Here is a 57,671-nt window from a genome sequence, read left to right on the forward strand (position 1 = left end):
AGAAAGTCCAATAGAAAAATCTATAGCTCCATCACTATGAAGAAACAAAGGGTAATAAGTCGTATCTCCAGTTTCAGAGTCAGTGGTTTCCTCAATAGTGATATTTGAAATCCCGTCATCTACACTTTCAATTACCTTTTTAGTGAATTCAAAAGCATCTTGATTGTTGTGATAGAATTCACTGACAACGAGATAGTTTTCATTCTCAATATTACGATAACCGTTGTAGCCAACGTTAAACAGAATCCTAGTGAAATTCCAATTCATTGCTTCAAGATCTGGCATTTCAGTATTGAAATCAAAATCATCAGTAACGCTGATGATTGATTGATCTGATTTCAACTTCAAATTTTTAAGCTCAGAAAACTCTTTTAAACAATTAGTTATTTTGTTTTTTTCGCGAATTAAGCAAACTACTTCTTTCTTATGTTTCCTGCGAATCTCCTCCCGTATAATCCCTGAGCGCTTTATATCCAGCTCATAATAATACGTAGTACCTCTTCTTATGAATTCAATATAAAACTCAGTAATTTCATCATTGTCCATGAAACTTGAAAAGGGCAGGTCTATTTGAGAGTTTTTTTTCTTTGAACCACTTGTTGTCACCATTCTCTTAGAACAAAAGCAATATAAGAAAGTAATCGCTTTTAGAATATTGGTTTTACCTGAACCATTTGCTCCTTTAATGCCTAATACTCTTGAAATATTAGTTAAATCAGTGTCATCAAGGGTTGCATCTTTTCCTAAAAAGTTAATTTCGACACCTTCTTTAAAACTATAAAAATTACGAAAGCCAAATTTTTTAATCATTATTGCACGACTCAAATGAGACAAATTACTGTACTCGTATTGTACATAACATGAAAAAAAACTAAAGTCATAAATGCTTTTTCTGTCTAATTTGTCAAAAAATCTAGATATCAACTTGTCATTAACTTTAGTTTCTTCGATGATAACAATCTTTAACAATTTACTTTGACACCCATTATTATTGCAGACCCAAAACACCAAATTAGCGCACAAACTTGAGTATATGGCCTTTAAAGGGATTGATAAGATATTCAGTATGGATAGGTTTTAAATGAACCGACGTAAAGCCAAATTCAATCATTTTATTGGTAAGCTTATTTTTATTTCCCCGACCAGGGTCAACCAAAATCATTTCACAATGGGGCTTAGCGTGCTCGTTAATAAAGTTAGCTAATAGCTCTACGTGTTCATCTTCGTACAATAAATCACTGCCAATAATCATGTCGAACAAACCTAAACTGTCGTCATGGCTTGCCCAATCAGTTTGTTGATAGGCAATGGGTTTATCTTGATTTAACACCGTATTTCGAAGTAAAAACTTACCGACTTCGGGGTGATAATCTGTGGCGGTGATATCAGCATGTTTTTTATTAAGCATTAAACTGGTTAAAGCCATACCACAGCCGATTTCAAGTATCCGTTTAATTCCCGTATCGTAATCGGAGATGTAATGCGCTAACACTAAACTTGAAGGCCAAATAATGCCAAATATTGGCCATGTGGCGGATGAAATACCGAGTTTTTCAGCAATGCCTGCAGGATCATTAAATTCTTGATTATCGCGAAGCGTACACAGATGAATGTCGGTCTTACCAAACTCAACGGTTTGGTAACGTAAGCGTAGATTTGTCATGTGGCGGCCTAATAATTGGCGCTCAGCCAGGTATCTTTGATAAATGACAAAACGGGATGAACGTTCAAAGTATAGTAAATCAGCAGAAAGGCAATGTATTTAAATTATAGTACCGAGAAAAAATAATTTATTATCAATATTTTAGCCATAAAAACCCTATTGATACGGCTACCTAACAGATACAAAAAACACAACAATATCAGTGTTTGACCAAGGCTATATCAAACTGACTGCGTGCTACATTTAGCTCACATTAGCAGCAAACCATAAAAGCGTACTTATAATCGATTAATTGTCAGGTTTTTAACGCCCAAATACGCTATGATCCCCGCCACGACTTTGCGACTTAACTGGCTATTCGCTAGCACTTAATTATCAATGGCCTTGAACGGTATTCTGCCTCGATAATCGCACTGTGCACCACTTTCTCTTTTACATTTTAAATTAGGCAACACCATGGCTATCAGAATTAAACTTAAACCCGGCCGCGAACGTTCATTGGAACGACGCCATCCTTGGATATTTTCTAACGGTATTCACAACGTTAATGGCGGCAAGCCACAGGCGGGAGATACGGTTGATGTGGTCGGCCATGATGGTCGTTGGCTAGCACGCGGTGCCTGGTCACCTGAATCACAAATTCAAGTGCGCATATGGACCTTCGATAAAGAAGAAACCATTGATAGCGATTTTTTTGCTAGACGCATTAAAAGAGCCCAAGCTGGACGTGATGAATTGATACGCGAGCAAGGTTTAACCGGTTATCGTTTAATTGCTGCAGAATCTGACGGCTTACCCGGCATTACCATTGACCGTTATGCCAATGTGCTTGTCTGCCAATTACTCAGCACAGGTGCTGAAAAATGGCGCGACACTATCGTCGAGCTGTTAGCGATTCAATATCCTGATTGTGCCATTTATGAACGCTCTGATGTCGACTCAAGAAAAAAAGAAGGCCTCTTGCCCGTCACTGGATTACTGCACGGTGAACTGCCACCTATGCCGGTTATCATTGAAGAAAATGGGATTAAAATTGCTGTCGATGTGGTAAAAGGCCACAAAACAGGATTTTATCTGGATCAACGAGACAACCGTGCCATGGCTGCGCGCTTTGTTAAAGGCAAATCAGTGCTTAACTGTTTTTGTTACACGGGCACTTTCGGTTTATACGCCGCTAAAGCGGGTGCGGCGAGTATTGAAAACGTTGATGTATCATCCCTGGCACTGCAAACTGCCCGCGACAATATGGCCATCAATGCGCTAAATGATGACCATGTCATTTATAATGAAGCTGATGTGTTTAAGTTACTGCGCCAGTACCGCGATGAAGGTAAAACCTTTGATGTCATCGTGCTTGACCCACCTAAGTTTGCCGATAACAAATCGCAACTCGATGGTGCATGTCGCGGTTATAAAGACATTAATATGATTGCGATGCAGCTGTTAAACCCTGGTGGCATGTTACTGACGTTCTCTTGTTCAGGTTTGATGCAGTCTGACTTATTCCAAAAAGTGGTTGCTGATGCGGCACTTGATGCCAAACGTGAAGTGCAATTTGTTGAACGTATGCACCAAGCTAGCGACCACCCAATAAGTAGCGCTTTTCCTGAAGGCTACTACCTTAAAGGCTTAGTTGCCAGAGTGTGGTAAATAATCACGTTAATGAGTAACAACTACCCAAAGGGAGCATTAATTGCTCCCTTTTTTATTGGTTATCTGCTCTGGGCACTCACTACTAATCATGCTGATTAATCCACTTACTCAGGTTGACCCATTCTAATGAATCCTAACCACTCAATCTCTGTTGAATACAATCAATACTTCCTGATACTCATTTTGTAAATATAGCTTTTCGTTAACCAACACACGTTTTTAGTCTCGGGTGATTGTATCGGAGTGAAACCTCAGGTAATCTGCGTCTTCTTATTATATATAAGTGGATTTAGGCACAGTCAGCGCACGAACGACACGCCAGTCCCAACAGATTATTCGGATATGCTGTCTCGATGACAAAAAAGATAAGTACGCCTACAGAAGTGAGTCAGGCCGACGGGACTGCCAGCAAAAAAACGGTTAATCACCGCAATGCAACCACAACACCAGAGATGCGTCAGTTCATTCAAGAATCTGATCTCAGCGTAAGCCAATTATCTAAAATTCTGAATATTAGTGAAGCCACTGTGCGTAAATGGCGTAAGCGTGACTCTGTTGATAACACTCCTAACACGCCACACAAACTCAATACGACCCTGTCCCCCATGGAAGAATACGTCATGCTGGGCCTGCGTTATCAATTGAAAATGCCATTAGACAGGTTGTTAAAAGTCACCCAAGAATTTATTAACCCCAATGTGTCGCGCTCGGGTCTTGCCCGCTGCTTAAAACGCTTTGGGGTATCTAAGTTAGATGAGTTCGACAGCCCTTTTGTGCCCGAAAAATTTTTTAACCAGCTTCCTGTCACTCAAGGGGCTGACATTCAAACCTATACCGTAAACCCACAAACCTTAGCCGATACCTTGTCGCTTCCAAGTCCTGATCCTGACAATGTGGTGCAAGTGGTGTCCTTAAGTATTCCGCCCCAACTAACAAAGCAGCAAGCCTATTCAGTGCTGCTAGGAGTCGATTTCAAGTCAGACTGGGTTTACTTAGATATTTATCAAGACAGCCATACCCAAGCGAGTAATCGCTATATCACCCATGTCTTAAAGCACGGCCCGTTTCATTTACGAAAGTTGCTGGTCCGCAACTATCACAGTTTTCTTGCTCGATTTCCTGGAGCAAGTCTATCAGCTGCCAAGCCTAATAATGGCCAACCTAGCGCAGCTGAATCCCTACATCAGATGGCTCATTCCCAGCCATCAAACGGAGACTCACAATGAGCCAATCCAACAAAAACACCGACAAACGTCTTAACAAACGTTTAAAAGATATGCCTGTTGCCATAGTCGGCATGGCGAGTATTTTTGCCAATTCGCGTTATTTAAATAAGTTTTGGGATCTCATCAGCGAAAAAATTGATGCCATTACCGAAGTGCCTGACACTCATTGGCGCATAGAAGACTATTACGATGCAAACAAATCTGCGCCGGATAAAAGCTACTGTAAGCGTGGCGGTTTTTTACCAGAAGTTGACTTCAACCCAATGGAATTTGGCCTGCCGCCTAATATCCTTGAGCTAACTGACTCATCACAATTGTTGTCTCTTATCGTGGCCAAAGAAGTATTAGCCGATGCAGGCGTAGGTGCTGATTACGACACCGACCGCATTGGTATTACGTTAGGTGTGGGTGGTGGCCAAAAACTGAATCACAGTTTAAGTGGCCGTTTGCAATATCCTGTGCTTAAAAAGGTATTTAAAAGCAGCGGATTAAGTGATGAAGACACCGAAATGCTGATTAAAAAGTTTCAAGATCAGTATGTTCACTGGGAAGAGAACTCGTTCCCGGGATCTTTGGGTAACGTGATCGCCGGCCGTATTGCTAACCGTTTTGATTTTGGCGGCATGAACTGTGTGGTTGATGCCGCATGTGCTGGCTCATTAGCTGCGCTGCGTATGGCGTTAACTGAATTAACAGAACATCGCAGTGACATGATGATCACCGGCGGAGTATGTACCGATAACTCGCCTTCAATGTACATGAGTTTTTCTAAAACCCCTGCTTTTACCACTAACGAAACTATTCAACCTTTTGATATCGATTCAAAAGGCATGATGATTGGTGAAGGTATTGGCATGGTCGCGCTTAAGCGTCTTGAAGATGCTGAGCGTGATGGCGACCGTATTTATGCGGTCATTAAAGGTGTCGGCGCTTCATCAGATGGTAAGTTCAAAAGTATTTATGCTCCGCGCCCTGAAGGCCAAGCAAAAGCATTAAAACGCGCCTATGATGACGCAGGATTTGAGCCACACACTATTGGCTTAATTGAAGCCCATGGTACAGGTACTGCAGCGGGTGATGTGGCCGAGTTTAATGGCTTAAAGTCGGTATTTTCTGAAGGCAACGACACTAAGCAGCACATCGCTTTAGGCTCGGTTAAATCTCAAGTCGGTCACACTAAATCGACCGCAGGTACTGCCGGCGTGATTAAGGCGGCCCTTGCACTGCATCACAAGGTGTTACCGCCAACCATTAACGTCAGCAAACCTAATCCAAAGCTTGGCATTGGGGATTCACCGTTTTATTTGAACACCGAAACGCGTCCATGGATGCCACGCAGCGATGATACCCCGCGCCGCGCCGGTGTAAGCTCATTCGGTTTTGGTGGCACTAACTTCCACGTGGTGTTAGAAGAATACAAGCAAGATCATGCCCGTGATGCCAAGTATCGTCATCGCGCAGTGGCACAAAGCTTACTGATTAGCGCAAGTAATAAAGCGGCACTGCAAACTGAATTAACCCAGTTATTAAATATCGTAAAAGCAATTGATACCGCTTCACCTAATAGCAGTGAAATTGAATTAGCCAAGTTAGCTAAACGTTTTGCGGTAACAACACTTGATAGCCAAGCTGCACGTATTGGTATGGTAGTGAGTTCATTAACGGAACTTGTGACCCAACTGACCCAAGCGATTGCACAGCTTAGCGCGAACACCAATGATGCCTGGCAATTACCGTCTGGTACTAGCTATCGTACTAGCGCGTTAGTGGCTAATGACAGCAAGGTTAAAGTTGCCGCGCTATTTGCTGGTCAAGGTTCACAATACGTCAATATGGGTGTCGATTTAGCCTGTCATTACCCAGAAATGCGTCAGCAGTTAATGCTAGCCGACAAGGTGTTTGCTAAAAACAAGCAAACGCCATTGTCACAAATTCTATTCCCTATTCCAGCCTTTGAAGCTGATGACATTGCAGCCCAACAAGCGGCATTAACCAATACTGCGAATGCGCAAAGTGCTATTGGTGCCGTGAGCATGGGTCAGTATCAACTGTTATCCCATGCTGGTTTTAAAGCCGATATGGTCGCCGGACACAGTTTTGGTGAACTGTCGGCATTATGTGCTGCTGGGGTTATCTCTTCTGAGGATTACTACCAATTAGCCTTTGCCCGTGGTCAAGCTATGGCGGCAACACCTAAAGATCAAGATGCTGGCGCCATGTACGCGGTTATTTTGCCCGCCACTGCTGATACGGCCAATATTGATAAATTAGAACACTGCATCAAAGATTTTGATGGCGTGAAAGTGGCTAATTACAATTCCCCGACTCAGTTAGTGATTGCAGGCCCAACAGCAACCACCAGCGATGCGGCAAAAGCGATTCAAACCTCAGGCTTTAAAGCCATTGCTTTACCAGTATCAGGAGCTTTCCACACGCCGCTTGTGGCCCATGCCCAAGTACCGTTTGCTAAAGCCATCAGCAAGGTTAAATTTGCTAAGCCAGGCATGAGTTTATATGCCAATGGCACAGGGAAATTGTACCCTAAAGACCCTAAAGCCATTCAAACCGCCTTTAGCGAGCACATGCTGCAATCGGTGCGCTTCAGCGACCAATTACAGTCTATGTACGATGCTGGCGCCCGTGTCTTTGTTGAGTTTGGCCCGAAAAATATTTTACAAAAATTAGTTGAAGGCACCTTAGGCAACCAAAGCGATGCTGTCAGTGTAGTCAGCTTAAATCCAAATCCTAAAGGTAATAGCGATATTCAATTACGCCAGGCTGCAACTCAGCTTGCGGTATTAGGGTTAAGCCTTACAGAGGTTGACCCGTATCAAGCACCGATTGCTGAATTAGCTAAGTCATCGCCGATGAATGTCAAGCTAACTGCAACCAACTTCATCAGCCCTGCGACCAAAGCCAAAATGCAAAAGTCACTGGAAACAGGTCAAGTTGCGCTTAAAGAAGTGACGATTGAAGTGCCGGTTGAGAAGATTGTTGAAACTGTTGTTGAAAAAATTGTGGAAAAAGAAGTGATCAAAACAGAATATATTGAAGTGCCACAAGCTGGCAGTGCTAATGCTAATGCTAATGCGAGTAACAGTGCGAGTGCTCAAACAAGTGCTCCAGCCAACGCAGCTCCTGCAAACACAGCACCAGTCAGCCATGACAGCATTGGGGCATTTTTTGCCGCCCAGCAACAAACTGCTGAATTACATCAACAGTTTTTAGCCATTCCACAGCAATACGGCGATACGTTTGCCACCTTAATGGCTGCGCAAACGCAAATGGCGGCATCAGGCGTGGCTATTCCTGATAGCCTGCAGCAATCAATGGCATTTTTCCACCAGCATCAAGCGCAAACGCTGCAAAGCCATACCTTGTTCCTTGAGCAACAAGCGCTTTCAAGCCAAAACGCATTAGCCATGTTAAGCGGTCAAGCGCCAGTTGCATTTGCTCCGGCTCCGGCTCAAGCTCAAGTTCAAGCTGCGCCTGTAGCCACTCAAGCTCGCGTTCAACAGCCAGTTCAACATATTGCGACTCAAACGGCTGCGCCTCAAGCTACTGCTCAAACTGCAGTGACTCAAACACCTGTCGCTCAAGCTGCTGTGCAAAATCGCGCAGCTCCGGCTCCACAAGCGGCCGTTGCTATGTCAGCTCCAGCGCCTCAAGTGACGCCAGTTAAAGCTCCTGTACCAAATCCAGTTGCTGCTGCGGCGCCAGTTACTCCAGTGGTAGAAAGTTCAGGCTTAAGCACGCAAACAGCCCTGAGCGCGCAGAAAGTACTGCAAACCATGCTAGAAGTGGTGGCCGACAAAACCGGTTACCCTACTGAAATGCTAGAGCTTGGCATGGACATGGAAGCCGATTTAGGTATCGACTCTATCAAGCGTGTTGAGATTTTAGGTACGGTACAAGATGAGCTTCCAGGCTTACCAGAACTTAGCCCTGAAGATTTAGCCGAGTGTCGTACCCTTGGTGAAATCGTTGACTACATGAACTCTCGTCTACCAGCTGATGGACCTAAGCTGCCAGCAGCAGGTTCAAGCCCAGTTGCAGCATCGGTAGCATCAGCACCGACTTCATCAGAGAGCAACGGATTAAGTGCAGCAAAAGTTCAAAGCACCATGATGGCTGTGGTTGCCGACAAAACCGGTTACCCTACTGAAATGCTAGAACTTGGCATGGATATGGAAGCCGATTTAGGTATCGATTCTATCAAGCGTGTTGAAATTCTTGGTACGGTACAAGACGAATTACCAGGCTTACCAGAATTAAGCCCAGAAGATTTAGCCGAGTGTCGTACATTAGGTGAAATCGTTGATTACATGAACAGCAAATTGCCAACTGCGGGCGCTGCGCCAGCTCAATCAGCTGTCGCGCCTGTTGCATCTGCAAGCAATGGCTTGTCTGCAGCAACAGCCTTGAGCGCGCAACAGGTACAAAGCACCATGATGGCTGTGGTTGCCGACAAAACCGGTTACCCTACTGAAATGCTAGAACTTGGCATGGATATGGAAGCCGATTTAGGTATCGATTCTATCAAGCGTGTTGAGATTCTAGGTACGGTTCAAGACGAATTACCAGGCTTACCAGAATTAAGCCCAGAAGATTTAGCCGAGTGTCGTACATTAGGCGAGATTGTTGACTACATGAACTCTAAGCTCCCAGCACAAGGCGCCGCTTCAGTACAACATACTGTGTCTGCGCAAGCAGCTCCTGCATCAGGTTTAAGCGCGCAAAAGGTTCAAAGCACCATGATGGCTGTGGTTGCCGACAAAACAGGTTACCCAACTGAAATGCTAGAACTTGGCATGGATATGGAAGCTGACTTAGGTATCGACTCTATCAAGCGAGTTGAGATTTTAGGTACGGTACAGGATGAGCTTCCAGGCTTACCAGAACTGAACCCAGAAGATTTAGCCGAGTGTCGTACCTTAGGCGAAATCGTTGCTTATATGAACTCTAAGCTCCCAGCACAAGGCGCCGCTTCAGTACAACATACTGTGTCTGCACAAGCCGCTCCTGCATCAGGTTTAAGCGCTGAAACAGCCTTGAGCGCTGAAAAAGTACAAAGCACTATGATGTCAGTGGTTGCCGACAAAACCGGTTACCCAACTGAAATGCTTGAGTTAAGCATGGACATGGAAGCTGATTTAGGTATCGACTCTATCAAGCGTGTTGAGATTTTAGGCACAGTACAAGATGAGCTTCCAGGATTACCAGAACTGAACCCAGAAGATTTAGCCGAGTGTCGTACCTTAGGTGAAATCGTCGCCTATATGAACTCTAAGCTAACTGCTGGCGGCGCATCAACAACTAGCCCTGCTGCACAAACTGTTGTTCACCAAGCTACAGCTGAACTTGCTACCGACTTACCTCCTCATCAGGAAGTCGCGCTAAAAAAGCTACCAGCGGCGGATAAGTTAGTTGGCTGTTTTTCGAAAGACGCATGCATCGTTATCAATGATGACGGCCACAATGCCGGCGTACTAGCAGAAAAATTAGCATCAACAGGCCTAACCGTCGCAGTGATCCATAGCCCTAAAGACATTACCAATAAACAGTCGCCACTAAGTAGTGCAGTTGCTAGCTTTGAGTTAACGCAAGTCAGTGATGATGCGATTAGCGCTGTGATTAAACAGATTAGTGCTAAACACAAGATTGCAGGTTTTGTGCATCTACAACCTCAGTTTGAACAGATAAACAATGCATTACCACTGAGTGATGCGGCTTTTGCAGCGGTTGAGCAAGCCTTCTTAATGGCGAAGCATTTACAAAAAGGTTTTGAAACCCTATCAAAAACTGAGCGTGTTAGCTTTATGACGGTAAGTCGGATTGATGGTGGTTTTGGTTATTTAGATACCCAAGCCCTAGCGACAACTGAGCTAAACCAGGCGGCACTGTCAGGATTAAGCAAAACATTAAGCCATGAATGGCCAAACGTGTTCTGCCGCGCCTTAGATATTGCACCAAGCTTTGAAGCGGCAGAACTAGCCAAGGCAATTGTTGCAGAGCTGTTTGATATTGACACATCAATCACTGAAATCGGCATCAGCAAGCAAGGTCGTCACACGCTTAGTGCAACGGCTTGTGCTAAAACACGTTACCAAACCACCACGTTAAACAGCGATGATACTGTGTTAGTTACGGGTGGCGCAAAAGGAGTCACATTTGAATGTGCCCTCACCTTAGCTAAACAAACTAAATCACACTTTGTTTTAGCGGGACGTAGCGAGCATTTAGCGGCTAATTTACCAACCTGGGCGCAAGGCAAAAAAGTTAATGAGCTTAAAGCGGCAGCGATTGGGTTTATTCAATCCCAAGGTGACAAGCCAACACCTAAGCAAATTGATGCCTTAGTTTGGCCTATTACCAGCAGCTTAGAAATAGACCGCGCGCTTAGTGCATTTAAAGACGTGGGCGCCAGCGCTGAATATATCAGCATGGATGTCAGCTCAGATGCGGCAATTAAGCAAACGATTAAAGGGCTTAACACCATTACAGGCATCATCCATGGAGCTGGTGTGTTAGCCGACAAACATATTCAAGACAAAACCTTAGCGGAATTAGGTCGAGTATATGGCACTAAAGTATCGGGTTTTGCCGGCATTATTAACGCCATAGATGCCAGCAAACTTAAGCTAGTGGCGATGTTCTCATCTGCGGCGGGTTTTTACGGCAATACAGGCCAAAGTGACTATTCAATGTCTAATGAGATCCTCAACAAAACAGCACTGCAACTTGCGGCTAACTACCCACAAGCCAAAGTGATGAGCTTTAACTGGGGCCCTTGGGACGGCGGTATGGTCAGTTCAGCATTGAAGAAGATGTTTGTTGAGCGCGGCGTGTACGTTATTCCATTAGATAAAGGCGCAAACTTGTTTGCCCACAGCCTGCTGTCTGAAACGGGCGTGCAGATGCTGATTGGATCGAGTATGCAAGGTTCTGACGCTTCAGCCCAAGCGAGTGCTGCTGTAAAAAAGCTTAATGCGGACTCTTTGCATTACGCCAAGGGTTCGCTGACACTGACTTTTAATGGCGTGAACAACACTTATATTGTTGAACGTGTACTTAACCCGCTTTTAATGCCCTTCATTGAAGATCATTGCATTGCGGGTAATCCAGTACTGCCGACAGTATGTGCCATTCAATGGATGCGTGAAACTGCGCAGCTATTATGTGGCCAGGCCGTTTGCGTTCAAGATTATAAGTTACTCAAAGGCATTATTTTTGACACCAATACGCCACAGGTATTAACCCTGACATTGACGCAAACTGAGGCCGGCTTAAATGCAATTATTGCTAGCCGTCTGCAAAGCGATCCGGTAGACAGCCCGTTAAGGCCGCAATATCAAGCGAGCCTGATTGTTAATGAAAAAGTTGTTAACCAAAACTTGGTTAACGAGAAAATTGTTAATGCATCTAACGCCTTACCTGCAATCATCACCACTGCAAAACAGTTGGCAAATGAAGGTAAAGTGATTAGCACTGACAGCGAGCTTTATTCAAACGGCAGCTTATTCCACGGCCCTCGCCTACAAGGGATTAAGCAAGTGTTAATTGCTGACGATCAGCAGTTGGTGTGCAAAGTTGAACTACCGCTGATTAACGACAATGATTGTGCCGGTTTTGCACCTAAGTTAACCCTTGGTGGCAGTCAGGCATTTGCTGAGGATTTGCTATTACAGGCCATGCTTGTGTGGGCGCGTATTAAGCATGATGCCGCCAGCTTGCCGTCAAGCATTGGTGAACTGACTACTTACGTGCCTTTTGCATCGGGTGATACAGGTTATTTAGTGCTAACGGTACTGAAAAGCAGCGGCCGTTCACTCACTGCCTATATTGCGCTTTACCATGAAGATGGTCGCTTAAGTTGCACTATGTCAGCGGCTAAAACCACTATTAGCAAAAGCTTGAACGATGCCTTTATCGCACCGCGTAATAAGCTTATAGAGGGTGCAATTTGAGTACTGACTTAACAGATAACTCATTAACTGGCCGCGCATTAACTAGCGCGGAACTAGCCCAAGCCGTGAAGCAACGCCACACTATGCCACTGCGCATAGCGGTGTTGCTTAACGCACCTAAGGTGATGGCTCAAACTGAGATCCAGTTTGTTAGCCTTGATGAAACTAATCAGCTTGGGTTTGAACAAGCCCTTGCTGATACAGCAGAGCGTCTAACCAGTGTCCAACCGGCAAATGTGATCATTAATTTAGCAGACAAGTTATGGTTAATGCCTGCGCTGATGGCGGCAAAGAATGGTATTCACCCACATGCTTTAATTAACGGTGTCGGCATTGCTGAAAATAGCCTTGAAGCCATTAATCAAGCTTTAGCGCATGCTAAACGGGATCACGTTCAGCCTGTGGTGCAAACCGTTAAAGCAGGATCAGCCAGACATAAGCTTAATCAACTTCATGGCTTAGTCACTTCTATGGCGACAAGGCAGCTTCCAGTTGCTAACTGCTTAGCCTCTTCAAGTGCTAGCGAACAAGGTTATTGGTTTTGCGAGTTTCATCAAAGCCGAGTGGCTGCTTTTGCTAGCTCAATGTGCGCTAACTCGCATCAAGCAGTCATTTTAACCCAGGGCACAGGGCTGATTACTGCCAAGCCTTTACTCAATACTTCACGATTATGGCTGCCTATTGGCGCAATATCGATTGATGATTTACAAGCCCAGTTAGCGTCATTAGCACTATTGCTGAGTCGTTTAGCCAGTGACTCAAGTAATGATATTACGTTATTGGAACTGATTAAACAGCAGCTTATTGGTTATCAAGCTAAGTCAGCAATAAACAGCTTAAGCGCTGTGGTGATGGCAAGCAGTTATGAGGCACTTTGTGTTGAAGTCAACGCCATGCTTAACGCAGTAAGCCACACTGACAGTACTGATATTCACTCACCGATTAATTATAAAACGCCTGCTGGCAGTGCTTTTACTCATCAGCCCTTAGGTGAAAATGGCTTAAGTTTTGTCTATCCCGGTGTTGGCACCGTGTATCCCAATATGTTTAAACACTTGGGGCATACTTTTCCTGCGCTTTATAGTGAGCTTGAAAAACAAGGTGATTTGCAAGCCATGTTGCAAAGTCAGCTAATCTATTCGACAGAAGATACGGCAACGGCACAGAGCATGAGTTTATCTGAACTGGCTATTTCAGGTGTTGGCGCCAGTTATATGCTGACCAAGTTGTTAGAAAAAGAATTTAACATCAAGCCTAAATTAGCCTTGGGTTATTCGATGGGTGAAGCCTCAATGTGGGCGAGCCTCAATGTGTGGCAACAGCCACACAGTTTAATTGATGCCACCCAAACAAGTTCATTATTCACCCAGGATATTTCAGGGCCATTACTGTGTGTTAGACAAGATTGGCAGCTTGATGTATCAGACGCCACCAAAGGCGAAGACATTGTATGGAACAGCTTTATTACTCGGGCAACACCTGAGGAATTAGCACCACACCTTGCAGATTACCCTAGGGCATACATTGCCATTATTCAGGGCGATACCTGTGTGGTTGCTGGGTGTGAAGCCAGCTGTAAAGCCATGCTTAAACAAGCGGGTAAACGGGGCATTGCATCCAATAAAGTCACTGCAATGCACACGCCGCCGGCGATGCAAATTATTGAGCAGGTAAAGCAGTTTTATCACCAGCCTCTGATGGCGGACTTACCCAATGACATCCGCTTTATCACAGCAACAGAAGCTGAGCCAATAGTGTTAAGCCCGGATGCAATAGCCCAATCGATTGCCGATACTTTTTGCCATCAATTGGATTTTACCCAGTTAATTGCCAAGGCTTGTCAGCATGGCAGCAGGCTATTTGTTGAAATTGGCGCGGACAGACAAACTAGCACGCTAATCGATAAAATTTTAACCAGCCAGCTTGCTGATAAACAGGTTAATCAAGACAGCTTTTCAGCCCAAGCTATTGCCGTTAATGCTAAAGGTGCGGATGAAAGTATCAGTTTATTGAAATGCTTAAGCCAGTTATTAACCCATCAAGTCCCTATGTCATTTACCCCTTTTATCGACAGCATTGATTGTGCCATCTCACAAGAGCTAGCACGCGCGGTCGAACAATTAGCGGTTCTTGCTGATCCGATTTTATCGTCTCAGGCACCTCACCCTATTTCAGAAGGAGAACCTCATTGAGTTCTCATAATGCCCCCAAAATTGCCATAGTCGGCCTTGCTAATCAGTATCCTGATGCGGACACGCCGGCTAAGTTTTGGCAAAACTTATTAGATAAAAAAGACTCACGTAGTCAAATCAGCGATCAAAAACTGAATGCCAGCCCAAGTGACTACACAGGCGTGCAAGGTCAGTCTGACCGCTTTTATTGCGACAAAGGCGGCTACATTGAAAACTTCAGTTTCAATGCCAATGGTTACCATGTGCCAGCCAGTGCATTTGACGGTTTAGATGACAGTTTTTTATGGGCCACAGACACTGCGCGTAATGCCTTAAATGATGCGGGCATATCGTTAAACGATAGCCGCTTATCACGCACCGGTATTGTGATGGGCACGCTGTCATTCCCCACGGCTAAGTCCAATGAGCTGTTTGTGCCGCTTTATCACGGCGCAGTTGAAAAAGCGCTACAGGTAAAACTTGAGCAGCCTAATTTTGTGCTCCAAGGCTTTGGCAACGAGCAGCAGTTAGGTCTGCCGCGAACAATCAACTACCGCAATGGCGCCATCGCTCATAATGCCTCTAAGCTCGTTGCCGATGCACTGGGTTTAGGCGCAGCGCAATTAAGCTTAGATGCCGCCTGTGCAAGTTCTGTTTATGCCTTAAAACTGGCGTGTGATTACTTGCACACAGGCAAAGCAGATATCATGCTAGCGGGTGCAGTATCAGGCGCGGATCCTTTCTTTATCAACATGGGTTTCTCGATTTTTCACGCCTACCCAGACCACGGCATTTCAGCGCCGTTTGACAGTAACAGCAAAGGCTTATTTGCTGGTGAAGGTGCGGGTGTATTAGTACTCAAACGCCTCGAGGATGCCGAGCGTGATGGCGACCATATTTATGCCCTCGTTAGCGGTATTGGCTTGTCAAACGATGGAAAAGGTCAGTTTGTACTAAGCCCAAATAGCAAAGGTCAGGTGTTGTCATTTGAGCGCGCTTATCGTGAAGCTGACATCGCGCCTGCCAGCATTGAAGTGATTGAATGCCACGCAACGGGTACGCCTTTGGGTGACAAGGTCGAGCTGACGTCGATGGAGCGCTTTTTTGAAGATAAGCTTAATGGCAGCGCAACCCCATTAATTGGTTCAGCTAAATCTAATCTAGGCCACTTGCTTACCGCAGCAGGTATGCCCGGGATAATGAAAATGATTTTCGCCATGCGCCAAGGTGTGTTGCCGCCAAGTATCAATATCAGCAGCCCTATCGCCTCGCCGAATCAATTGTTTGGTCAGCAAACCTTGCCTAATGAAGTGTTACCTTGGCCAGACAAAGCAGGCAATACAGCGCGTCATGCTGGGGTGTCGGTATTTGGCTTTGGTGGCTGTAACGCGCATTTATTGATTGAATCTTATGATAATGATGCGATTAATCATGGTTCAACCAATACACCGGCTACCAAACAAGACACGTTAAACGCTGCTAACACGCCGCTTAACATTACCGGTATGGCTGCCCATTTTGGCCAAACCAGCAACATTAATGCACTGGCAGACAAGATAGCTCAGCAACAACCTTTGATGACAGACTTACCTGCTAAACGCTGGAAAGGGTTAAATAATCATCCCGAGTTATTAGCAAAACACGGTCTGCACTCTGTTCCCCAAGGCGCTTATATTGAACAGTTTGACTTTGATTTTTTGCGCTTTAAAGTGCCGCCAAATGAAGATGACAGATTAATCTCACAGCAACTGTTATTAATGAAAGTGGCCGATGAAGCCATCGTGGACGCCAAACTTAAACCTGGCAGTAAAGTCGCGGTATTGGTGGCGATGGAAACTGAGCTTGAACTGCATCAGTTCCGTGGCCGCGTTAATCTGCATAGCCAAATAGCCCAAAGCCTTAAAGCACAGGGTGTTGTGCTAACAGATAATGAATACCACGCCCTTGAAGCTATTGCCATGGACAGTGTATTAGATGCCGCCAAGCTGAATCAGTACACCAGTTTTATTGGCAATATTATGGCGTCGCGGATTTCATCATTGTGGGACTTTAATGGTCCGGCCTTTACTATTTCAGCAGGCGAGCAATCTGTGAGTCGCTGTATTGATGTGGCACAAAATCTGTTTGCTTTAGGCTCAATTCAAGAGCCACTAGACGCTGTGATCATAGCGGCAGTAGATTTGTCGGGTAGTATTGAAAATATGCTGCTTAAAAATGGCTGTTTATCTGCATCAGGTATTCAGGCAAGCGATATTGCTAATAGCACTTGGCATGTTGGCGAAGGTGCTGGAGCAATTGTATTGCAGACAAAAACGGCCAATACCAGCTTAACTGACAAGAGTTACGCCAGTATCGACAGTTTGCAATTTAGTAGCCACTATTCCGCCAATAATATCAGTGCTAACGTGTTTGCTAAGTCGGCTAATTTGATTGAACTTAATCAATCTCCTGAAAGCCGTTTTGATGTTACTGGCCAAGCATTGTTTAGCCAATTAGCATCTGGCACAACAATGCTAACCCAAGCGCAAGATTTAATGGGACACAGTTTTGCGGCATCCGGCATGGCCAGTATGCTGCACGCTTTGATTAAGATGAGTCAGTTTAATGTCAGTGATGGCGTTAATGCGGCTAATACAAGTGCTAACCATGTTAGTGCTAAAATCGTCACGGTAAGTGAAAACAAGTGTTCAAACATTGAGTTATCGGTATCTCAGCCACAGCAACAAGCGCTAACACATCGTTTGAGTGCGCCCCTTGCACAGCAGCTATCGCACACAATCGCGACTGGCAGCAAATTAAGTTTAATCAAGCAAGTCAGCCTTGGTGGACGAGATATTTACCAGCATATTATCGATACACCAATAGCATCAATTGACAGCATTAAAGCTAAATGCGCCCATATTGCTCCGCAAGCAAAGGCAGCGACATCCGTCACAGTCGTTCCTATGACAAACACGCTATCGACAACAAAAAATGCGCCCTCAACAGAGACGACACACACTATTATGCCTAATCTAAAACCGGCTTCTCCAGCACTAAATTCAGCAAACTCTGCATTTACCCAGAGTCTGCCACCAGCCCATTTAAATGCTTTTCAGCAAAACCAGTGGCTAGCGCAACAAGCACATTTGGCATTTTTAAAAAGCCGTGATGCGGGCCTTAAAGTGGCCGATACCTTACTAAAGCAGCAGTTAGCTCAGGCCAACGTCCAGCAAAATACTTACCCATCAAACCCTGTACTTGCTCAACCTTTACAACAGCAAGCTCAAGCGGTAAACGTATTAGCCCAACCTGTGCCACAAACGGCATTAACACCCAATCATGCTAAGGTTCCCGCCTACACAGCCCCAATTCCAGCGGATAAACCGTGCATTTGGAATTACGCAGATTTAGTGGAATATGCCGAAGGGGATATCGCCAAGGTATTTGGTCAAGATTACGCCATTATTGACGGCTATAAACGTCGCGTACGTCTGCCTACCACTGACTATTTATTGGTATCACGCGTCACCAAGCTTGATGCGACCATGAACCAATATAAGCCCTGTTCAATGACCACTGAATATGACATCCCAGTGGATGCCCCTTATTTAGTCGATGGTCAAATCCCTTGGGCAGTTGCGGTGGAATCTGGTCAATGTGACTTGATGCTGATCAGCTATTTAGGCATCGACTTTGAAAATAAAGGCGAGCGTGTTTATCGCTTATTAGATTGTACCCTGACTTTCTTGGCTGATTTACCTCGCGGCGGCGACACTCTGCGTTACGATATTAAAATCAATAACTTTGCTAGCAATGGCGACACGCTACTGTTCTTCTTCTCTTACGAATGTTTCGTTGGCGATAAGATGATCCTCAAAATGGATGGCGGCTGTGCAGGCTTCTTTACTGATAAAGAACTCGCAGACGGAAAAGGCGTAATTCACACTGAAGATGAAATCAAAAACCGTCTTAGCGTGATGAACAATCCTAATAAGCCGCGTTTTGAACCACTGCTACATTGTGCTCAAACAGCGTTTAACTATGGTCAAATTCATCATTTACTCAATGGCGATATCGGTAGCTGTTTTGGCGGCGCCCATGTTAGCCACCAGCTAGAAAATGGATTACAGCCATCGTTATGTTTCGCCTCTGAAAAATTCTTAATGATTGAGCAAGTGAGCAAGTTAGATGTCCGTGGCGGTGCTTGGGGCTTAGGCTTAATTGAAGGCCATAAACAATTGGCACCGGATCACTGGTATTTCCCATGCCACTTCCAAGGCGATCAGGTCATGGCTGGATCATTAATGGCCGAAGGCTGTGGTCAGTTATTACAGTTCTTTATGTTGCATATCGGCATGCACACACAAGTGAGTAATGGTCGTTTCCAACCACTTGAAAATGCTTCGCAAAAAGTACGTTGTCGCGGACAAGTATTACCGCAACATGGGACATTAACTTATCGTATGGAAGTCACTGAAATTGGCACAAGCCCTCGCCCATATGCAAAGGCGAACATTGATATTTTGCTTAATGGCAAAGTAGTGGTCGATTTCCAAAACTTAGGCGTAATGATTAAAGAAGAAAGCGAATGTACTCTTTACCCGCTTTTATCTTCAGCGGCCACGAGTGCGAATATCCCCGTAAATAAAGCGCCATTGATGGCACAAGTGCCGGATTTAAGTGCGCCAACCAATAAAGGGGTTATTCCGCTTAAGCACGTTGAAGCACCTACAGTGGCAGCTGATTCTAAATATGCCAACCGCGTACCTGATACAGTGCCATTTACGCCTTATCATATGTTTGAATTTGCCACCGGTAACATTGAAAAATGTTTCGGCCCAGAGTTCAGCATTTACCGCGGCTTAATTCCACCACGTACTCCCTGTGGTGATTTACAGCTAACCACTCGCGTCGTTGAAATTAACGGTAAACGCGGTGAGCTGAAAAAACCTTCTTCTTGTATTGCTGAATACGAAGTGCCTGCAGATGCCTGGTATTTTGCCAAAAACAGTCATCAAGCAGTTATGCCGTATTCGGTACTAATGGAAATATCATTACAACCCAATGGCTTTATTTCTGGTTACATGGGCACCACCCTAGGCTTCCCAGGGCAAGAGCTGTTTTTCCGTAACCTAGATGGCGGCGGCAAATTACTGCGCCATGTAGATTTACGCGGTAAAACTATCGTCAACGATTCAAAGTTGTTATCAACGGTTATTGCTGGCAGCAATATTATTCAAAGCTTTACCTTTGAACTCAGCGTTGATAACGAGCCGTTTTATACTGGTAGCGCGGTTTTTGGTTACTTTAAAGGTGATGCGCTTAAAAACCAGCTTGGTATCGATAACGGTAGAATTACTCAGCCTTGGCATATCGACAATAATGTTGCTGCTGACATTAGCGTCAATTTACTCGATAAAACTTCACGGGTATTTAATGCGCCAGCCAGTCAGCCGCATTATCGACTAGCGGGCGGCCAACTTAACTTTATCGACAAAGCGGAAATTGTGAACACAGGCGGCAACTACGGTAAAGGATATCTTGCTGCGTCACGCACTATTGATCCAAGTGATTGGTTCTTCCAATTCCACTTCCATCAAGATCCGGTAATGCCGGGCTCATTAGGTGTTGAAGCCGTGATTGAGTTAATGCAAACTTACGCCATCAGCACAGACTTAGGTAAAGGTTTCACTAACCCGAAATTTGGCCAAATTCTGTCGGACATTAAATGGAAATATCGTGGTCAAATTAACCCATTAAACAAACAAATGTCACTCGATGTGCATATCAGCGCAGTAAAAGATGAAGACGGCAAACGCATCATCATAGGCGATGCAAATCTTAGCAAAGATGGTCTGCGTATTTATGAAGTCAAAGACATCGCAATCTGTATTGAAGAAGCTTAGGCCCAAAAGGAATAATAATGACAACACAAGTGCATAACGAAAAGCTTTCACCATGGCCTTGGATAGTAGATTCAAACGATGCCAATTTTGACCTTGCTACTATTGGCAAAAAACTAAAAGATTTGTCACAGGCATGCTATTTAATTAATCACCCTGAGAAAGGGTTGGGTGTGGCTCAACATGCTCAGGTGATTACTGAGCAAAATGATGCGTTAACGGCAAATAACCAAAACTTACCGGTGAGTGCGTTTGCCCCAGCCCTTGGCACCCAAAGCTTAGGTGACAGTAACTTCCGTCGTGTTCACGGGGTTAAATACGCCTATTATGCAGGTGCTATGGCCAATGGCATTGCCTCTGAAGAGTTAGTGATAGCCTTAGGCCAGGCAGGTATTTTATGCTCATTTGGTGCAGCAGGTCTTATTCCATCACGGGTTGAACAAGCTATTAGCCGCATTCAAGCGGCGCTGCCAAACGGCCCGTATATGTTTAACTTAATCCACAGCCCAAGCGAGCCCGCATTAGAGCGCGGCAGTGTGGAATTATTTTTAAAGCACAAAGTGCGTACCGTTGAGGCATCAGCCTTTTTAGGCTTAACCCCACAAATTGTGTACTACCGCGCCGCCGGATTAAGCCGTGATGCAAATGGCGAGATTAATATCGCCAATAAAGTGATAGCTAAAATTAGCCGCACCGAAGTGGCGATTAAATTTATGGAGCCGGCTCCTGAAAAAATGCTCCAAAAACTGGTTGATGAAGGCTTAATTACCCCAGAACAAATGGCACTAGCGCTACTTGTGCCGATGGCTGATGACATTACTGCAGAAGCCGATTCTGGCGGCCATACCGACAATCGTCCTTTGGTGACGTTATTGCCGACTATTTTGGCACTTAAAGACAAAGTCCAAGCGCAATATCAATACAAAACACCGATCCGTGTCGGTTGTGGTGGCGGTGTGGGTACACCCGATGCTGCGCTGGCGACATTTAACATGGGCGCAGCGTTCATTGTGACCGGCTCAATCAACCAGGCTTGTGTTGAAGCTGGCGCGAGTGAATATACACGTAAACTTTTGGCTACCACCGAAATGGCCGATGTGACTATGGCACCAGCGGCAGATATGTTTGAGATGGGCGTTAAGCTGCAAGTGGTAAAACGCGGCACCTTGTTTCCGATGCGCGCCAACAAACTGTATGAGCTTTATACTCGCTATGATTCTATCGAAGCCATCCCTGTTGATGAGCGTGAAAAGCTTGAAAAACAAGTGTTCCGCTCAAGTTTAGAAGATATTTGGGCTGGTACAGTCGCACATTTTAATGAACGTGACCCGAAACAAATTGAGCGCGCTAAAGATAATCCAAAACGAAAAATGGCATTGATTTTCCGCTGGTATTTAGGGTTATCTAGCCGCTGGTCTAACACTGGTGAAGTGGGCCGTGAAATGGACTACCAAATTTGGGCAGGTCCTTCACTAGGCGCGTTCAATGAATGGGCTAAAGGCAGTTATTTAGATGATTATACTAAGCGAAATGCGGTAGACTTAGCTAAACACATGATGCATGGCGCCGCATACCAAGCCCGAGTTAACTTACTTACCGCCCAAGGTGTGGCAGTTCCCGTTGAATTACAACGCTGGCGCCCACAGGATCTGGTGAAATAGTTAACCACTTGGATAGCAAGCTGGTATCAATAAAAGTATCAGTAATGTCAGTCTCTTTTAAAAGGAAGCGACTGACAATTAAATTAGGTAACGGCTATGAGTGAAACGCAAAAACTGGATTTCTCAGCGGTAAATGGCACAACATTAGCGTCTTTTAATCAGCATAAAAATTTGATTAAGCGGATGTTAAAGGGCAATAGTGCAACTTGCAGTGAGTGTAATAAACCACTGACATTATTGTTACCGCCAAATACTCATAAAGCCAAACCCAGCGAAAAAGCACCGGGTATTTATTGCGCAAAAGGCTGTACTGATATCGAGCTTGATATGGAAGCAGTATCCTTGATGTAATATGAGTAAAGTGCATTTTTTTAATGATTAAAGGCGCCTTTAGCGCCTTTTTTATTGCCTGAATTGGCACAAGCTTGAGTTACCGTGTTTTAAAATAAATAACATTCATTAAACAATGGTTGAAATAAAATATATCTAACCTCGGTCTACATTTTTACTAACAAACACTATAATATTAAAAGTACATAAACGTTTTGCATATTAATATGCCTTACATAATAAAAACAGAAACTCAAGGTTATCAATGAAGTATCGTTTTATGTTAGCCCTTGCTGCGATAGTATTTTGCGGCGTAAGTTTTGCTCAAACTGAAGATTATCAGTTTGCCTCTATAGACTCCTTATTTGAACAGCAGGTCGGCGCAAAAGTATTGCCTGTCATTTATTCAAAACTGGGATTAACCATTAGCATAGTGCCGATGCCGGGGAAGCGCGCACAACGTGAAGCAGCGTCAGGCCATAAAGACGGCGAAATAATGCGAATTTGGAGTTATGGTAAAGAAAATCCCAACTTGATCCGTATACCCACTCCTTACTATCAATTAGAGACTATGGCATTTGTGCACAAAGATAATCACATTGTATTAACATCTCAGGCTGATTTATCTAAGTATAACTTACTAAAAGTCAGGGGCGTTAAGCACACTAATATCATTACCGCTGATTTAAGAAACGTATTTGATTACAATAATACTCAAACTATGATGCTTGCTCTGCATGATAGTCCTTCTAGCATCGCACTCACCAATACATCTGACGGTTTATACGCGATTAAGAAATTAAACATCGATTACGTTAAGGCATTACCGCCAGCCTTAGCCACACTGGACTTATATCATTACGTTAATCAAAAGCATGCTGCATTAGTGCCTAGGCTAGATGCCGTAATCAAAACCATGAAACAGAGTGGTGAACTTGATAAGTTACTTCGTAATGCAGAAGCTGAGGTGTTAGCAAGTTTAGGTGATTAGAAATATAGTTATTGAGATAACTTAGACTGTTTTACCTTAAACCATAACTTACGCTGCTATTTCAAATTTACCCTTAGGGTTTAATTTCATCACAAGCGCCCAATATCCCAGTTATAACACTTGCGCTATGTCATATACCGAATTGACACTATTTAAGGATTTATCATGACAAATGAATATACCCCTCCAAAAGTATGGACAATGGACAGTGAAAATGGCGGCCAATGGGCCAATATCAATCGCCCTGATTCCGGTGCCCGTCATGTGCAAGCTTTATCGGTTGGTGAACATGCGTTACAACTTTATTCATTAGCAACGCCTAACGGCCAGAAAGTCACTATTATGCTTGAAGAGTTGCTTGCTGCGGGGATAAATGCGGCTGAGTATGATGCACATATTATTAATATAGGTGAAGGTAATCAGTTTTCTTCTGGATTTGTTAATGTTAACCCCAACTCAAAAATTCCAGCGTTAGTTGATAACTCAAGCACTGAAGCCATAAACGTATTTGAATCAGGTGGAATTTTATTATATTTGGCCGACAAATTTAGTTATCTTATTCCGACCGACATAGCAGCCCGCACTAAAGTCATGAACTGGCTATTTTGGTTACAAGGAGCAGCGCCTTATCTTGGCGGTGGTTTTGGACATTTTTATGCTTACGCCCCAGAAAAGTTTGAGTATCCTATTAATCGTTTTTCAATGGAAGTAAAACGCCAATTAGACCTATTAGATAAACAACTTGCCAAGGATTCATTTATTGCTGGCGAGGAATACTCTATTGCTGACATAGCGATTTGGCCATGGTACGGTAATTTAGTGCTAGGGAATATTTATAATGCAGCAGAGTTTTTAGACGTAAACAGCTATAAAAATGTGATGCGTTGGGCAAAAGCTGTTGAACAACGTCCGGCCGTTCAACGTGGAAGAATAGTTAACCGCAGTTGGGGAGAAGCCTGGGAACAACTTCCTAATCGCCACAGTGCCGCAGATATTGATAAGGTTTTAGCCCTAAAACCATAAAAGATGAACCTTTATAGGCTGAAAGCCTTATAATATTTACCTTGTACATGAGTAATTTTCCAATAATAAGTCAGTTAATCAATAATAAATGATATTGTGGTTTAACTGACTTCTTAGTCTATCACATGGGAGCCACAATGGATTTTGACACGTTAAGAGCATACTTGCTTGCCAAACCCGAAGCGGTTGAAACATTTCCCTTTGGGCCAGGCACACATGTATTTAAAGTCAAAAATAAAATGTTTGCCTTAATTGGCTGGAACAACGATGCTTTAATGATAAACCTTAAGTGTGATCCTGATGAAGCCATTGCATTATGTGATATTTTCTCGTCTATCACCCCCGGTTATCATATGGATAAAAAGCATTGGGTGTCGGTTTATTTTAATCAATCAACTGAACAACATATTCCAAATGGTGAAATAAAACGACTGATGGATAACTCGTTCATGCTTGTTGTTGATAAGCTACTCAAACACGAACAAACATCCATTTTATTGCACATGTAAATATTCGATACATTTTGAAATTATAAGCATTTACTGATACTTATTTTACATTCAAACTTCATGCTAGCTCATGCTGCATTATGAATTTCAGTTGCATCTCACCTAATCCTTGATATTGAAATTTAACCAAGGTGTCCATAGGGACTTTGATCACGCCACAGTATGACCCTGTAATAATGGCTTGGCCTTTTTTAAGGCTAATGCCCTTAGATGTTAAATAATTAACTAACCAATAAACTGGATTTTGCGGCAGGTCACACGGATGAATCCCGTTAAACGACCGTATTTCATCTTGATGGCTAACGGTGATGTTAACCTTACTAGCTTGATAGGCTAATGCTTTGTCAATTTCTGGCCCTAAATACAGCCCTTGATTACTTAAGCCATCAGCCAGCTTTTCGAAGTAACTGGCAGAATAATCAGTACTAAACCGTCCTTGAATTAATTCTAATGCCATATGAGTCGCACGTATGCCACTATCAATTTTTTCAATGCTGTATTCTTGATTAGCATCGAAGTCTTGACCTAAAACAAATGCGATTTCCGGTTCAATTAACCCAACGGCTTCATCACCTTTTTGGCTAGCAATGATTGTACAACAAGCTTGTTGATTAACTGCTGTTGCAATAATCGGGGCAAATATAAGTTGTCCATTATCTAACGGCACTAAACACTTCCACCCAGCTACAGCATTACCGGACAATTCAATCATCTGCTGCTGGACAGCAAAAGCGTCATCGATACTTTCTGGTTTAAAAAGCTCACACTCAGAAGCGGGATCCCTTACCTTACGTTGCGTAAAAAGGTGCTGGGTTAATTGATAAATTTGCTTGATATTTAACATACTTGTCCTTAATCACTAAATAGCCTGCCACTGCTGGGTTATAAGTGGTACGGAATGACTAATATCATATAATAACTGCTGATCTGAGTGGTACTCAATCCCCTGCCACAGCGTTAACTTAAACACGGTTCCAGCAATAACCTGCCCCACGCCTTTTGGCGTACCTGTCATGACGACATCCCCATCTTCTAAGGTAATAAATGAAGCCAGCTCATTAAAGATTTGTGCGGGTGAATACATCATTAACTGACTATGCCCTAACTGGGCGAGTTGATCATTTATCGTCAAACTAAAACACCATTCTTGGTTACTCGCACTTATCGGCATAAAGTCACTCAATATCGCCGATCCATTAAATGCTTTAGCCCGCTCCCATGGCAACCCTTTGGACTTTAACTGGCTCTGTAATTGACGTTTGGTTAAATCCAGCCCAATGCCTACCGCGCTAAAACGTCCATTTTCGACTAAAAAGCATAACTCAGCTTCATAGTGAATAGTTTCTTGATGAAAACTAATTAACTCAGCACTTATTGCGCTATTGGGTTTTAAAAATACCACCATATCGTCGGGGATATCATTGCCTAACTCATAAATATGTTCGACATAATTTCGCCCAATACAGACGATTTTTGAGGGAGTGACAGCGCCTTGCTGCCTGATCAGTATTTGCTGCATATTAATTTGCTAAATAGTGGAAAACATAAAGAATTATCCCGTATACAAAATAAAAGCACTACACTTAATTTAACCTTTGCCGATATAAGTTATCTTCATCGTTCAATATGACCTAAAAGGCTGCTATTAAATCACTTATTTATTTGCCATAAAATGTATTAACCATTGATTATATTGACTACACTGAAACGGCTTAATCTTATTTAAAAGCATATAATTATAATGAAAAATTGCTATTGCCATTATTTAGAAAGGGACCTCAAATGAACTTGCTTGAGCTAACAATCAAACAAAAAATTGCCTTGGGCTTTGCGACGATTGGTGTGTTGCTTCTTGCAGGAAGTAGCTTCTTTTATCGTTCGCTAACACAAATCCAAACAGCTAACACTAACATCGAAATCTTAGCCGTTCCTGTTCAAACACAAAGTAATGCACTTCAATTAAGCTTACTCAAAATGGCCAAAACAGGTAGTTTAGCCTTTTCACAGACGGGAAATGACAATATTAGTAGCAGCTTTGCTCGATTTAAGCTGTTACAAAATGAATACTCAATAACCTTTAAGGACTTATCAAATAAAGTCGCTGATCAACCTAAAATGAAACAGGCTCTAGATAATGTGACGCAACAATACTCACAATACATCAAGCAAAGTGAAACTATGTTCAATGCAAAATTAACCATTGAACAGGCGCGTGCAGATTATAAAAAGCAGTATCAAAGGTTTCAAAAAATAAAAGATACCGCCAGTAATAGTATGATCGATTTAGAGATAATAGATGCAGGCGATCAAGACAATTTATTGGCAGAGGTTATAGGGACAGGCACTCGATTAGACGATACCATCTATAATATGGGTAATATCATAGGTGAAGTTGCTCGATTTACAGATTTACAGAATGTCAATAATCACCAGCAAGATATCTTAATGATGGTTAATAGTATTGAGACTAATTTTCAATTTTTAAAACAGCAAACTGCAACCCTGCCAGCAGATGATTTGTTAGCTATTTTTGCTGAACAATTCGAGCAAATGAAAGCCTTACTCGATACACCGGGCACGCTATATGAAAGTCAGCGTAAAGTGGTTGAGGTAATCCAACAGGCTGATATGGCATATAGTCAATCAAATCAATATTTCGACTCAAGCTTTGCCGAGCTAAGCAAGTTAATGATTTTAGCAGATCAACGTTTTAACGACTTTAAAAACGTCGCATCCGATGAAATAAGCACGGCACAAACCTTAGCGATTGCGTTAGCGTTAATATTCATCGTACTTGCTATTATCATTTACTATTTTACCTCTAAAGCCATGCTAGGCCCACTTAGAGCGGTTAATCATGCTTTGTCTCGTATTGCTAGTGGAGATTTATCTAAACGTCTCACAAAGCGTAACGATGATGAGTTTGGCGAGTTGATGGACAATATCAACAAGCTATCAGATGATTTAACTTCACTATTACGAGATATTAGCCGCGATGCACATCTATTAGATGAATCGGCAATTAACTCACAAAATCAGGGTCAGAAAATTGCTGATGCAGCCAATAGTCAAATTCATCAAATCAATCAAGCGAAACAACTCGCAGAACACATTCATCAAAGTTCGAATTTAGTGAATAAGCAGACAAATGAGTCGGCTAGCCAGATAAGCCTAGCTTCGGAACAAGGCAAGCATGTCAAAGGTATTGCTGATGATAACCGTGGTCGAATTGAACAGTTATCAACTGGGTTAATTGACTCGGTTAACATCATGAATAGCCTAAGTAAAAACAGCGATAACATTGGTGGAATATTAGTTACTATCAGCGCTATTGCAGACCAAACTAATCTATTGGCCTTAAATGCGGCAATTGAAGCTGCACGAGCGGGAGAACACGGCAGAGGCTTTGCCGTAGTCGCCGATGAAGTAAGATCCCTTGCCTCAAGAACGCAATCATCTACCGCTGAAATTCAAACCATGATAGATGCTCTGCAGCATGAAACCACAAATGCGGTGAAAGCGATTACCCAAGGACAAACCCAAGCTAACCAATGTGTTGAACAAAGCCAGGCACTTCATGATGCCATCGAACATATTGAGTCGGCGCTGTTAACCATAGATAAAATGAGTCAAAGTATTAATCATGCGGCACATGAACAGGTCAGTTTTAGTGAGCAAATTGAGCATACTATGGCTGAAACAGCAGAGTCTGCTGAACATAATGCAGAAGAGTCCTCAGCAATGGCGAAGCGAAGCCAGGAATTAAATCAATTAGCCCATTCATTAACCGCATCTGTTGAACGGTTTAAGTTATAGTTTTTGAGAACTAAAGCATTTGAGTGTTAAAGACGACATTAAGTGCGCTAGGTATTTAATACTTAGAGATAGAAGTGAATGCTCAAAGAGATAAGTGAAATGATATTGTGGTAATTAGTATCGTTATAATCAAATGTCACTTTAAGATTAGATTTTTAAAGTGACATTTTCATCATACTAGCTTAGCTGGGTTAATCCCATAAAAACTCTCTAAAGTGCTTACGGCAAACCGATTCATAGGTTTCATTGCCGCCTATCGCCACTTGCTCACCTTCTTTCATTGGTTTGCCATCACCATCTAAACGAACCACCATATTGGCTTTGCGACCACAATGGCAAATCGTCTTTAGCTCAACTAATTTGTCAGCCCAAGCTAATAAATATTGGCTACCAGTAAATAGCTCACCTTGGAAGTCACTTCGCAGCCCATAACACAATACAGGGATATTTAAATTATCCACCACATGAGTCAGCTGCTTAACCTGTGCTTTTGACAAAAATTGGCTCTCATCGACAAGTACACAATGAATATGTTTCTGTTGATGTGATTGACCAATAATATCACTCAAATCATCGCCACTGGCGAACACTTGCGCATCAGTTTGTATACCAATTCGTGATGCAACAATGCCAACGCCATAGCGATCGTCAATTGATGCTGTCATAACTAACGTGTGCATGCCACGCTCGCGATAATTATAAGAAGATTGTAATAATGAGGTCGATTTACCCGCGTTCATCGACGAATAATAAAAATACAGTTGCGCCAAAATAATGTCCAATATTGTTGCTTTACTAAATTCTACTTTGATATGACCATTAACCACAAATAATAATGCCGCTTAATAACGATTGAGCGGCATTATTAATCATAAATGTTAACGATAAATGATTAACGGCTAGCGACGCGCATAAAAAGCTAACGCTAATATGCTTATCACAAATACCAGGCTACAGGCGACTAAACCACTGATTAATGAGCCAGTAACGCCAAGTACTGTATAGCCAACGATACTGATAAGCGCGACAATTAAGGCATAAGGTAGCTGAGTGATAACATGGTCTATATGATGACAACTGGCCCCTGTCGATGACAAAATAGTGGTGTCGGATATAGGTGAACAATGATCACCAAAAACAGCACCAGCAAGCACAGCTGACAGCATAGGTAACATCATATTTGAGTCGCTTCCCATTGCCATATCGGCAGCAATTGGCAACATAATGCCGAAAGTACCCCAGCTTGTGCCGGTTGAAAAAGCGGTAATGCCTGCAAGAATAAATAACACCACAGGTAAAAGCTCAAAAGGAATTGAACCTGTAACTAAACTTGCCATATATTTACCGGTTTCTAGCTGACCAATCACACCAGCAATAGACCAGGCAAACAATAATATATAGATAGCGGGTAACATTGAACGCGCACCAGTAACCACACCTTTAAAAATCATCCCCATCTCTAACTTTTGAATAAAAGCTAAAATTAACGTAATACTAAAACCAATGACTGATCCATAAAATAGTGATTGGCTCACTTGAGTATTTTCAAAAGCGCCTAAAATAGTAAAGACTTTACCATCGGCTGCAAGCACATCTGCACCGCTAGTTATCATAAAGTAAACTGTGGCAACGATTAATGTCAAAATAGGTAAAAATAAACCAATTACTTTCCCCGTATCTGCTTCAGGCAGGTCAGCGTTTGCACCAGGGGGAAGGCCTTTAGATTCATCATAAAGCTCACCTTTTTTGGCATTTAATTCATGTTGCCGCATAGGGCCAACATCAAGACCGAACAAGGCAACACATAATAATAACAGTAACGCGAATATGGCATAAAAATTCATCGGGATCATTTGGACAAACACACTCAAATGACCTGATTCAGTAAAGCCATGCGCGGTTAAAATGCCACCAATCAAGGCGATAATGTAGGCCCCCCAGCTTGAAATTGGTGAAATAACGCAAATGGGAGCCGCTGTAGAATCTAATAAATAAGCTAATTTTGCACGCGAGATATGGTATCTGTCGGTAATGGGTTTTGAAATTGAGCCGACAACTAAACTGTTAAAATAATCATCGATAAACACCACGCAGCCTAAAAAGATGGTCATTAACTTGGCATCACGTTTACTGCGAATATGCCCTTTAGCCCAATCAGCGAACGCCCTGGCTGCGCCACTAACGGTTATTAAAGCGGTTATCATGCCTAGCATGACTAAGAAACCTAAGATTTGTAAATTCCAGCTATTTAGCGCGCCATCACTCCAAACCAGCCCTTGGACTGTGTTGAGCAAAAATAGACTACTATCCCCTAAAGAGAACTGAGTAAGTAATAATGCGCCGACCACAATCCCCACCCCAAGGGACAGTAATACTTTACGGGTGATAATAGCCAGAACAATGGCAACAAGAGGTGGAAGTAAAGATAGTGCCGAATCGGCATGACTAAGTACGTTCATTATTTATTCATCGAGTATGTATGAATGGAGGCGACTGAACCGGTGTAAGGTAATGTTATACCTTAGAGACACCTGTCCTATCAGTAGCGCTCCATAGTAATTTATCTTTGTCATCCCGACAAAAAATACTATGGCAGTGCTGCACCTATTTGGCGACAACACCAGCTGTATTGACCGATATCAATAGCAACTTCGGCATTAAATCCTTTCAAGGTAAATCACAGGCATCACCCTACTTACCTTTACTATTATTTAATGCACCTCTACTTAAAGGGTAAAAATGCGAGCACATAAAAACATAGCGGCCGTAAGGTTACCACCCTACGGCCGAATATTGTGACACAAATCACATTTACAACAAATTATTCAGTGCCGGAATAGCCACAAATAAATCAGCTTCTAGTCCATAATCAGCTACTTGAAAAATTGGTGCTTCAGGATCTTTGTTGATCGCGACAATTACTTTAGAATCTTTCATACCCGCAAGGTGCTGAATTGCGCCAGAAATACCGACTGCAATATACAAATCAGGAGCAACAATTTTACCTGTTTGACCGACCTGTAAATCGTTAGGGACAAAACCCGCATCAACTGCGGCGCGCGAAGCCCCAACAGCGGCACCTAACTTGTCCGCTAGTTGCTCTAGAATAGCAAAGTTTTCACCGCTACCCATTCCACGACCACCAGAGACAATAATACCAGCATTACCTAATTCAGGACGAACTGACTCAGTTAAGCTTTGTGATACAAACTCAGTACGCGCATTAATCACTTCGTCAATATTGGCTAATTCAGCACTGCCAGTTGAAGCAACCGCATCAAATGCACTTGAACGTACTGTCATGACTTTTTTATCATCTAAGCTTTTGACTGTCGCTAATGCATTACCTGCATATATTGGACGTATAAATGTATCTGCGCTTTCTACGTCAATCACTTCAGATATTTGCGCCACATCTAATAAGGCAGCAACACGCGGTAACGTGTCTTTACCTACGCTTGAGGCTGCGGATAAAATATGTGAATAGTCTGCAGACATACTCAAAATTAACTTAGCTAAGTTTTCGGCTAATTGGTTAGCATATACAGCTGAGTCAGCCACAATGACTTTATTAACGCCAGCTAATGTTTGCGCCATTTTGGCCGCTTCACTACATTGAGCTCCCGCCACTAAAATGTGAATATCACCACCAATTGCAGTAGCCGCTGCAACCACTTTGGCTGTGTCGGCTTTTAAATGCACATTATCGTGTTCAGCTAAAACTAAAATGGTCATATTAGATCACCTTCGCTTCGTTTTTTAATTTTTCGACAAGTTCTTCAACAGAAGACACCATGATGCCAGCTTTACGTTCTGCTGGAGGCGTAACTTTCAATACGGTTTGATGTGCTTTCAACGTTACACCTAAGTCGGGGATAGATAATATTTCCAGAGGCTTACGCTTAGCTTTCATAATATTTGGTAATGAAGCATAACGAGGTTCATTTAAACGCAAATCAACTGTCACAACCGCTGGCAATGGCATTTTCAACGTTTGTAAACCGCCATCGACTTCACGGGTTACCACAATAGTCTCGCCATCAATTTTAACTTCTGATGCAAAAGTGGCTTGTGGCATGTCAGCAAGTGCTGCCAACATTTGGCCAGTTTGATTGTTGTCACCATCAATAGATTGCTTACCAAATATCACCAGTTGAGCCTGTTCTTTTAGCTGAACGGCATGCAGTAACTTAGCAATTGAGAGTGATACTAACTCTTCTTCGGTTTCAACATGGATGGCACGATCTGCACCTAAAGCCATTGCCGTTCTTAATTGTTCTTGCACCGTTTTCGGACCAACGCTAACAACAACAACTTCAGTCGCAATTCCAGCTTCTTTGAGGCGAACCGCTTCTTCAACTGCAATTTCACAAAATGGGTTTAATGCCATTTTTAGATTGGCGGTATCAACATTTGAATTATCAGCTTTTACTCTGACCTTTACATTGGCATCAACGACGCGCTTTACAGGCACCAATATTTTCATAGGGTTTCCTTCCTACACCTTGTCTATAGACAACACATTGGCCAATGCCAATGCAAGATAGCTCAACTTTACGACCTGTTAACGTTAACGTCAACCTAAGTTAAACGCTTGTTTGAAAAAATATAGCATACAAATTGGCAAGCTAAAGTAACATTTTTCACTTATATGTACCCTTCATGTCGTTTTTAACAGCCTTTTTAGGCTAATTAATAAAATAAGCTTATTTTTGATAAATTAAATTGATCAAGACTCAATATCTTTCTATTATTACGGTTATTGATAAATACTATTTTATTAATTTGTTATTAATTTATTTGAATGTATTGCTCAAAAATAAAGCTTGATGTTAAAAGTTAACCTCGAAGGAATTTATTTCTAAGGAATGAGATATTTTTGATTATGCTTTTAGTACTGACATGTATCAATCAAGATTAATGGGCATAATATGCGGCATTTATTCATTCAACGTCAGAACTAACAAATAAAAACTATGTAAATTCCAATTCATTAGGACGTTTAATATTATGAGTGATTTTTTAGATATTTTAACCCATGGTCGTCGTTTTAAAGCTGCTGTAAAAGAACTCAGTATTGAAGATCTTACCGATCTTGCTGCAAAACTTGATAAAATTATCGTTGAACGTGAAGAAGAAGCCAAAGCAGATGAAGCGGCAAATGCTGAAAGAAATGCTCTTATTGCTGGTATTTTAGCTCAAATCGAAAACAGTGGTTTATCGATTGAAGATCTTGGCGAAGTCACAGCAAGCAAATCAGCACCTAAAAAACGCGCTCCTCGTCCAGCAAAATATCAAATCACCTTAGACGGTGAGTTAATTCAATGGACTGGCCAAGGCCGTATGCCAACGGTATTTAAAAAAGAAGTTGATGCTGGTAAATCCATGAGTGCCTTTTTAATTCCTGGCATGGAATAATAGTTCAAGCATTAATAATAAACGCTTACTTCGGTAGGCGTTTTTTTTAAACAAATTAAAGTTTGCCTTTACCTCTAATAAAGAGAGAGTAAACTATAATTAAATTGAATTAAGTGAGCACATCTATGTTTTCGCCTATCCTTAAAGTGTTAACCCTTTCATCTTTATCTTTATTATTAACAGCTTGTGCAGGTGACTATGCCTTTAACAGTAATCTTGATCCCAAAGCGATTAATGAATACTTTAAAGTGGGTGATGTCACTGTTTATGAAGAAAACAACCTACCAAAAGGCAATTATGCCATTATTGGTTTAGCTGAGGGTGAGGTTTGTCAGGAGCAATCAAACGATGCACCTGCATCGATTCAAGATGCAAGAACTAAAGCCCGTAAAAAGGCTGCAGATATGGGTGCCAATGGCATTATTATCAAACAATGCTTGATCATTGAAGAACAGGATAAAGCCTGTGTTAGTCGCAGTTTGTGTATTGGACAAGCCATTAAACACGAGCAAGAAAAATAATATTTTATTTTAGTCATTTTATCGCTGCAATATCAGACTTTATTATATTGCAGCTCCTTTTTATACCTAGTTGATAAGCCATCATGTTTACATCTCAAATTAGTGCAGTCGCAATTTGCCGAACCCCTTATAAACAAAAATTTGGTATTCCTCGCCAGCCAGGATTAGTCGATGTAAAAGGTTATATTGAACTTGCTCCAGCGTTAAATACTGTTGATGCAATTAGAGGAATTGAACAATATTCTCATCTATGGTTATTATTTTGTTTTCATGAAAATTTAGCTCAAGGCTGGAAAACAACCGTTCGTCCACCTCGTTTAGGTGGCAACGAAAAACTGGGTGTATTTGCGACACGTTCAACTTTTAGGCCAAACGGTATTGGACAGTCTGTGGTTAAATTACACGGTATTGTGAAACGAAAAGGCAAAGTGTGTCTTGAAATATCCGGCATGGATTTATTAGATGGCACGCCTATTATCGATATAAAACCTTATATTCCCTTTTCAGATGCCATTACAGACGCCAAGGGCGGTATAGCACAGGAGGCGCCTGAGTTAATAAAGGTTGTTTTTTCTGATAATGCGAGTATTCAGTTATCAACACTTGCAGAAAATGAAAAATATGCTCAATTACAGCCGCTAATTAGTGCAGTATTAGCCCAAGACCCCAGGCCTGCTTACAAAAAAGCAAAAGAGGATCCAAAAATCTATCAAGTCGCCCTATATGACCTTGATATTTTGTGGCAGGTGATTGATAACCAAATTATCGTATTAACGTTAAAACCCACGTCTGTGGTTTTACTTGATGAGTAAACGAGGACTAAACGTTGGCATTACTCGATTACCAAAAACAGCAGAAAAAAAGACTGTCCTGGATGCCCTGGCTTTATTTCAATCTCAAGCCTAAGTTATTAGAATGGGCTACGCCCTGGCAGCAAGCTATTCAAATTAAATTAACTCAACTTGAAACCATTAGCATTGGTCAGCAATGTTTTATTGCGCCTGAAGCAAAGTTATTTGCAGAGCCAGGTCGAAATATTACTATCGGCGATAAATGCATGATTGCTGCGGATGTCTTTATGCACGGGCCTATAACGTTAGGCGATGAAGTGGCTATTAATCATAGTTGCAGTTTAGATGGTGGTCAGGCAGGTATTCATATTGGCTCACAAACTCGCATTGCAAATAATGTCACTGTGTATGCTTTTAACCATGGCATGTCACCCGACTCGCCTATTTATCAACAACCAACATCATCAAAAGGCATCATAATAGGTCAAGATGTATGGATTGGCGCTCAAGCGGGTTTGGTCGATGGCATCACCATAGGCGACAAAGCCATTATTGGGATGGGTAGCATTGTGACTAAAGACGTCGCAGCATACGCTATTGTGGCTGGCAATCCGGCTAAAGTGATTGGTAATAGACGTGATAAATAAGCCTTATCTACCGCAAAACAATAATTCAATGTCTATATCCCAAGTTGTTAAAGTAACTTTACTCAATGACTAATAATCAGGTGACATAAACGCTTCAAGTGCTAAAATGACCTCCATTGATTTTTACTCATAATGGATACTGGAATGCGAGTTAGTAAGTACCTGCTTTCAACACAAAAAGAAACCCCTGCAAATGCAGAAGTCATTAGCCATCAGTTAATGCTACGTGCGGGTATGATCCGTCGTAATGCGTCAGGTTTATACAGCTGGTTGCCGTCAGGTTTACGAGTTCTTCGTAAAGTCGAAGGTATCGTGCGTGAAGAAATGAACAATGCAGGTGCTATAGAAATTCTTATGCCGTTAGTCCAACCTGCTGACTTATGGATGGAAACTGGACGTTGGGAAAAATTTGGCCCGGAACTACTTCGCTTCCAAGACCGTCATAACCGTGATTTCGTATTAGGCCCAACTCACGAAGAAGTGATTACAGACTTAGTACGTAAAGAATTAAGTTCGTACAAACAGTTACCGATAAACCTCTATCAAATTCAAACCAAATTCCGTGATGAAGTTCGTCCACGATTTGGTGTTATGCGTGCTCGTGAATTTTTAATGAAAGACGCTTACTCATTCCATTTAGATCAACAAACCATGGATGAAACTTATCAGTCCATGTATACCGCTTACAGCAATATTTTAAGCCGTATGGGATTAGAGTTCCGCCCTGTTCTTGCTGATACAGGCTCAATTGGTGGCAGTGTTTCGCATGAGTTTCATGTATTAGCGAACAGTGGCGAAGACTTAATTGCTTATTCTACTGGCAGTGATTATGCAGCTAACATAGAGAAAGCTGAATCGCCAATGCCGACGCTAACCCGTCAAGAACCGACTCAAGAGCTAAAGCCAGTCGATACACCTAATGCAAAAACTATTACTGAGTTAGTTGAACAGTTTAGCCTTGATATCACTAAAACGATTAAAACATTAATTGTTAAAGGCGCATCAGAAGACGCACCTTTGGTGGCATTAATTGTGCGAGGCGATCACGAACTCAATGAAATCAAAGCCGATAAACTTGAAGCGGTTGCATCACCTTTAGAGTTTGCCACTGAAGCTGAAATTCGAGCGGCTGTAGGTGCAGGACCAGGTTCTCTTGGCCCTGTAGGATTGAGCATGCCAATTATTATCGATCACAGTGTGGCGGTGTTAAGCGACTTTGCTGCTGGTGCAAACCAAGATGATAAGCATCTCTTTGGTATCAACTGGGAGCGTGACTTACCTTTAGCGTTAGCTGCCGATATTCGTAATGTGGTTGAAGGAGAAGCTACACCAGATGGTCTGGGCACCTATGCAATGGCACGTGGTATTGAAGTGGGTCATATTTTCCAATTAGGCACTAACTATTCAAAATCAATGAACGCGACTGTACTTGATGAAAATGGTAAAGCCCAAGTATTATTAATGGGATGTTATGGTGTAGGAGTTAGCCGTATAGTGGCTGCCGCTATTGAACAAAACCATGATGACCGCGGGATTATTTGGCCTGAATCAATTGCACCATTCCAGGTCGGTATTTTACCGATGAATATGCATAAATCTCATCGCGTTGCAGATATGGCTGAGAAACTTTACGCTGACTTACAAGCTGCTGGTATAGAAGTACTGATGGATGACCGTAAAGAGCGCCCTGGAGTTATGTTTGCCGACATGGAGCTGATTGGGTTACCTCATGTTATCGTTATTGGTGATCGTAATATCGATGAAGGTGTATTTGAATATAAAAATCGCCGTACAGGGGAGAAACAAAACATTCCTTTCGATCAAATCATGACGTTCTTATCCGCTGTGAAATAGTATTGAACCAACTGATTTAAATACCTTAATATAGAAAAACGCACTTTAGAGTGCGTTTTTTATTTTGCCTTGATAAATATTTCAATTTCGAGACCTTTATTTAACTCTGACACAATATTTATTCGCCCACCTAATTTTTGAGTCACTAAATTATACACAATAGACATGCCTAATCCGGTTCCCCCCAAATGCCTAGCAGTCGTAAAAAAAGGCTCAAACATTCTATCCTTAACTTCTTGGCTTAATCCTTTTCCATTATCTTTATAAAACATTTTAATTTCGTCACCGTAAACCTCTGCCCCTAAAATAATGGTTTTGTCACCGATAAAATCATCTGGGTAAGCATGGCGAAAACAATTCGATACTAGATTTGTAAATATTTGAGCAATTGCACCAGGATAAGACTCAACCATGATTTCTTCCGCTAATTGAATATCCAAATTAATATTCTGCTTGCGGGTTAGTGGTCTTAATGGCGTAGAAATTTGCCCTAAATATTCGGTTAAATTAAAGTATTCTTTCTCTAAAGTCAGTTGATCCGCTGCTGTTCGCTTAAAATTATGGACCAATTCTGCTGCACGGGATAAATTACGTTCGATAAGCAATAAACCATCACTCATAGTACTGATAAAATATTCAAACTCTTTCTCATCTAACTCACCAGCAGAAAATAATTTTTTAAGCTTATTCAGCTCATCAATACAATGACTGGTTGAAGTGACTGAAATACCTAGAGGGGTATTAACCTCATGCGCCACACCAGCAACCAAATTACCGAGCGCTGCCAGTTTTTCACTTTCTATCAAACTGGCTTGAGTCGCTTTTAAGTGGGTTAAGGTCTGCTGGAGCTCTTGGGTGCGAGAGGCAACGATAGATTCCAACTTAGCGTTAAGTTGCTCTAATAAAACTTGTTGAGTACGTACCTCATTTGCATTTATTGCACGTCCATACAAATCGGCTAAAGCGCCAACAAAGACTTCCTCATCACGACTCCACTGCCTTATTTGGCCTCTATGTTCACAGCAAATAATACCAATCATTTTCCCCGCATGCCGAATAGGACTATCTAACATAGATACAATCCCCTGAGGTCCTAGATACATATCAACAAATTCCGACGTGGCCGAATGCACACAAGCGTTGTCGGCTGAGATGATCCTTTCAGAGTCTAATGCATTAAAATAACAAGGGAATTGTTCACGCGTTAAGCTTATGTTCTGTTGTTTAGATTCATTATCTAATAACAAAAAACATGCTATAGATTGCTTGTCTTCCGATAGCAACCAAATACCCGCTCTTTCGACTCTAAGTCCTTGACAAACTGACGAAATAATAAGCTGAGAAGCACTATTTAAGTCGCCTTTATCAATCAACTCTGATTGGCTTACAGTAAATAACACCTTCTCAAGGGACGCATTCATGTCTTAATCTACTGTTTTTGCGCAATCAGGCATATCACGCTGAATAGCAATAAACCTATCCATCAACTCAAGGCTTGCTTCACACATTTTAGGGTCAAACTGCTTACCTGATTGCTCATTTAAATACCCGATAACCTTTTCAACTGGCCAAGCATCTTTATAGCTTCGTTTTGATAACAGTGCATCAATAACATCCACTATGGCCATGATACGTCCCTCTATCGGTGTTTGCTCGCCAACTAACCCTCTTGGATAACCTTGACCATCCCAACGCTCATGGTGAGTGTAAGCAATTCTAGCGCCCATTTTGGCAATAATGCGATTAGAAGCCGCTAATAAGTCATAACCCTTTTCTGCATGGGTTTTCATTATTTGCCATTCTTCGTCAGTTAATTTACCCGGTTTATGTAGAATGCTTTCCGGTATGCCGATTTTACCTACATCGTGCAAAGGTGCTGCGTAGCGAATTGTCTCGATAAAATCATTACTAAGTTTTAAGTGCTCGGCAAGTATTTCACTCATCAATGCGACTCTTCGAACGTGTGCACCGGTCTCTTTACTGCGCTGTTCAATCGCATCGCCAATAATTAAAATAAGTTCTTTTTGAGTTTGTTGTACGTTTTCTTTACCAGCAAGGTTTTCAAAAGTCAGGCTAACGTTGGCGGCAAATAACTCTAAAATTCTTACCTGCAAAGGTGAAAGTGCTGCATTATGCTCTAAATATAAAATACTGGTTACATCATTACCGAACTCGTAAAAACCTACATAAATATTATCGTGCACAACCGACGTTCTTAATGCGATAGCCTCAATGATATATTCTTTAACATCGCCTGGTAATGACTCAACACTGTCTATTTCACTATAACTCACCAAACCGCCAGTAGCTGCAAGTAAGTTCATTTGAGTGTCTTGATATAGATCTTGATGATAACTGGTTAAATACAATGCTGAACTGTCTAAACTAAGTAACTGTAGGGTTTGTTCTAATACCGCACTGCCAAAATGATGTAATGTATTACTACGAAGCACTGAAGAAGATGCAGAAATAACTTTCTCCATTCCACGCTGACTTTGCTCAATGGTTTTAATGTCACGATATGAGCGTAATGAGGTATATACACACGATTTTAATTTGGCAGCTGTTAACTCGGTTTTCGCTTTGTAATCATTAATATCAAAATCTCGAATCACTCTTTCTTCAGGAGCGCTTCCTGGTTGACCGGTTCTTAAAATAATACGGGTCGAATGATTATTTAATTCACCGCGAATACGCTGAATTAAATCAAGCCCTGCATGGTCGTTTTCCATCACCACATCGACAAAAGCCAAAGCAATATCATGTTCATGACGAAATAAATTAAACCCCTCTTCTGCGCTAAAACAGGAATAAAAAGCCAGACCACGCCCATCAAGATTAAACTGACTTAGTGCAAACTTTGTTACATCGTGTATACCAGGTTCGTCATCTATAATAACGACTTTCCATGGCGGTAATTGGACTTTAGGCTTTAAAGTCGTATCCTCGCCTTTTGGCATATCAGCAGATTTTTTGAACAGAGCCAATGGTGTCTCCCTTAACTGTTTTCTAACTGTGTGTCACAAACACCAGAAAAATGCATTTTTATTTTTATTATCTATTAATATACTTACTAAGGTAATAGCCGATATAACGCCCTCTTGTCAAAGAAAAGTTGCTAAAAGGTTAAGTTTTATTTTACCAAGATAAATTTGAAAGCAGCGAAAAAAACTTATCCGACTAGTGCGACAAGTTAAAACAAGACATACTCTTAGTTAATCGTTTTTAGCCTAGGTGTAGTGATAAATTGTCAATTGGACTTGTACTTGGTGGTGGCGGTGCCCGTGCGGCATATCAAATTGGCGTGTTAAAGGCCTTGGTGCAGTTTTATCCAAGGAATAGTCATATCCCATTTGATGTGATTTGTGGTACGTCTGCAGGTGCTATTAATGCAACATCTTTAGCGACTCATGCCGCATGCTTTCATTTAGGTGTAAAGAAATTAGATTGGGTATGGCGTCACTTTAAAACACAACAAGTTTATGAGTCTTCAGTAGGTGGCGTTGCTAAGCACTTATTAAAGATGGCAATTAAAGGTTTACAGCACGAAAAAGTGAATACCGATGCAGCAAGCTTGTTAAACAATCAACCATTGCGTGAGTTATTGAATAAACTAATAGACTTTGATCGTATCGAGAGAAATATACATTTAGGTGCATTGAAAGCGATCAGTGTCGATGCTTCTTGCTATAACAATTCGCTGTCATATAGTTTTTACCATGGTCATCATTCAATAGAGAACTGGAAGCGTGCCCGAAGGCAAGGGAAACGGAGCCAGTTAAATACTGATCACCTGCTTGCTAGCTCCGCCATACCAATGGTGTTTCCTTCTATAAAATTAAACAGAGCTTTTTTCGGTGACGGTTCTGTCCATCAACTTTCGCCCTTGTCGAGCCCCATCCATTTAGGGGCACAGAAATTATTTGTGATTAATTTGGATAGTCCGCATAAACACAAAGATGTCCTACCAAGTCATCACCCAAAAGCTGCGACAATTGCAGGACATTTATTAGATACTATATTTTCAGATACGTTAAATAGCGATCTTGAACGTCTACAAAGGGTAAATCACACTCTAGCTCTTATTTCTGATGAAGATAAAAATAAGCTAAATTTACGAAAAATTGACACATTAGTGATTAAACCAAGTGAAGACCTAGGTATGATAGCTGCAAAGTATTACCTAGAAATACCTATCGCAATCCGTTATTTACTCAAACTGTTTGGCATACATCAGCAATCAGATTCAAGTATTATTTCTTACCTATTATTTGAAAAAGCTTATACTAGCGCACTTATTGATTTAGGTTACCAAGATGCTATGACTCAAATAGATGACATAAAAGCCTTTTTTGACATACAAACAAAATGAATAATACCAGAGATAAACTTTCACATTGATATGTCTAATTTGATGTACCTGGTATTGTCATATTTTATTCATCTTAATCTGATAATATTTTTTTAGGTTAGATTTATAACCTTAATATAGTCATACAAAATATTTCACCGGGTTGAACTAAAGATTTCGCTTTAGCTTTTAACAGACTTTAGGTAAAAGGGAGACTGTACTAATAGTAGTATAGTTTTATTGGATAGTTGAAAATGGCACACACATTTGAATTTGATGAAGATGATGCACCATGGGGTGACAACATCAAGGGAAAACAGAAATCTAAAAAGGTAAAGCAACGACGAAGAGATAATAAGCGTAGCTACTTTGATGATACTGCAATGGAGTTTGCACCTGCTAAATTAAAGTAATTTAATAAAAATTTAACAGTAATTAACCATCAAGTTTAAAAAGCAAGTTGCTATCAACTTGCTTTTTTATTTACTAGATAGCGTGATATAGATATGCGTCAGTAAATCCACCAATTTAGAAATCTTAATGCTCTGTATTTTACATCTAAATTCAATTTAGAAACCTTGGGGTTTAATCTAACAGGCATAAAAAAGGAGCCGGCGGCTCCTTTAAGTAACTTTTTGTAGACAAATATTAACAGATACTTTATAGATACAAAATTGTCGCTAAACCTAAAAAAGTAAAAAAACCTACAACATCTGTCACTGTGGTTAAAATGACTGAGCCTGATAATGCCGCATCTTGGTTAAATCGTTGTAAAATCATTGGAACCATAACTCCGGCGATTGCAGCCATAGCCATATTGATTAAAATAGCACAGCCTATAATAACGCCCATCATGGGGTCATCAAACCACCACCCAGCAATCAAGCCAATAACAATGGCCCATAAAATACCATTCAAAGCACCAATACCTAGCTCATTCTTGAGCAGTGACACTACGTTACCTGCAGATATTTGCCCCATTGCCATGCCACGGATCATTAACGTTAATGACTGACTACCTGCTATGCCGCCCATAGACGCAACAATAGGCATTAACACAGCTAAAGCAACCACTTGTGATAGTACATTCTCAAACAGGCCAATTGTTGCAGAGGCTAAAAACGCCGTTAATAAATTAATACCAAGCCATACCGCACGACGTCTAGCTCCTACAGTAATAGGTGCAAACAAATCGTCATCATCGTCCATACCAGCTGTAGCCATTAACTGTGACTCGTAATGTTCACGTACTAAGGCTGTTGCCGTTCTCAATGTCATGCGACCAATTAAGATACCTTCATCATCAACTACAGGCAATTCTAACTCTCGGCTGTGCTCAATGGTCTCAGCGGCTTCTAGTAAGGAAGAGTCTGCTGATATAACCCGACTATCTTGCCAAATCAAACTCGAAAGTAAAACATCTACATCAGTTTTAAACACGTCATAGCGTCGAACTGTGCCAAGGTACTTATCATTTATATCAACTAGAAATAGATGATCATTACAATCTAAATCAATACGGCGGAAAAATCGCTGGCCTTGCGCCACTGTTGAATCAAGATTTAGTACCAACATTTGATGATCAGCATAACGGCCAATCTCATTTTCATCATACTGGTCATAAAGTTCAAAGTGCTTTCGCTGACGCTCACCCATTTGCGCTAATGCGCGATCTGTAATGCTGTCAGGTAATGAGTCACTCCAATCAATCAGATCTTCAGGACTAAGCTGCGAAAATATCAAATCCAGCTCTTCGTCTGGCATTTTCTTTAGAATGCCCAGACGAGGATCTGCACGCATTAAGTTTAAAACATCAACACGTTCTTCTGGCTCGACCTGTTGCCAACGGTCATAACGTTCATCTAACGGTAAAGATTCAAGTAAAATAGCGATAGTACCAGCTTCAGCACCATTGAGTATTTCACTAAAAACTTCAGCTTGTTCTTCACCTTCAGCTTCTGTCAGTTGCTGCACAGCTTGACTGACTTCTATTTGTGACTGTGTTGTAATCTCTTGCTCTGCTTCAGATATAAGTTCGTTCTTTACTTCATCCATAAGTCCGCCCCTTATCTTGTTCAGCGAATAATGCGCCGACTATATTCATATTTTTAGTGATAAGCAAATAGATAAATTGAATTGCGCACAACTAAATTGACCACTTCAAAATAAATCATTATAGTATAAATTAAACGACAAGGTTTTGAGGTCACTTATTTCAGTTTAACACGTATAACAACCTCATTATTCTCGTTATATTTGGAAAATTATTAACTGGAGCACGATATGAGTAAGGCAATTTATCAGTTTAATATCAAAGATATTCAAGGAACTGACATCAGTATGGACACTTTTAAAAATAAAGTGCTATTGATTGTTAATACAGCGAGTAAATGTGGTTTTACCCCTCAATATAAAGCGTTAGAGCAGCTATACCAACAATATAAAGATCAGGGTTTGGTAGTGATGGGGTTTCCGTGTAATCAATTTGGCAAACAAGAACAAGGAACTGAAACTGAAATAAGCCAATTTTGTGAGCTTAATTTTGGTGTGACATTTCCATTATTTAGTAAAATAGACGTAAATGGTGATGATGCTGCTCCGCTATACCAACACTTGAAGCAAGCTGCGAAAGGGCTTTTGGGAAGTCAGTCCATTAAATGGAATTTTACCAAGTTTTTAGTTGATACACAGGGTAATGTCATTGAGCGTTATGCACCAACAACAAAACCGGAAGATTTGTCACCAGTAATAGAAAAACTTTTAAAATAACTTTTCAATAACACTATAAATTTCAAATAAATAAATAGTTTGTGATAAAAAAGTTATATTTTTTTAAAAAATTATACGTATTTTTGAACTTTTACATAAATGATGACTCAAACTTAATAACAGTGATATTTACTTTATTGTTCATCATCTCCCTGGGACTTCTAGCGCGGTCCCCTTGATCTCTAAGTAGATCGATAGGCAATCATTTGATTGCCTTTTTTTATGCCTTAAATTTATAACAAACAAAATTTAAGCATAAAAAAACCACCTTGCGGTGGTTTAGTGTGGTATCCCATAGGGGATTCGAACCCCTGTTACCGCCGTGAAAGGGCGGTGTCCTAGGCCTCTAGACGAATGGGACGCCGAGATTTACTTATACTCAGTAAATAGAGTGAATACTCATTAATGCCTGTAGGCAAAACATTAATGCTATTTGTTGTTTCCAACAAAACTTGGTGGAGCTACACGGGATCGAACCGTGGACCTCTTCACTGCCAGCGAAGCGCTCTCCCAGCTGAGCTATAGCCCCAAATTTTAGTAAATAGACACCAAAATTTGAAAAATATGGTATCCCATAGGGGATTCGAACCCCTGTTACCGCCGTGAAAGGGCGGTGTCCTAGGCCTCTAGACGAATGGGACACTGTTGATACGTTAGACTCTGTATCGAGTGAATACTCATCGATGCCTGTAGGCTAAACATCAATGCTATTTAGATTTCTAAACCTTTCCGAAACAACCGCTTCGAATTATGTTCAACCATCTGAAATATGGTATCCCATAGGGGATTCGAACCCCTGTTACCGCCGTGAAAGGGCGGTGTCCTAGGCCTCTAGACGAATGGGACACTGTTGATACGTTATACTCTGTATCGAGTGAATACTCATCAATGTCTGTAGGCTAAACATCAATGCTATTTAGATTTCTAAACTTTTCCGAAACAACCGCTTCGAATTATGTTCAACCATCAGAATATGGTATCCCATAGGGGATTCGAACCCCTGTTACCGCCGTGAAAGGGCGGTGTCCTAGGCCTCTAGACGAATGGGACACTGTTGATACATTAGACTCTGTATCGAGTGAATACTCATCAATGACTGTAGGCTAATCATCAATGCTATTTAGATTTCTAAACTTTTCCGAAACAACCGCTTCGAATTATGTTCAACCATCTGAATATGGTATCCCATAGGGGATTCGAACCCCTGTTACCGCCGTGAAAGGGCGGTGTCCTAGGCCTCTAGACGAATGGGACACTGTTGATACGTTATACTCAGTATCGAGTGAATACTCATCAATGACTGTAGGCTAATCATCAATGCTATTTAGATCATTAAACTTTTCTTTCGAATTATGTTCAACCATCTGAAATATGGTATCCCATAGGGGATTCGAACCCCTGTTACCGCCGTGAAAGGGCGGTGTCCTAGGCCTCTAGACGAATGGGACACTGTTGATACATTAGACTCTGTATCGAGTGAATACTCATCAATGACTGTAGGCTAATCATCAATGCTACTTACCTATATAAAGTGCTAAAACCCTAAGGATTCGAACCCCTGTTACCGCCGACGCTTTATAAACCAAAGTGGGCGATTTCCTAAGCTCTATCTCTAGACGAATGGGACACTGTTGATACGTTAGACTCTGTATCGAGTGAATACTCATCAATGACTGTAGGCTAATCATCAATGCTATTTACCTATATTAAGTGCTAAAACCCTAAGGATTCGAACCCCTGTTACCGCCGACTCCTTATAAACCAAAGTGGGCGATGTCCTAAGCTCTATTTCTAGACGAATGGGACACTGTTGATACGTTAGACTCTGTATCGAGTGAATACTCATAGGTGCCTGTAGGCTAAACACCAGTGCTAACTTCTCATCGAGAATAATTCAAGTAAGTGGTGGAGCTACACGGGATCGAACCGTGGACCTCTTCACTGCCAGCGAAGCGCTCTCCCAGCTGAGCTATAACCCCTCTTACTTAAAACACAATTAGGTACACTGCCAGAAATTACTCAGCTGTGTCTCAACTGCGAGGCGCATTCTATGCAGCATACCTTAATGTGTCAACTCGTTTTTTAGGAATTTATTCTATCTGCTACAAAATCAATCGCTTTGGATATTCTTTCAACAGATCTGTCTTTTCCAATCAAAAACAAGGTTAAGTCTAAAGCAGGTGACTGCCCTGCCCCAGTTACAGCAACGCGAAGCGGCATACCGACTTTACCCATACCAACATCTAACTCTGCCGCTGTCGCCTCAATCACTGCATGTAATGATTCCACAGACCAATCAGTTAAAGCTTCTAACTTTGCTTTAACAAGCGTTAATGGCTCAAGTGCCACCCCACGAAGATGCTTCTTCGCTTGTGTTTCATCAAACTCAGCAAAATCTTCATAAAAATAACGGCTAGATGCTGCAAGTTCTTTTAGAGTTTTAGCACGTTCAGAAAGCGCTACAACTAATTCGGCTAATGCAGGTCCGTTGCTAGTATCTATTTTTTGATCATCCATATGCCACTCTAAATGAGATGCAACATATTCAGGCGCTAATGATTTAATATAATGTTGATTTAACCAATTCAACTTATCAGTATTAAAGGCTGAAGCCGCTTTATTAATATCATCTAACTTGAAGAAGCTAATCATCTCTTCCATAGAGAACACTTCTTGATCACCGTGCGACCAACCTAAACGAACTAAATAGTTAAGTAGCGCTTCAGGCAAATATCCATCATCACGATATTGCATAACGCCAACGGCACCATGACGTTTAGAGAGTTTGGCACCATCATCACCTAGAATCATCGATACATGGGCATATTCTGGAATAGGCGCGCCAAGCGCTTTTAGGATATTAATTTGGCGTGGGGTATTATTAATATGATCTTCACCGCGCACCACGCAAGTGATCCCCATATCCCAATCATCAACTACTACACAGAAATTATACGTTGGTACGCCGTCTGTACGCTTAATAATTAAGTCATCAAGCATGCTATTTGATATTTCAATGCGACCGCGAACATGGTCATCAAAAACGACACTGCCTTCTACTGGGTTTTTAAAACGAACAACAAAAGGCTCGTCAGTGTCACGCGGCGCTAGATCACGACAACAACCATCATATTTTTGTTGTTCGCCATTTGCAGCTTGTTCTTCACGCAATGACTCAATTCTTTCTCTAGAACAGTAACACTTATAAGCGGTGCCGCTTTCTAACATTTGCCCGATAATTTCGTTGTAACGGTCAAAACGTTTAGTTTGATAATATGGGCCTTCATTCCAATTTAATCCCAACCAGTTCATACCATCTAAGATTGCATCGCATGCTTCTTGGGTAGAACGTTCAATATCAGTGTCTTCTATACGTAAAACAAATTCACCGTTATTCGCTTTAGCATGTAACCATGAATAAAGTGCAGTACGTGCACCACCAACGTGTAAGAAACCTGTAGGGCTTGGAGCAAAGCGAGTCTTAGTTGTCATAATCGGACACTAACCTATATAAAGAAGTCTGTATAAACTATACCCTGCACCAAGCAGAGTATAAAAATGTGGCCAACATTCTAACAGCCTACGCGTTAGGTTGAAATGCCCGTGCATCGAATCAAGATGCTATTTTACTTAAAAGCCAAAACCAGCTTGCTTAACAAAACGCCAAACGGCACAAAAATAGCACTATCGTGATATTTTTATCGAAAAATCGTTGACAGCTAATCCTTGCTCCCTATAATACCGACCCACACAGCATGAGGTCGCTTAGCTCAGCTGGGAGAGCACCTCCCTTACAAGGAGGGGGTCACTGGTTCGAGCCCAGTAGCGACCACCATAATTTCATTGAAGAAATTATTATTTGTTGTTGATTATATTCCCAGGTCGCTTAGCTCAGCTGGGAGAGCACCTCCCTTACAAGGAGGGGGTCACTGGTTCGAGCCCAGTAGCGACCACCATATAATTAACAAGTGTAGAGTCCCCAGGTCGCTTAGCTCAGCTGGGAGAGCACCTCCCTTACAAGGAGGGGGTCACTGGTTCGAGCCCAGTAGCGACCACCATTTATTTGGACTCACAGTTTTATAATTAGCTACATTATCCCAGGTCGCTTAGCTCAGCTGGGAGAGCACCTCCCTTACAAGGAGGGGGTCACTGGTTCGAGCCCAGTAGCGACCACCATAATGTACTGATATTGCAAGATATCCCAGGTCGCTTAGCTCAGCTGGGAGAGCACCTCCCTTACAAGGAGGGGGTCACTGGTTCGAGCCCAGTAGCGACCACCATTATCTTCAAAATGTTTTAATTTATCCCAGGTCGCTTAGCTCAGCTGGGAGAGCACCTCCCTTACAAGGAGGGGGTCACTGGTTCGAGCCCAGTAGCGACCACCATAAATCTGCTTTAAAAAATAAACTCATCAATTTCAAAATAGAACTGCTTTAATAAACTCCCTTATCATAAAGTAACGTTAAAAATTATAACTTCCTCTTAATAATATTCTTTTTATAGAATCATGTTAATCTCATTCAATTTACTCCAAATCTAAATCATCTTTTTAAAAAGTCCCATCTGCTTTTTTGAATATTTATTTCAGTATTTTCATCATCAATGGCTTAATTGTTAACTTTATGATCAAATGCAATCAATGTGTGAAATCCCACCCATTGATACTATTAAGATGTCCCTCATATCACCCCCGTTAAATATTAAAAACATCAAGAAATAAATTTAGCCATAAAAAACAATAACATAACCACAGCCCCCCCCCAAGCTGGCACTTCTTTTGCTTACTACCTTATACACCTCTGGGACGCTGGCTATATCCCAACTGCTTTATCTATTGCAGTAAAGAGACAAAACGATAATAAACAAGTAAAGGAAGCCATAACATGTCTAAATCAACTACTAGTAACCCTGTATGGAAGTCAATAAAGTCTGCAGCAAAACTCACTGCAATTGCATCTGTTTTAGCCTCTAGCTTTAATGTATTTGCTGAGCCTATAGAAATTAAGTTTTCTCATGTGGTCGCAGAAAATACTCCTAAGGGCCAAATGGCACTTAAATTTAAAGAGTTAGTTGAGCAACGTTTACCCGGAGAATATACCGTTAGCGTATTTCCAAGTTCGCAGTTATTTGGGGATAACAATGAACTCGCGGCATTATTATTAAACGATGTGCAAATTGTTGCACCATCACTTTCGAAGTTTGAGCGCTACACAAAAAAACTTCAGGTGTTTGATCTTCCATTCTTATTCGAAGATATGGCTGCGGTCGACCGTTTTCAACAATCTGAAGAGGGCCAGAAACTACTTAATTCAATGAACCGCAAAGGTCTTGTCGGTTTAGGGTATTTGCATAATGGTATGAAGCAATTTTCAGCCCATGCGCCACTTTCAACACCGGGTGAAGCCAATGGCAAAAAATTCCGCATTATGGCCTCTGACGTTATTGCGGCACAATTTGATGCCGTAAAAGCAATTCCAGTTAAAAAGCCATTCTCAGAAGTGTTTACCCTTTTACAAACCCGCGCTATTGATGGGCAGGAAAACACTTGGTCAAATATTTACTCAATGAAGTTTTATGAGGTGCAAAGCCACATCACAGAAAGTAATCACGGTGTATTAGATTACATGTTAGTGACATCAAACACCTTTTGGAAAAATTTACCTAAAGACAAACGCGACATTATCAAAAAATCACTCGACGAAGCCATTGTATTAGGCAATCAAATTGCCGCGGCTAAAGAAGGTGAAGATAAACAGGCTATTTTGGATTCAAAACGTTCTGAACTGGTGTCATTAACTGCTGTACAACGCCAACAATGGGTTGATGCCATGAAGCCTGTATGGACTAAGTTTGAGTCTCAAATCGGTAAAGACGTCATTGAAGCTGCTCAGGCCGCAAACAAGCAATAAGGTTCTCTTGGGTTGTTATCTAAAGTTATCACAGGATAACAACCCTCTTTTCATTAACATTTAGGAGAACAAAGTGATTTCAAACTTACTCAATAAATTCGAAGAAGGGTTTTTAAACCTATTGATCTCACTGATGACCTTATTGGTATTTGGCGAAGTTATCGCACGTTTTTTCTTTAATACCGGTTTTCTGTGGATACAAGAACTGACCCTAACCCTGTGTGGATGGTTTGTATTATTTGGCATGTCTTATGGCGTAAAAGTAGGGGCACATATTGGTGTTGATGCTTTTGTCACAACACTTTCGCCAGTACCCAAAAAGCTAGTTGCATTATTAGCCTGTTCATTGTGCGTTATCTATTGTGGTTTATTTCTTAAAGGTAGCTGGGATTATTTAAGCCAAATGTACCAAATTGGACTCCCGATGGAAGATATCGACTTTCCAGCATTCCTGGTTCATCAACTCGATCCTGATTTTGCCTGGGATGTATTAAAAATCGATCTTGAAGATGAGGGTGCGGTACCCGTTTGGATGTCTCAAAGCATTTTAATTATCGGTTTTTTAATGCTGACCTGGCGGTTCGTACAATTATTTATCGCCATGTTAACCGGTAAAACAGATGGATTTAAATTAGCAGATGAAGCGAAAGACAGCATGCATTTAATTGATGAAGCTGCACTAGCAAGTGCGATTAATTCAACAACATCAACAGAAAAAAATAAGGACGTAAAATAATGACTATCGCGACCTTATTTATCACACTCCTTGTGTGCATGTTAATTGGTATGCCTATCGCGATTGCGTTAGGGTTTTCAAGCGTATTAACTATTTTATTGTTTTCAAATGACTCTTTGGCCTCAATTGCATTGAAGCTTTATGAATCAACCTCTGAGCATTACACCTTACTGGCTATTCCCTTCTTCATATTGTCATCAGCTTTTTTGTCTACTGGCGGGGTGGCACGCAGAATTATTGATTTTGCGATGGACAGTGTCGGCCATATTCGCGGTGGTTTAGCAATGGCCTCAGTAATGGCCTGCATGCTATTTGCAGCAGTATCAGGCTCGTCACCCGCCACCGTTGCAGCAATCGGCTCAATTGTCATTATAGGTATGGTTCGTGCTGGTTATCCCGAAAAATTTGCCGCTGGGGTGATTACGACTTCAGGGACATTAGGCATTTTAATTCCACCCTCGATTGTAATGCTAGTTTATGCCGCAGCAACGGAAGTGTCAGCTGCTAGAATGTTTATGGCGGGTTTAATACCTGGTTTGATGATGGGGTGTATTTTAATGCTGGCAATTTATATTGTCGCCAGAATTAAAAATCTCCCATCTCGCCCCTTCCCTGGCGTTAAAGCACTATCAATATCAAGTGCAAAAGCCATGGGCGGTTTAGCACTGATTATTATCGTGCTGGGTTCGATTTATGGTGGAGTTGCCAGCCCAACAGAAGCTGCGGCTGTCGCTTGTGTTTATGCTTACTTTATTGCGGTATTTGGATATCGTGATATTGGTCCATTGAAAAATGTGGCCTGGCGTAATCAGCAGGAATCTATTGTCGGCGCTGGCGTACGTAATATTCTGCAAATGTTGCTAGCGGTGATTAAAACCCCAACCGATAAAGATATTCGACATGTGGTTCGAGATGGCGCAAAAGTCAGTATTATGTTGTTGTTTATTATTGCCAATGCCATGTTATTTGCCCATGTACTCACCACTGAGCGTATTCCGCATATTATTGCTGAAACAATTGTCGGGTTTGGGTTACCAGCCTGGGGCTTCTTAATCATAGTTAATTTGTTGTTGCTAGCAGCCGGTAACTTTATGGAGCCTTCAGCAATTTTATTAATTATGGCACCCATTTTGTTCCCAATTGCAACGCAGCTAGGTATCGACCCTATTCACTTAGGGATCATCATGGTAGTCAACATGGAGATAGGCATGCTAACACCACCGGTGGGGCTCAACTTATTTGTTACCGCAGGAATTACGGGTAAAAGTATGGGCTGGGTGATCCAATCATGCTTACCTTGGTTGTTGTTGTTATTAGGGTTTTTAATGCTAATAACCTATGTGCCGCAAATATCACTGTTTCTACCTGAGTATATTGATAAATTGAATGGCTATTAACTTGATTAATTAGCCAAAATAGACCAGCCTAAAGAATCAATATCCGTTGTTAATAACCAGCAACGGATATTTTCTCGTTTATGGTTTTATCGCATTCATCGTCAGATTAGCCATCTAATTAAGCATTCCTATAAGAGTATTTATGGTTATCACCCACACAAAAATCAAACATAAAATAGGGTTAAGTATCGCCCTTATCATAGGGCTTATTCTGACTCTATATATCAGTCAATGGTATTGGCTAAACAAGGGAGTCAATAATATTGCCCAGCAATCAGAAAAACAAATTAATGAGCTCGTGCTATTTATCGATCAACAATTAGCTCAGTTTGAAATGATTCCAGAAGTGATTGCGACAAACCCAATACTGCAAGAAGGTTTATTAGCCCCAAAAAATCCCAAAAAAATGGCTGAGATAAATGCTTATCTATCAGAATTACAGAAAGTCACAGAATCATCCGATATTTATCTCACAGATTCTTTGGGTATAGCTATTGGCGCAAGTAATTGGGATCAACCTAGTTCTTTTGTTAATCAAGATTATTCATACAGACCCTATTTTATCGCAGCACGCTCTGGACGCGCTGGGCGCTACTATGCCGTAGGGGTATCATCAGATAAACGCGGATTTTATTTCTCTAACCCCGTTTACCACAATGGCCAAGTTCTGGGCGTAATAGTGGTTAAAGTGGATATTGGTGTTATTGAGCAGCAAAGTACTGGTATTGCTATTGCTGGCCAATATGAGTTTATGATTAGTGACCCTGATGACATTGTCTTTTTATCCAGTATTAATCATTGGCGATTTAACTCATTAACCCCTTTATCGCAATCTAAACGATTTGCCCTTAACAATGCCAAACGTTATGCAAACCGTCCAATCAGTGAATTATCTATTCATCCCGACTATAAAGTAAATTCTGCAACTGATTTCAATACCTACAAGATAACTTCCAGTAAGGGGAGTGAAACATTTTTAGAAAAAAAACGGTTAATGCCAAACGCAAATTGGACATTGCACATATTAGCCCCTATGTCCCCTTTATATAAATCACTACCCGCTATTATGTTGCTGGCGGCCAGCCTGTATTTATTAATCGTACTATTTATTTTGTACACCATTGAGAGACGCAAAAATCTGCTGCGTATGCGCCATGCTCAGAATCAGCTTGAACAAAGAGTTAAAGTACGTACCCTAGAATTAGAAAAAGCCAATACCCAGCTTAAAGACACTCAAGATGAGTTAATTCAAGCAGCCAAATTAACGGTTATAGGCAGCTTATCTGCCAGTATTAACCATGAGCTCAATCAACCATTAGCCGCATTAAGAAGTTATGCCCAAAACACCCAAACTTTCCTTGGTCGAAATATGTTTGATGATGCTAAAAATAATTTAAAAATTATGATTGAGCTCACAGATCGTTTAGCCGATATCATCGCACAATTTAAAAGTTTCACCCGTAAATCACAAGGTAAAGATAACGCCATCGAAATTCAACAGGCCATTGAACAAGCACTGACTATTGTACAACCTGAAATTGATAAGCAAGGCGTACAATTATCTAAATCATTACCTACTGGGAAATGCCAAATTTGGGGTGATACGGTCAGATTACAACAGGTATTAGTTAACATTATCAGCAATGCAATTGTTGCCATGCACCAAAGCAGCCAAAAAAATTTAGCTATTAGTGTTAGCAAAAAAAGTGACAGTAATACACTCATCATTAGTATTCAAGACACGGGACCAGGCGTGAGAGAAAGCCAGATGAGTAAAATATTTGAGCCCTACTTCACCACTAATGAACGCCAAGGATTAGGCTTAGGCCTATCCATTTCTCAGCGAATTATTGAGTCGATGCAAGGTCAAATTACAGTAGAAAATTGCGCTAAGGGCGGTGCTATTTTTAAACTTTCACTACCGATTTATTTACACGAAGGTAACTAAACTTGAGCTCACTAGGTGATATAAACCAACTACAAGTCATTATTGTTGATGATGAGCCACACATTGGCAGCGTGTTAAGTCAATTGTTCAAACTAGAGGGCATTGCAGCCGCATCAACAACGCAGCCAACACAGGTCGCTGAACTCATTCATAGTGATTGGCCTGGTGTGGTGTTTTCTGACGTTAATATGCCGCAACTGAACGGATTAAGCCTATTACAGCAATTAATCCACAAAGACCCAGACCTCCCCGTGATACTCATTACAGGTTTCGGCGATATTGCCATGGCAGTTGATGCGGTAAAAAAAGGCGCCTATGACTTTCTTGAAAAACCTTTTAATAATGAACATGTGGTTGATGTTGCCAAGCGCGCGTTAGAAAAACGCCAATTAACCCTTGAAAACCGTAAACTTAAACAAGAGTTAGAGTCACACATAGCGCCTGGGCCGCGGATTTTAGGCCACAGCCCTGGCATTATAAAAATGCGCAACATACTCAACCAAGTGATAAATGTACCTGCTGACATCATGATTGAAGGTGAAACCGGCGCAGGAAAAGAGCTAGTAGCACGTTATCTTCACGACCATAGTCTGCGTAGTAAACACAACTTTGTGGCTATTAACTGTGGTGCAATTCCGGAAAGTCTTATTGAAAGTGAGTTATTTGGCGCTCAAGCAGGTGCTTATACGGGTAACGATAAAACCCGTATTGGCAAATTTGAATATGCTAATGGTGGTACATTATTTTTAGATGAAATAGAAAGCACCCCGCTCAGTTTACAAGTCAAATTACTCAGAGTGCTTGAAGATCGTAAGGTTGAACGTTTAGGCTCTAACCAGTCAATTGAACTGGATATTAGAGTCATTGCCGCCACAAAAGTAAACTTGCAGCAATTATGTGAAACCGGTGAGTTCCGTCAAGACTTACTTTATCGTTTAAACTTAGTCACAGTCCCCATTCCAGCCTTAAGAGAGCGCAGAGAAGATATCCCTATTCTGTTCCTACATTTTGCTAGAATCGCTTCTACTCGCTACCACAAAGCGCTTATTGCATTGAATCCTGAGCAGCAAGCAATGCTAACCTCGCATGATTGGCCAGGTAACGTGCGAGAGTTACGTAATTTAGCCGAGCGCTACGTGTTATTAGGCGCAGAAGCCGCTTTTGCCGCAGGTAATATAGACAATCACCCCACTATGCATTCGAATATGTCTTTGCAACAGCGAGTCGACTTTTTTGAACGTTTATTAATAGAAGAATCTTTGAGTTATAACAAAGGCAGTATTAAGCTAACAATGGAGCAACTCGAGCTCCCCCGAAAAACGCTTTACGATAAAATGAAAAAATTTGAAATAGACCGTAAGCAATTCACCGATCACTAATAATCTAAACTCTCTGACCTGATAGTCAATTATCTAAGGCCGGCTTATCGAGCGGCCCTCTACTCAGGAATAATATGGCCAGCGCCAACATAGCTAATAAGGTTAACGAACCTACCACAACCCCTGGCCATTCAGAATGCTGCCAAAACACCATCAAATAAGGCCCACCTAGTGCTGCACCTAAGTAATAGCAGCATAAATACAAAGAAGTCGCTTTTGCCCTGTGATTGGTAGCTCGGATAGCCACAAACGAATTACAACAACTGTGAGTTAAAAAGAATCCGCTCGCGGTAATTAAAAAACCCATAACAATCGCCCATAGGGTATCGACTAAGGTTAATAGGGTGCCTAGTACCATGAGTAAAAAGGCAGCTTTAAATAGTATGATCGACCCAAAGCGGACAATCCACTTAGCCGATAAATATGAAGCAAAGGTGCCACTGAGATAACACAAAAATATCAAGGTGGCGTTAAATCGGCTTAATTCATATGGTGCTGCCATTAAATGTAACTGAATAAAACTAAATTGATTTACCATCATCATAAAAGCCAGGCCGCCGATAATAAATACCAAACTCATTTTATGGTCGGTGATGTGCCCCCAAAAACCTTGTAAATCATGGTGCAACTTTGCCAGTTTCGCTTGCTTGGCCGATAAATGAGTTACCTGTGGTTTAATTTCACGCCGAGGCAATAAAAAAGTGACTATTGCCACCCCAATTAAGGTCACTACAAACACCAACCCCATAGATTGCTGCCAAGATAAATGTTGTGACATTAAGCCACCAAATAAGCGGCCACAGATCCCCCCCAAACTGTTAGCAGTAATATAGATTGCCGCTGCTTTTAACATAAATTCAGGTGCGAGTTGCTCTTTAAAATACGCCATCGCAATCGCGGGCACCGCTGCCAGTAGTCCTCCCTGCAGTAGCCTTATCCAAACCAATGAGTCAAAGTCTGTTACAAAAATGAGTAATAAATTTGAGCAGGCTAATAACCATAAACTGATCACAATCGGCTTTAACCGCCCGACGCGATCTGAAATCATCGCATAAA

Annotated in this window: 37 protein-coding genes, 14 tRNA genes and 1 riboswitch (2 of these 52 only partly in view); of the genes, 30 read left to right on the plus strand and 21 right to left on the minus strand. The window is 41.6% G+C overall.

Annotated elements, in window-relative coordinates:
• Together ACRWQL_RS03460 and ACRWQL_RS03465 are read right to left on the minus strand one after the other, a co-directional pair.
• Positions 1–969: the 5' portion of an AAA family ATPase gene (locus tag ACRWQL_RS03460; RefSeq protein ID WP_434952376.1), read on the minus strand. Its footprint begins 414 nt before the window's first position; 969 of the gene's 1,383 nt are visible here — the first part of the coding sequence; its start codon is at positions 967–969; its stop codon lies off the left edge, out of view.
• Between the two features lie 43 nt (positions 970–1,012).
• Positions 1,013–1,663 (minus strand): class I SAM-dependent methyltransferase, encoded by a 651-nt coding sequence (locus ACRWQL_RS03465; RefSeq protein WP_434952378.1) that lies wholly within the window; start codon positions 1,661–1,663, stop codon positions 1,013–1,015.
• A gap of 456 nt (positions 1,664–2,119) precedes the next feature.
• On the opposite strand from ACRWQL_RS03465, the gene ACRWQL_RS03470 reads away from it, so the two are divergent.
• The 10 genes from ACRWQL_RS03470 (at position 2,120) to ACRWQL_RS03515 (ending at position 25,079) form a co-directional block, all read left to right on the plus strand.
• On the plus strand, positions 2,120–3,313 hold the full coding sequence (locus ACRWQL_RS03470; protein WP_434952380.1) for a class I SAM-dependent rRNA methyltransferase: 1,194 nt from the start codon (positions 2,120–2,122) through the stop codon (positions 3,311–3,313).
• A 356-nt stretch (positions 3,314–3,669) separates the two neighbouring features.
• Positions 3,670–4,542, plus strand: a complete 873-nt coding sequence (locus ACRWQL_RS03475; RefSeq protein WP_226410340.1) for a helix-turn-helix domain-containing protein — start codon at positions 3,670–3,672, stop codon at positions 4,540–4,542.
• Entirely contained in the window at positions 4,539–12,509 is a 7,971-nt protein-coding gene (locus ACRWQL_RS03480) for a phosphopantetheine-binding protein (RefSeq protein ID WP_434952382.1), read from the plus strand. Before ACRWQL_RS03475 ends, ACRWQL_RS03480 begins: the two co-directional genes overlap by 4 nt.
• Positions 12,506–14,701: a PfaB family protein gene (locus ACRWQL_RS03485; RefSeq protein ID WP_434952384.1), complete on the plus strand. Its 2,196-nt coding sequence runs from the start codon at positions 12,506–12,508 to the stop codon at positions 14,699–14,701. Before ACRWQL_RS03480 ends, ACRWQL_RS03485 begins: the two co-directional genes overlap by 4 nt.
• Positions 14,698–20,568, plus strand: coding sequence for a beta-ketoacyl synthase N-terminal-like domain-containing protein (locus ACRWQL_RS03490; RefSeq protein ID WP_434952386.1), 5,871 nt, complete (start codon positions 14,698–14,700; stop codon positions 20,566–20,568). The genes ACRWQL_RS03485 and ACRWQL_RS03490 overlap by 4 nt, the downstream gene beginning before the upstream one ends.
• Positions 20,569–20,585: 17 nt before the next feature.
• Positions 20,586–22,226 (plus strand): eicosapentaenoate synthase subunit PfaD, encoded by a 1,641-nt coding sequence (gene pfaD, locus ACRWQL_RS03495; RefSeq protein ID WP_434952388.1) that lies wholly within the window; start codon positions 20,586–20,588, stop codon positions 22,224–22,226.
• Between the two features lie 96 nt (positions 22,227–22,322).
• The gene (locus ACRWQL_RS03500; protein WP_434928829.1) at positions 22,323–22,577 is read left to right on the plus strand and encodes a hypothetical protein; all 255 of its coding nucleotides are present in this window, start codon (positions 22,323–22,325) and stop codon (positions 22,575–22,577) included.
• A 244-nt stretch (positions 22,578–22,821) separates the two neighbouring features.
• Positions 22,822–23,547, plus strand: coding sequence for a substrate-binding periplasmic protein (locus tag ACRWQL_RS03505; protein WP_434952390.1), 726 nt, complete (start codon positions 22,822–22,824; stop codon positions 23,545–23,547).
• Between the two features lie 165 nt (positions 23,548–23,712).
• On the plus strand, positions 23,713–24,570 hold the full coding sequence (yghU, locus tag ACRWQL_RS03510) for a glutathione-dependent disulfide-bond oxidoreductase (RefSeq protein WP_434952392.1): 858 nt from the start codon (positions 23,713–23,715) through the stop codon (positions 24,568–24,570).
• Between the two features lie 137 nt (positions 24,571–24,707).
• On the plus strand, positions 24,708–25,079 hold the full coding sequence (locus ACRWQL_RS03515) for an MmcQ/YjbR family DNA-binding protein (protein ID WP_434928826.1): 372 nt from the start codon (positions 24,708–24,710) through the stop codon (positions 25,077–25,079).
• A gap of 58 nt (positions 25,080–25,137) precedes the next feature.
• On the opposite strand, the gene ACRWQL_RS03520 is transcribed toward ACRWQL_RS03515, so the two are convergent.
• Both ACRWQL_RS03520 and ACRWQL_RS03525 read right to left on the minus strand, forming a co-directional pair.
• On the minus strand, positions 25,138–25,923 hold the full coding sequence (locus ACRWQL_RS03520) for a hypothetical protein (protein WP_434952394.1): 786 nt from the start codon (positions 25,921–25,923) through the stop codon (positions 25,138–25,140).
• Positions 25,924–25,938: 15 nt separating this feature from the next.
• Positions 25,939–26,598, minus strand: coding sequence for a fumarylacetoacetate hydrolase family protein (locus tag ACRWQL_RS03525; RefSeq protein ID WP_434952395.1), 660 nt, complete (start codon positions 26,596–26,598; stop codon positions 25,939–25,941).
• 263 nt (positions 26,599–26,861) lie between these two features.
• On the opposite strand from ACRWQL_RS03525, the gene ACRWQL_RS03530 reads away from it, so the two are divergent.
• On the plus strand, positions 26,862–28,895 hold the full coding sequence (locus tag ACRWQL_RS03530; protein WP_434952398.1) for a methyl-accepting chemotaxis protein: 2,034 nt from the start codon (positions 26,862–26,864) through the stop codon (positions 28,893–28,895).
• Between the two features lie 191 nt (positions 28,896–29,086).
• Here ACRWQL_RS03530 and ACRWQL_RS03535 read toward each other — a convergent pair whose 3' ends face one another.
• From ACRWQL_RS03535 to ACRWQL_RS03550, 4 genes are all read right to left on the minus strand, one after another.
• Positions 29,087–29,665 (minus strand): thymidine kinase, encoded by a 579-nt coding sequence (locus ACRWQL_RS03535; RefSeq protein WP_226410353.1) that lies wholly within the window; start codon positions 29,663–29,665, stop codon positions 29,087–29,089.
• Between the two features lie 129 nt (positions 29,666–29,794).
• On the minus strand, positions 29,795–31,354 hold the full coding sequence (locus ACRWQL_RS03540) for a Na+/H+ antiporter NhaC family protein (protein WP_434952400.1): 1,560 nt from the start codon (positions 31,352–31,354) through the stop codon (positions 29,795–29,797).
• 76 nt (positions 31,355–31,430) lie between these two features.
• Positions 31,431–31,628, minus strand: a riboswitch (Lysine riboswitch).
• A 78-nt stretch (positions 31,629–31,706) separates the two neighbouring features.
• A complete protein-coding gene (locus tag ACRWQL_RS03545) occupies positions 31,707–32,630 on the minus strand; it encodes an electron transfer flavoprotein subunit alpha/FixB family protein (RefSeq protein WP_434952402.1) in 924 nt (307 codons plus the stop codon).
• Position 32,631: 1 nt separating this feature from the next.
• Positions 32,632–33,381: an electron transfer flavoprotein subunit beta/FixA family protein gene (locus ACRWQL_RS03550; protein WP_434952404.1), complete on the minus strand. Its 750-nt coding sequence runs from the start codon at positions 33,379–33,381 to the stop codon at positions 32,632–32,634.
• A gap of 524 nt (positions 33,382–33,905) precedes the next feature.
• Between ACRWQL_RS03550 and ACRWQL_RS03555 the strand changes: the two genes are divergently transcribed.
• From ACRWQL_RS03555 to ACRWQL_RS03575, 5 genes are all read left to right on the plus strand, one after another.
• A complete protein-coding gene (locus ACRWQL_RS03555; protein ID WP_434952406.1) occupies positions 33,906–34,313 on the plus strand; it encodes an H-NS family histone-like protein in 408 nt (135 codons plus the stop codon).
• Positions 34,314–34,438: 125 nt separating this feature from the next.
• The gene (gene rcsF, locus ACRWQL_RS03560; RefSeq protein ID WP_434952408.1) at positions 34,439–34,834 is read left to right on the plus strand and encodes an Rcs stress response system protein RcsF; all 396 of its coding nucleotides are present in this window, start codon (positions 34,439–34,441) and stop codon (positions 34,832–34,834) included.
• 80 nt (positions 34,835–34,914) lie between these two features.
• The gene (gene tsaA / locus ACRWQL_RS03565; protein ID WP_226415977.1) at positions 34,915–35,646 is read left to right on the plus strand and encodes a tRNA (N6-threonylcarbamoyladenosine(37)-N6)-methyltransferase TrmO; all 732 of its coding nucleotides are present in this window, start codon (positions 34,915–34,917) and stop codon (positions 35,644–35,646) included.
• Between the two features lie 62 nt (positions 35,647–35,708).
• On the plus strand, positions 35,709–36,272 hold the full coding sequence (locus ACRWQL_RS03570; protein ID WP_434953326.1) for an acyltransferase: 564 nt from the start codon (positions 35,709–35,711) through the stop codon (positions 36,270–36,272).
• Positions 36,273–36,416: 144 nt separating this feature from the next.
• On the plus strand, positions 36,417–38,126 hold the full coding sequence (locus ACRWQL_RS03575; protein WP_434952409.1) for a proline--tRNA ligase: 1,710 nt from the start codon (positions 36,417–36,419) through the stop codon (positions 38,124–38,126).
• A gap of 59 nt (positions 38,127–38,185) precedes the next feature.
• On the opposite strand, the gene ACRWQL_RS03580 is transcribed toward ACRWQL_RS03575, so the two are convergent.
• Positions 38,186–39,547 carry an ATP-binding protein gene (locus ACRWQL_RS03580; RefSeq protein ID WP_434952411.1) on the minus strand — a complete coding sequence of 454 codons (1,362 nt, stop codon included), beginning with the start codon at positions 39,545–39,547 and terminating at the stop codon, positions 38,186–38,188.
• Between the two features lie 3 nt (positions 39,548–39,550).
• Positions 39,551–41,113: a DUF3369 domain-containing protein gene (locus tag ACRWQL_RS03585; RefSeq protein ID WP_434952413.1), complete on the minus strand. Its 1,563-nt coding sequence runs from the start codon at positions 41,111–41,113 to the stop codon at positions 39,551–39,553.
• 260 nt (positions 41,114–41,373) lie between these two features.
• On the opposite strand from ACRWQL_RS03585, the gene ACRWQL_RS03590 reads away from it, so the two are divergent.
• On the plus strand, positions 41,374–42,498 hold the full coding sequence (locus tag ACRWQL_RS03590; protein ID WP_434952415.1) for a patatin-like phospholipase family protein: 1,125 nt from the start codon (positions 41,374–41,376) through the stop codon (positions 42,496–42,498).
• Positions 42,499–42,731: 233 nt separating this feature from the next.
• Complete coding sequence (locus ACRWQL_RS03595) at positions 42,732–42,890, plus strand: small highly charged protein (RefSeq protein ID WP_226410363.1); 159 nt, start codon at positions 42,732–42,734, stop codon at positions 42,888–42,890.
• 247 nt (positions 42,891–43,137) lie between these two features.
• On the opposite strand, the gene ACRWQL_RS03600 is transcribed toward ACRWQL_RS03595, so the two are convergent.
• Positions 43,138–44,532 carry a magnesium transporter gene (locus ACRWQL_RS03600; protein WP_434928813.1) on the minus strand — a complete coding sequence of 465 codons (1,395 nt, stop codon included), beginning with the start codon at positions 44,530–44,532 and terminating at the stop codon, positions 43,138–43,140.
• 228 nt (positions 44,533–44,760) lie between these two features.
• Here ACRWQL_RS03600 and ACRWQL_RS03605 point away from each other — a divergent pair, with 228 nt between their 5' ends.
• Positions 44,761–45,246, plus strand: coding sequence for a glutathione peroxidase (locus ACRWQL_RS03605; RefSeq protein ID WP_434928812.1), 486 nt, complete (start codon positions 44,761–44,763; stop codon positions 45,244–45,246).
• A gap of 285 nt (positions 45,247–45,531) precedes the next feature.
• On the opposite strand, the gene ACRWQL_RS03610 is transcribed toward ACRWQL_RS03605, so the two are convergent.
• The 9 genes from ACRWQL_RS03610 to gltX all read right to left on the minus strand — a co-directional run bounded on the left by ACRWQL_RS03610 (position 45,532) and on the right by gltX (position 48,738).
• Positions 45,532–45,607: transfer RNA gene (locus tag ACRWQL_RS03610), tRNA-Glu, on the minus strand.
• Between the two features lie 92 nt (positions 45,608–45,699).
• Positions 45,700–45,775 (minus strand) — tRNA-Ala (locus ACRWQL_RS03615).
• A 36-nt stretch (positions 45,776–45,811) separates the two neighbouring features.
• Positions 45,812–45,887: transfer RNA gene (locus ACRWQL_RS03620), tRNA-Glu, on the minus strand.
• A 129-nt stretch (positions 45,888–46,016) separates the two neighbouring features.
• Positions 46,017–46,092 (minus strand) — tRNA-Glu (locus ACRWQL_RS03625).
• 128 nt (positions 46,093–46,220) lie between these two features.
• Positions 46,221–46,296, minus strand: a tRNA-Glu gene (locus tag ACRWQL_RS03630).
• A 128-nt stretch (positions 46,297–46,424) separates the two neighbouring features.
• Positions 46,425–46,500 (minus strand) — tRNA-Glu (locus ACRWQL_RS03635).
• A gap of 118 nt (positions 46,501–46,618) precedes the next feature.
• Positions 46,619–46,694, minus strand: a tRNA-Glu gene (locus ACRWQL_RS03640).
• Between the two features lie 455 nt (positions 46,695–47,149).
• A tRNA-Ala gene (locus tag ACRWQL_RS03645) sits at positions 47,150–47,225 on the minus strand.
• Between the two features lie 103 nt (positions 47,226–47,328).
• Positions 47,329–48,738, minus strand: coding sequence for a glutamate--tRNA ligase (gltX, locus tag ACRWQL_RS03650; RefSeq protein WP_434952417.1), 1,410 nt, complete (start codon positions 48,736–48,738; stop codon positions 47,329–47,331).
• A 267-nt stretch (positions 48,739–49,005) separates the two neighbouring features.
• Between gltX and ACRWQL_RS03655 the strand changes: the two genes are divergently transcribed.
• The 11 genes from ACRWQL_RS03655 (at position 49,006) to ACRWQL_RS03705 (ending at position 56,615) form a co-directional block, all read left to right on the plus strand.
• A tRNA-Val gene (locus ACRWQL_RS03655) sits at positions 49,006–49,081 on the plus strand.
• Between the two features lie 45 nt (positions 49,082–49,126).
• A tRNA-Val gene (locus ACRWQL_RS03660) sits at positions 49,127–49,202 on the plus strand.
• A gap of 26 nt (positions 49,203–49,228) precedes the next feature.
• Positions 49,229–49,304, plus strand: a tRNA-Val gene (locus ACRWQL_RS03665).
• Between the two features lie 42 nt (positions 49,305–49,346).
• A tRNA-Val gene (locus tag ACRWQL_RS03670) sits at positions 49,347–49,422 on the plus strand.
• A 28-nt stretch (positions 49,423–49,450) separates the two neighbouring features.
• Positions 49,451–49,526, plus strand: a tRNA-Val gene (locus ACRWQL_RS03675).
• A gap of 29 nt (positions 49,527–49,555) precedes the next feature.
• Positions 49,556–49,631 (plus strand) — tRNA-Val (locus tag ACRWQL_RS03680).
• Between the two features lie 498 nt (positions 49,632–50,129).
• On the plus strand, positions 50,130–51,155 hold the full coding sequence (locus ACRWQL_RS03685) for a TRAP transporter substrate-binding protein (protein WP_434930077.1): 1,026 nt from the start codon (positions 50,130–50,132) through the stop codon (positions 51,153–51,155).
• 73 nt (positions 51,156–51,228) lie between these two features.
• Complete coding sequence (locus tag ACRWQL_RS03690) at positions 51,229–51,891, plus strand: TRAP transporter small permease (RefSeq protein ID WP_434952419.1); 663 nt, start codon at positions 51,229–51,231, stop codon at positions 51,889–51,891.
• Positions 51,891–53,288: a TRAP transporter large permease gene (locus tag ACRWQL_RS03695; RefSeq protein WP_434928808.1), complete on the plus strand. Its 1,398-nt coding sequence runs from the start codon at positions 51,891–51,893 to the stop codon at positions 53,286–53,288. Before ACRWQL_RS03690 ends, ACRWQL_RS03695 begins: the two co-directional genes overlap by 1 nt.
• Before the next feature lie 142 nt (positions 53,289–53,430).
• On the plus strand, positions 53,431–55,236 hold the full coding sequence (locus ACRWQL_RS03700) for a sensor histidine kinase (RefSeq protein ID WP_434952421.1): 1,806 nt from the start codon (positions 53,431–53,433) through the stop codon (positions 55,234–55,236).
• Positions 55,237–55,238: 2 nt separating this feature from the next.
• The gene (locus ACRWQL_RS03705) at positions 55,239–56,615 is read left to right on the plus strand and encodes a sigma-54-dependent transcriptional regulator (protein ID WP_434952423.1); all 1,377 of its coding nucleotides are present in this window, start codon (positions 55,239–55,241) and stop codon (positions 56,613–56,615) included.
• A gap of 25 nt (positions 56,616–56,640) precedes the next feature.
• On the opposite strand, the gene ACRWQL_RS03710 is transcribed toward ACRWQL_RS03705, so the two are convergent.
• On the minus strand, positions 56,641–57,671 hold the 3' portion of the coding sequence (locus tag ACRWQL_RS03710; RefSeq protein WP_434952424.1) for an MFS transporter. Its footprint extends 205 nt past the window's final position; 1,031 of the gene's 1,236 nt are visible here — the last part of the coding sequence; its start codon lies off the right edge, out of view; it ends in the stop codon at positions 56,641–56,643.

Origin of the sequence: Shewanella sp. HL-SH4, assembly GCF_051164845.1 — a bacterium.
GTDB lineage: Bacteria > Pseudomonadota > Gammaproteobacteria > Enterobacterales > Shewanellaceae > Shewanella > Shewanella glacialimarina.

Bases quoted from the DNA above. Each gene is read 5' to 3' on its own strand.
- ACRWQL_RS03465 (WP_434952378.1), bottom strand. From the start codon at position 1,663: ATGACAAATCTACGCTTACGTTACCAAACCGTTGAGTTTGGTAAGACC.
- ACRWQL_RS03470 (WP_434952380.1), top strand. From the start codon at position 2,120: ATGGCTATCAGAATTAAACTTAAACCCGGCCGCGAACGTTCATTGGAA.
- ACRWQL_RS03475 (WP_226410340.1), top strand. From the start codon at position 3,670: ATGACAAAAAAGATAAGTACGCCTACAGAAGTGAGTCAGGCCGACGGG.
- ACRWQL_RS03480 (WP_434952382.1), top strand. From the start codon at position 4,539: ATGAGCCAATCCAACAAAAACACCGACAAACGTCTTAACAAACGTTTA.
- pfaD (WP_434952388.1), top strand. From the start codon at position 20,586: ATGACAACACAAGTGCATAACGAAAAGCTTTCACCATGGCCTTGGATA.
- ACRWQL_RS03500 (WP_434928829.1), top strand. From the start codon at position 22,323: ATGAGTGAAACGCAAAAACTGGATTTCTCAGCGGTAAATGGCACAACA.
- ACRWQL_RS03505 (WP_434952390.1), top strand. From the start codon at position 22,822: ATGAAGTATCGTTTTATGTTAGCCCTTGCTGCGATAGTATTTTGCGGC.
- yghU (WP_434952392.1), top strand. From the start codon at position 23,713: ATGACAAATGAATATACCCCTCCAAAAGTATGGACAATGGACAGTGAA.
- ACRWQL_RS03515 (WP_434928826.1), top strand. From the start codon at position 24,708: ATGGATTTTGACACGTTAAGAGCATACTTGCTTGCCAAACCCGAAGCG.
- ACRWQL_RS03520 (WP_434952394.1), bottom strand. From the start codon at position 25,923: ATGTTAAATATCAAGCAAATTTATCAATTAACCCAGCACCTTTTTACG.
- ACRWQL_RS03525 (WP_434952395.1), bottom strand. From the start codon at position 26,598: ATGCAGCAAATACTGATCAGGCAGCAAGGCGCTGTCACTCCCTCAAAA.
- ACRWQL_RS03530 (WP_434952398.1), top strand. From the start codon at position 26,862: ATGAACTTGCTTGAGCTAACAATCAAACAAAAAATTGCCTTGGGCTTT.
- ACRWQL_RS03540 (WP_434952400.1), bottom strand. From the start codon at position 31,354: ATGAACGTACTTAGTCATGCCGATTCGGCACTATCTTTACTTCCACCT.
- ACRWQL_RS03545 (WP_434952402.1), bottom strand. From the start codon at position 32,630: ATGACCATTTTAGTTTTAGCTGAACACGATAATGTGCATTTAAAAGCC.
- ACRWQL_RS03550 (WP_434952404.1), bottom strand. From the start codon at position 33,381: ATGAAAATATTGGTGCCTGTAAAGCGCGTCGTTGATGCCAATGTAAAG.
- ACRWQL_RS03555 (WP_434952406.1), top strand. From the start codon at position 33,906: ATGAGTGATTTTTTAGATATTTTAACCCATGGTCGTCGTTTTAAAGCT.
- rcsF (WP_434952408.1), top strand. From the start codon at position 34,439: ATGTTTTCGCCTATCCTTAAAGTGTTAACCCTTTCATCTTTATCTTTA.
- ACRWQL_RS03570 (WP_434953326.1), top strand. From the start codon at position 35,709: ATGCCCTGGCTTTATTTCAATCTCAAGCCTAAGTTATTAGAATGGGCT.
- ACRWQL_RS03575 (WP_434952409.1), top strand. From the start codon at position 36,417: ATGCGAGTTAGTAAGTACCTGCTTTCAACACAAAAAGAAACCCCTGCA.
- ACRWQL_RS03580 (WP_434952411.1), bottom strand. From the start codon at position 39,547: ATGAATGCGTCCCTTGAGAAGGTGTTATTTACTGTAAGCCAATCAGAG.
- ACRWQL_RS03595 (WP_226410363.1), top strand. From the start codon at position 42,732: ATGGCACACACATTTGAATTTGATGAAGATGATGCACCATGGGGTGAC.
- ACRWQL_RS03600 (WP_434928813.1), bottom strand. From the start codon at position 44,532: ATGGATGAAGTAAAGAACGAACTTATATCTGAAGCAGAGCAAGAGATT.
- ACRWQL_RS03605 (WP_434928812.1), top strand. From the start codon at position 44,761: ATGAGTAAGGCAATTTATCAGTTTAATATCAAAGATATTCAAGGAACT.
- gltX (WP_434952417.1), bottom strand. From the start codon at position 48,738: ATGACAACTAAGACTCGCTTTGCTCCAAGCCCTACAGGTTTCTTACAC.
- ACRWQL_RS03685 (WP_434930077.1), top strand. From the start codon at position 50,130: ATGTCTAAATCAACTACTAGTAACCCTGTATGGAAGTCAATAAAGTCT.
- ACRWQL_RS03695 (WP_434928808.1), top strand. From the start codon at position 51,891: ATGACTATCGCGACCTTATTTATCACACTCCTTGTGTGCATGTTAATT.
- ACRWQL_RS03700 (WP_434952421.1), top strand. From the start codon at position 53,431: ATGGTTATCACCCACACAAAAATCAAACATAAAATAGGGTTAAGTATC.